At 54.1% G+C, this 55,882-nt stretch carries 64 protein-coding genes and 1 tRNA gene (1 of these 65 only partly in view); 45 read left to right on the top strand and 20 right to left on the bottom strand.

Translation table 11 applies throughout. From position 1 onward, the window contains the following. From G497_RS0115870 to G497_RS18740, 4 genes are all read right to left on the bottom strand, one after another. A partial coding sequence (locus tag G497_RS0115870; RefSeq protein ID WP_027188880.1) for a hypothetical protein occupies positions 1–233 on the bottom strand: 233 nt, incomplete at its 3' end. A 454-nt stretch (positions 234–687) separates the two neighbouring features. After that, positions 688–1,719: a tyrosine-type recombinase/integrase gene (locus tag G497_RS0115865; RefSeq protein WP_027188879.1), complete on the bottom strand. Its 1,032-nt coding sequence runs from the start codon at positions 1,717–1,719 to the stop codon at positions 688–690. 1 nt (position 1,720) lies between these two features. After that, complete coding sequence (locus tag G497_RS0115860; protein WP_034638273.1) at positions 1,721–1,951, bottom strand: helix-turn-helix domain-containing protein; 231 nt, start codon at positions 1,949–1,951, stop codon at positions 1,721–1,723. Positions 1,952–2,019: 68 nt separating this feature from the next. Beyond that, positions 2,020–2,301, bottom strand: coding sequence for a hypothetical protein (locus G497_RS18740; RefSeq protein ID WP_051258220.1), 282 nt, complete (start codon positions 2,299–2,301; stop codon positions 2,020–2,022). Positions 2,302–2,366: 65 nt separating this feature from the next. Between G497_RS18740 and G497_RS20425 the strand changes: the two genes are divergently transcribed. From G497_RS20425 to G497_RS0115800, 11 genes are all read left to right on the top strand, one after another. After that, positions 2,367–2,675, top strand: a complete 309-nt coding sequence (locus tag G497_RS20425; protein ID WP_027188877.1) for a hypothetical protein — start codon at positions 2,367–2,369, stop codon at positions 2,673–2,675. A gap of 30 nt (positions 2,676–2,705) precedes the next feature. Next, complete coding sequence (locus G497_RS19500; protein WP_051258219.1) at positions 2,706–3,203, top strand: phage regulatory CII family protein; 498 nt, start codon at positions 2,706–2,708, stop codon at positions 3,201–3,203. Then, positions 3,193–6,072 (top strand): toprim domain-containing protein, encoded by a 2,880-nt coding sequence (locus G497_RS0115840; protein ID WP_027188876.1) that lies wholly within the window; start codon positions 3,193–3,195, stop codon positions 6,070–6,072. The genes G497_RS19500 and G497_RS0115840 overlap by 11 nt, the downstream gene beginning before the upstream one ends. 12 nt (positions 6,073–6,084) lie before the next feature. Beyond that, complete coding sequence (locus G497_RS0115835; RefSeq protein ID WP_027188875.1) at positions 6,085–6,909, top strand: DNA adenine methylase; 825 nt, start codon at positions 6,085–6,087, stop codon at positions 6,907–6,909. Between the two features lie 18 nt (positions 6,910–6,927). After that, positions 6,928–7,158 carry a hypothetical protein gene (locus tag G497_RS0115830; protein WP_027188874.1) on the top strand — a complete coding sequence of 77 codons (231 nt, stop codon included), beginning with the start codon at positions 6,928–6,930 and terminating at the stop codon, positions 7,156–7,158. A 16-nt stretch (positions 7,159–7,174) separates the two neighbouring features. Next, the gene (locus G497_RS18730) at positions 7,175–7,594 is read left to right on the top strand and encodes a hypothetical protein (protein ID WP_084516373.1); all 420 of its coding nucleotides are present in this window, start codon (positions 7,175–7,177) and stop codon (positions 7,592–7,594) included. Further along, on the top strand, positions 7,591–8,082 hold the full coding sequence (locus G497_RS0115820; protein ID WP_027188873.1) for an AAA family ATPase: 492 nt from the start codon (positions 7,591–7,593) through the stop codon (positions 8,080–8,082). The genes G497_RS18730 and G497_RS0115820 overlap by 4 nt, the downstream gene beginning before the upstream one ends. Next, positions 8,079–8,366 carry a hypothetical protein gene (locus G497_RS0115815; RefSeq protein ID WP_027188872.1) on the top strand — a complete coding sequence of 96 codons (288 nt, stop codon included), beginning with the start codon at positions 8,079–8,081 and terminating at the stop codon, positions 8,364–8,366. The genes G497_RS0115820 and G497_RS0115815 overlap by 4 nt, the downstream gene beginning before the upstream one ends. Next, positions 8,359–9,090 carry a DNA cytosine methyltransferase gene (locus G497_RS0115810; RefSeq protein ID WP_027188871.1) on the top strand — a complete coding sequence of 244 codons (732 nt, stop codon included), beginning with the start codon at positions 8,359–8,361 and terminating at the stop codon, positions 9,088–9,090. The genes G497_RS0115815 and G497_RS0115810 overlap by 8 nt, the downstream gene beginning before the upstream one ends. 66 nt (positions 9,091–9,156) lie before the next feature. Next, positions 9,157–9,666 (top strand): hypothetical protein, encoded by a 510-nt coding sequence (locus tag G497_RS0115805; protein WP_027188870.1) that lies wholly within the window; start codon positions 9,157–9,159, stop codon positions 9,664–9,666. Then, entirely contained in the window at positions 9,663–10,397 is a 735-nt protein-coding gene (locus tag G497_RS0115800) for a hypothetical protein (RefSeq protein ID WP_027188869.1), read from the top strand. Before G497_RS0115805 ends, G497_RS0115800 begins: the two co-directional genes overlap by 4 nt. Before the next feature lie 156 nt (positions 10,398–10,553). Here the strand turns inward: G497_RS0115800 and G497_RS0115795 are convergent, their stop codons facing one another. Next, positions 10,554–10,889: a hypothetical protein gene (locus G497_RS0115795; RefSeq protein ID WP_027188868.1), complete on the bottom strand. Its 336-nt coding sequence runs from the start codon at positions 10,887–10,889 to the stop codon at positions 10,554–10,556. Between the two features lie 652 nt (positions 10,890–11,541). Between G497_RS0115795 and G497_RS0115785 the strand changes: the two genes are divergently transcribed. From G497_RS0115785 to G497_RS0115770, 4 genes are all read left to right on the top strand, one after another. Continuing rightward, positions 11,542–12,324, top strand: coding sequence for a hypothetical protein (locus G497_RS0115785; RefSeq protein ID WP_156908147.1), 783 nt, complete (start codon positions 11,542–11,544; stop codon positions 12,322–12,324). 277 nt (positions 12,325–12,601) lie between these two features. Then, positions 12,602–12,790 carry a hypothetical protein gene (locus tag G497_RS0115780; protein ID WP_027188865.1) on the top strand — a complete coding sequence of 63 codons (189 nt, stop codon included), beginning with the start codon at positions 12,602–12,604 and terminating at the stop codon, positions 12,788–12,790. Beyond that, positions 12,783–13,655, top strand: coding sequence for a BRO-N domain-containing protein (locus G497_RS20520; RefSeq protein WP_084516372.1), 873 nt, complete (start codon positions 12,783–12,785; stop codon positions 13,653–13,655). Before G497_RS0115780 ends, G497_RS20520 begins: the two co-directional genes overlap by 8 nt. Positions 13,656–13,899: 244 nt before the next feature. After that, positions 13,900–14,157 (top strand): hypothetical protein, encoded by a 258-nt coding sequence (locus G497_RS0115770; protein WP_027188864.1) that lies wholly within the window; start codon positions 13,900–13,902, stop codon positions 14,155–14,157. Between the two features lie 85 nt (positions 14,158–14,242). On the opposite strand, the gene G497_RS20720 is transcribed toward G497_RS0115770, so the two are convergent. From G497_RS20720 to G497_RS0115755, 3 genes are all read right to left on the bottom strand, one after another. Next, entirely contained in the window at positions 14,243–14,488 is a 246-nt protein-coding gene (locus G497_RS20720) for an Ogr/Delta-like zinc finger protein (RefSeq protein WP_027188863.1), read from the bottom strand. A 229-nt stretch (positions 14,489–14,717) separates the two neighbouring features. Beyond that, positions 14,718–15,788 (bottom strand): phage portal protein, encoded by a 1,071-nt coding sequence (locus G497_RS18715; RefSeq protein ID WP_084516371.1) that lies wholly within the window; start codon positions 15,786–15,788, stop codon positions 14,718–14,720. Between the two features lie 14 nt (positions 15,789–15,802). Continuing rightward, positions 15,803–17,689: a terminase large subunit domain-containing protein gene (locus tag G497_RS0115755; protein ID WP_084516370.1), complete on the bottom strand. Its 1,887-nt coding sequence runs from the start codon at positions 17,687–17,689 to the stop codon at positions 15,803–15,805. A 112-nt stretch (positions 17,690–17,801) separates the two neighbouring features. Between G497_RS0115755 and G497_RS19495 the strand changes: the two genes are divergently transcribed. The 27 genes from G497_RS19495 (at position 17,802) to G497_RS0115615 (ending at position 37,609) form a co-directional block, all read left to right on the top strand. Beyond that, entirely contained in the window at positions 17,802–18,761 is a 960-nt protein-coding gene (locus tag G497_RS19495; protein WP_051258218.1) for a GPO family capsid scaffolding protein, read from the top strand. 55 nt (positions 18,762–18,816) lie between these two features. Next, entirely contained in the window at positions 18,817–19,842 is a 1,026-nt protein-coding gene (locus tag G497_RS0115745; protein WP_027188861.1) for a phage major capsid protein, P2 family, read from the top strand. Further along, a complete protein-coding gene (gene gpM, locus G497_RS18705; protein WP_051258217.1) occupies positions 19,842–20,579 on the top strand; it encodes a phage terminase small subunit in 738 nt (245 codons plus the stop codon). Before G497_RS0115745 ends, gpM begins: the two co-directional genes overlap by 1 nt. A 282-nt stretch (positions 20,580–20,861) precedes the next feature. Further along, positions 20,862–21,329 carry a head completion/stabilization protein gene (locus G497_RS0115730; RefSeq protein WP_027188860.1) on the top strand — a complete coding sequence of 156 codons (468 nt, stop codon included), beginning with the start codon at positions 20,862–20,864 and terminating at the stop codon, positions 21,327–21,329. Positions 21,330–21,489: 160 nt separating this feature from the next. Continuing rightward, the gene (locus G497_RS18700; RefSeq protein WP_034638265.1) at positions 21,490–21,981 is read left to right on the top strand and encodes a phage tail protein; all 492 of its coding nucleotides are present in this window, start codon (positions 21,490–21,492) and stop codon (positions 21,979–21,981) included. 3 nt (positions 21,982–21,984) lie between these two features. Continuing rightward, entirely contained in the window at positions 21,985–22,680 is a 696-nt protein-coding gene (locus G497_RS0115720) for a phage virion morphogenesis family protein (protein WP_027188859.1), read from the top strand. 10 nt (positions 22,681–22,690) lie between these two features. Continuing rightward, positions 22,691–23,800, top strand: a complete 1,110-nt coding sequence (locus tag G497_RS0115715) for a DUF2586 domain-containing protein (RefSeq protein WP_027188858.1) — start codon at positions 22,691–22,693, stop codon at positions 23,798–23,800. Between the two features lie 144 nt (positions 23,801–23,944). After that, entirely contained in the window at positions 23,945–24,424 is a 480-nt protein-coding gene (locus G497_RS0115710) for a phage protein (RefSeq protein ID WP_034638263.1), read from the top strand. Between the two features lie 58 nt (positions 24,425–24,482). Then, on the top strand, positions 24,483–25,055 hold the full coding sequence (locus G497_RS19490; RefSeq protein WP_051258216.1) for a pesticin C-terminus-like muramidase: 573 nt from the start codon (positions 24,483–24,485) through the stop codon (positions 25,053–25,055). Beyond that, positions 25,052–25,642 (top strand): hypothetical protein, encoded by a 591-nt coding sequence (locus G497_RS0115700; RefSeq protein WP_027188856.1) that lies wholly within the window; start codon positions 25,052–25,054, stop codon positions 25,640–25,642. Before G497_RS19490 ends, G497_RS0115700 begins: the two co-directional genes overlap by 4 nt. Next, positions 25,642–26,022, top strand: coding sequence for a hypothetical protein (locus G497_RS0115695; protein ID WP_027188855.1), 381 nt, complete (start codon positions 25,642–25,644; stop codon positions 26,020–26,022). Before G497_RS0115700 ends, G497_RS0115695 begins: the two co-directional genes overlap by 1 nt. A 42-nt stretch (positions 26,023–26,064) precedes the next feature. Next, positions 26,065–26,325: a putative phage tail assembly chaperone gene (locus G497_RS0115690; protein WP_027188854.1), complete on the top strand. Its 261-nt coding sequence runs from the start codon at positions 26,065–26,067 to the stop codon at positions 26,323–26,325. Positions 26,326–26,390: 65 nt separating this feature from the next. Beyond that, complete coding sequence (locus G497_RS20880; RefSeq protein ID WP_439328865.1) at positions 26,391–26,510, top strand: DUF6890 family protein; 120 nt, start codon at positions 26,391–26,393, stop codon at positions 26,508–26,510. A 26-nt stretch (positions 26,511–26,536) separates the two neighbouring features. Then, positions 26,537–28,342, top strand: a complete 1,806-nt coding sequence (locus G497_RS18690) for a phage tail tape measure protein (RefSeq protein WP_051258215.1) — start codon at positions 26,537–26,539, stop codon at positions 28,340–28,342. Next, entirely contained in the window at positions 28,342–28,668 is a 327-nt protein-coding gene (locus tag G497_RS0115675; protein ID WP_027188853.1) for a DUF2590 family protein, read from the top strand. Before G497_RS18690 ends, G497_RS0115675 begins: the two co-directional genes overlap by 1 nt. Before the next feature lie 11 nt (positions 28,669–28,679). Then, complete coding sequence (locus G497_RS0115670) at positions 28,680–29,882, top strand: baseplate J/gp47 family protein (RefSeq protein WP_027188852.1); 1,203 nt, start codon at positions 28,680–28,682, stop codon at positions 29,880–29,882. A gap of 1 nt (position 29,883) precedes the next feature. Next, a complete protein-coding gene (locus G497_RS0115665) occupies positions 29,884–30,525 on the top strand; it encodes a phage tail protein (protein ID WP_051258214.1) in 642 nt (213 codons plus the stop codon). Between the two features lie 9 nt (positions 30,526–30,534). Then, positions 30,535–32,289 carry a phage tail-collar fiber domain-containing protein gene (locus G497_RS19485; RefSeq protein WP_051258213.1) on the top strand — a complete coding sequence of 585 codons (1,755 nt, stop codon included), beginning with the start codon at positions 30,535–30,537 and terminating at the stop codon, positions 32,287–32,289. Between the two features lie 11 nt (positions 32,290–32,300). Next, positions 32,301–32,732 carry a hypothetical protein gene (locus G497_RS0115655; RefSeq protein WP_027188850.1) on the top strand — a complete coding sequence of 144 codons (432 nt, stop codon included), beginning with the start codon at positions 32,301–32,303 and terminating at the stop codon, positions 32,730–32,732. A gap of 9 nt (positions 32,733–32,741) precedes the next feature. Beyond that, positions 32,742–33,674, top strand: coding sequence for a hypothetical protein (locus G497_RS0115650; protein WP_027188849.1), 933 nt, complete (start codon positions 32,742–32,744; stop codon positions 33,672–33,674). Continuing rightward, positions 33,671–34,234: a baseplate complex protein gene (locus tag G497_RS0115645; protein ID WP_027188848.1), complete on the top strand. Its 564-nt coding sequence runs from the start codon at positions 33,671–33,673 to the stop codon at positions 34,232–34,234. Before G497_RS0115650 ends, G497_RS0115645 begins: the two co-directional genes overlap by 4 nt. Then, positions 34,235–34,936 (top strand): hypothetical protein, encoded by a 702-nt coding sequence (locus tag G497_RS0115640; RefSeq protein WP_027188847.1) that lies wholly within the window; start codon positions 34,235–34,237, stop codon positions 34,934–34,936. Beyond that, the gene (locus tag G497_RS0115635; protein ID WP_027188846.1) at positions 34,921–36,120 is read left to right on the top strand and encodes a bacteriophage T4 gp5 trimerization domain-containing protein; all 1,200 of its coding nucleotides are present in this window, start codon (positions 34,921–34,923) and stop codon (positions 36,118–36,120) included. Before G497_RS0115640 ends, G497_RS0115635 begins: the two co-directional genes overlap by 16 nt. A 189-nt stretch (positions 36,121–36,309) precedes the next feature. Beyond that, complete coding sequence (locus G497_RS0115630) at positions 36,310–36,618, top strand: hypothetical protein (protein WP_027188845.1); 309 nt, start codon at positions 36,310–36,312, stop codon at positions 36,616–36,618. A gap of 150 nt (positions 36,619–36,768) precedes the next feature. Continuing rightward, positions 36,769–37,110 (top strand): hypothetical protein, encoded by a 342-nt coding sequence (locus G497_RS0115625; protein ID WP_156908146.1) that lies wholly within the window; start codon positions 36,769–36,771, stop codon positions 37,108–37,110. A gap of 31 nt (positions 37,111–37,141) precedes the next feature. Next, the gene (locus tag G497_RS0115620; protein WP_027188843.1) at positions 37,142–37,357 is read left to right on the top strand and encodes a hypothetical protein; all 216 of its coding nucleotides are present in this window, start codon (positions 37,142–37,144) and stop codon (positions 37,355–37,357) included. Positions 37,358–37,363: 6 nt separating this feature from the next. After that, a complete protein-coding gene (locus G497_RS0115615; RefSeq protein WP_027188842.1) occupies positions 37,364–37,609 on the top strand; it encodes a hypothetical protein in 246 nt (81 codons plus the stop codon). A gap of 95 nt (positions 37,610–37,704) precedes the next feature. Here the strand turns inward: G497_RS0115615 and G497_RS20420 are convergent, their stop codons facing one another. The 3 genes from G497_RS20420 to G497_RS18680 form a co-directional block, all read right to left on the bottom strand. Beyond that, complete coding sequence (locus G497_RS20420; protein WP_169727022.1) at positions 37,705–37,980, bottom strand: hypothetical protein; 276 nt, start codon at positions 37,978–37,980, stop codon at positions 37,705–37,707. Between the two features lie 392 nt (positions 37,981–38,372). Continuing rightward, positions 38,373–38,449, bottom strand: a tRNA-Pro gene (locus G497_RS0115600). A gap of 219 nt (positions 38,450–38,668) precedes the next feature. After that, positions 38,669–39,406 carry a DVU0298 family protein gene (locus G497_RS18680; protein WP_156908145.1) on the bottom strand — a complete coding sequence of 246 codons (738 nt, stop codon included), beginning with the start codon at positions 39,404–39,406 and terminating at the stop codon, positions 38,669–38,671. A 361-nt stretch (positions 39,407–39,767) separates the two neighbouring features. On the opposite strand from G497_RS18680, the gene G497_RS19480 reads away from it, so the two are divergent. The 3 genes from G497_RS19480 to tgt all read left to right on the top strand — a co-directional run bounded on the left by G497_RS19480 (position 39,768) and on the right by tgt (position 44,753). Further along, positions 39,768–42,650, top strand: coding sequence for a response regulator (locus G497_RS19480; protein WP_051258211.1), 2,883 nt, complete (start codon positions 39,768–39,770; stop codon positions 42,648–42,650). Between the two features lie 265 nt (positions 42,651–42,915). Then, positions 42,916–43,485 (top strand): ribonuclease H-like domain-containing protein, encoded by a 570-nt coding sequence (locus G497_RS0115565; protein WP_027188840.1) that lies wholly within the window; start codon positions 42,916–42,918, stop codon positions 43,483–43,485. A 107-nt stretch (positions 43,486–43,592) separates the two neighbouring features. Next, positions 43,593–44,753, top strand: a complete 1,161-nt coding sequence (gene tgt, locus G497_RS0115560; protein WP_034638260.1) for a tRNA guanosine(34) transglycosylase Tgt — start codon at positions 43,593–43,595, stop codon at positions 44,751–44,753. Between the two features lie 142 nt (positions 44,754–44,895). Here the strand turns inward: tgt and G497_RS0115555 are convergent, their stop codons facing one another. The 9 genes from G497_RS0115555 to G497_RS0115515 all read right to left on the bottom strand — a co-directional run. Then, on the bottom strand, positions 44,896–45,933 hold the full coding sequence (locus G497_RS0115555; protein WP_027188838.1) for a 3-dehydroquinate synthase II domain-containing protein: 1,038 nt from the start codon (positions 45,931–45,933) through the stop codon (positions 44,896–44,898). A gap of 5 nt (positions 45,934–45,938) precedes the next feature. Then, positions 45,939–46,736: a 2-amino-3,7-dideoxy-D-threo-hept-6-ulosonate synthase gene (locus G497_RS0115550; RefSeq protein ID WP_027188837.1), complete on the bottom strand. Its 798-nt coding sequence runs from the start codon at positions 46,734–46,736 to the stop codon at positions 45,939–45,941. A gap of 472 nt (positions 46,737–47,208) precedes the next feature. Beyond that, positions 47,209–48,189, bottom strand: coding sequence for a cation diffusion facilitator family transporter (locus G497_RS18670; RefSeq protein ID WP_084516368.1), 981 nt, complete (start codon positions 48,187–48,189; stop codon positions 47,209–47,211). Positions 48,190–48,336: 147 nt separating this feature from the next. Beyond that, positions 48,337–49,830, bottom strand: a complete 1,494-nt coding sequence (locus tag G497_RS0115540) for an ABC transporter ATP-binding protein (protein WP_034638257.1) — start codon at positions 49,828–49,830, stop codon at positions 48,337–48,339. Between the two features lies 1 nt (position 49,831). Further along, positions 49,832–50,755 (bottom strand): ABC transporter permease, encoded by a 924-nt coding sequence (locus G497_RS0115535; RefSeq protein WP_027188835.1) that lies wholly within the window; start codon positions 50,753–50,755, stop codon positions 49,832–49,834. Then, entirely contained in the window at positions 50,752–51,846 is a 1,095-nt protein-coding gene (locus G497_RS0115530) for an ABC transporter permease (protein WP_027188834.1), read from the bottom strand. Before G497_RS0115530 ends, G497_RS0115535 begins: the two co-directional genes overlap by 4 nt. A 314-nt stretch (positions 51,847–52,160) precedes the next feature. Continuing rightward, positions 52,161–53,231 carry a BMP family ABC transporter substrate-binding protein gene (locus G497_RS0115525; RefSeq protein WP_027188833.1) on the bottom strand — a complete coding sequence of 357 codons (1,071 nt, stop codon included), beginning with the start codon at positions 53,229–53,231 and terminating at the stop codon, positions 52,161–52,163. A 265-nt stretch (positions 53,232–53,496) separates the two neighbouring features. After that, positions 53,497–53,985 (bottom strand): xanthine phosphoribosyltransferase, encoded by a 489-nt coding sequence (gene gpt, locus G497_RS0115520; protein WP_027188832.1) that lies wholly within the window; start codon positions 53,983–53,985, stop codon positions 53,497–53,499. 70 nt (positions 53,986–54,055) lie between these two features. Next, on the bottom strand, positions 54,056–55,882 hold the 3' portion of the coding sequence (locus G497_RS0115515) for a SurA N-terminal domain-containing protein (protein ID WP_027188831.1). Its footprint extends 96 nt past the window's final position; 1,827 of the gene's 1,923 nt are visible here — the last part of the coding sequence; the start codon falls outside the window, past its right edge; its stop codon occupies positions 54,056–54,058.

Genomic DNA, 55,882 nt, shown 5'->3' with positions numbered 1-55,882 from the left:
CAGGCTAAGGTAAAACCCGTGGGGCCTGCTTCATAAACCAAAAGGTCGATAGTTTCTGCGAAACGCAGAATGGCCGTAAAAGTAGCTTTGGCATCGGCTGGGCAGACAAAGCTTTTGCTCAGCCCGTCAGAACGCAACACTGTAACAGCATTGGTGTTTTTATGTGCATCAATGCCCACAACACATGAAGTTCCCTCTTGCGCCTTACCGATGATTTTTGCTACCTTATTCATGTTGGTCTCCTTCGCCACGAAGAGCAGTTATTGCTGCGTTAGTAACACTGTTGGTATATTGCACCAACTTGTGGGTGGGAGGCCAACATTTTATTTGACGGCGGCGGATGCGCGTGGGAGAGTGGGGAAAGCTTGAGGCAGAATGAAGGAGAGGCAGGGGGCGCAGACTCCTTTTGTAGCCCCATAGACCCGCAGTCCTCAAAATCATTAAACAAAGAAACGGCTTGCGGGGAATGGTGCGGGACACAACAAAAAAGGGCTTACTGAAAAATCTTCAGTAAGCCCTTGAAATATCTGGTCGGAGCGACATGATTCGAACATGCGACATCCTGCTCCCAAAGAAGAATTGCGGCATGTATGTGCCTTGTGCCACAACGCATTTAAGCACACAGGGCATACAAAAAGCGCTGAAAATAGCCAGTTTTGAAGTAAAGTGTATGCCCTAAAGTATGCCCTAGGAGATGTCCCGCTGTTTGTCTAGGGCACGGCGCATTTCCCCTTGCAACAGGTGGTAATAGTGGTCCTGGGTGGTGCTGATTTGCGAATGCCCCAGCAATTTGGAAACGGCGGCTAAATCGGCACCATCGGCAAGTAAAGTTGAAGCAAATAAGTGCCTTATGTCATACATTGTCACTGGGTAGCCTATTCCGGCTTTCTGCACTGCTGTTTTCAGGGACCGGGCTAAGCACCCTACCCTTTGCCCCTTGTATTCCACCACGTAACCGCTTTGCGCGTCCTTGCGCACTTCTTGCAGCCTTGCGGCAAACTCCGGGGTTAGGGGCAAATAGCGTGCAGATTGATGCGTTTTTGTGCCTGGAACGTAAACCATCAGGTTTGAAAAATCGATATCCACCCAGCGCAGCGCAAATAATTCTGTTTTGCCTGGGCGGGTGCCCAGTGCCCATTCCACCTCTAGCGCCCAGGCCAAATGTGGGGGGGCCTGATTTAAAATTTTGCGTAAATCTTCAACAGTAAGAATAAGATGTTTCTTTTTTTCTTTCGTTTTTTTCCACTTCTGCAAGGGCTGGTTGTTAGTCAACCCGTGCGCTACCCCAAAACGGAACACAGCACGCAAATACCCAATATAGCGTTGCCGCGTGGGCAAACTTTTGTCCCCCCAAAGCCTGTTTACCACTGCCATAATATCAACATAGCCAATGGTATCAACAGGCATGTGGGCAAGCAACGGTAGCACCTGTTCATTTAACAACGCTTCCATTTCTTTCAGCCACCGGGCACTTGCCCCGGCCATTTTCCTATCAGTCAAATATGCCTGGGCTATAGCATCCAGGTAAACCACGTCTGCCTTGCGCGTTTGTTCAATGCGCTTGCCCTTGGCTTTTTCGTTTTTTACTTCCGAATCCCGCAACCTTGCCGCCGCTTCCCCTTGGGGACCAACGCCAAAGTATTCCCGGCGAAGTTTATCCTCACCGGGAACCCTGTACTGCACAAACCAAGTCCCATTTTTTTTGCTATGTATGCTCATTTTATACTTTTACCGGGGTGAAGTCCCCCGGCAGCCGCACCCCGGCAACTTTGCGTTGCTTGCTGAAGGCTTGCGGGTTTTCCATCCATGCGTCCAGGTCCACTTTGCGGAACCTGTTGCCACGCGGCCCGTACCGGGGCACCGCTCCACCGCGCACATGGGCACGAAAAGTGCTGGGCTTATAGCCCAGGTATTGGGCCGCATCCGTTGCAGAAAGATATTCGCCTACCATAAGCACCTCCTGGACCTATGGTAGGACACTGTGTCCTATTTAGCAAGCATAAAGTAGGACGCTGTATCCTACTGCTTGACCCCTACAACGTCCTCTTGCAACACCCTTTGCCCCACCTGCCACACAAAAGAAGGGTAATCTATGCCCAAAAGTGTGGCCATGGCATACGACTCTGCGAAGGAAATTTTGCGGGGGTTCTTCACATCCCGGCACTTGCGCCAAAGCCTCTCCCCGCTTACTTCCCCAAACACTTTTCTGCCAAAATTAGAATGGGTAAGCCCAGACTTTTCCACTCTTTCGTCCACTGCCAGAATAAACTGCCGTTCAAATTCCTGTGCATTTTTCATCATTGCAGTATACAGGACAGCGTGTCCTGCCGCATCAGGATAATTTGTGCTTGACAAGGTAGGACACTGTGTCCTACCTTGCCTCCATGAAGAACGCAACATTTCACCACCTCCGGTTTCTATTGGCCCGCCACAAAACCTACAAGGTAGTGGCTAATCGTCTTGGAACAACCCAACGCACCTTGCACCGCATACGCAGTGGAAAAACCACAATTGCATTGGCGCACAGCATAAATACCGTGGGAAAATGGGAGTTTCTGCGGGCATTGCTGGCTGAATTGCGGAAATCAGGCGATTTGGGGCCGCAAGCTATAAGCTTAGCGGCGAAAAAAATCAAATGCAAAAACAGCGTAACAAAAAAGGACACAGTGTCCTAGCAGGGTGAGGAACCCAAAGGAAACCACACCATGCTTATTGCCAACCTGACTTTACCGAAGGAATTGTTCGAGCAGCTTGCCACCATGCAGCCGTATGAAGCTTTTAAAATGGCCATTGAAATGTCCTCCTTAAAGCCCATGGAAGCACGCCGCGCCCTTGGGTGGTCCGAAAGTTTCTGGTACCGGGTTATGAATGATGAAAAATTCTATCCTTCAGTAATGGACATTCCCCACTTTTGTAACGTGGTGGGCAACCCCATTGTTATATTTTGGCAGGCAGCACAACTGCAAGAAGCCACCCCACAGCCAACAGACGATGCCTGCCGTTTCCTGACAAAAGAACTAATGGATATTACCCACCGCCTGGGGGAACTGGCCGCATCCGTAAGCGCTACAGTAGAAGACAACAAAGTTGAATTGCACGAATACAAGGACGTTTCCAAAAAGCTGGGTACCCTTATGGGGGAATGCTTCTCTTTAAGCCAAGCTGTAACCGTAAAAATACAAGAATTAAGCCATGCTGACTAACACCGACATTATACAAGCGCTGTTAGCACACCCGTATGGCTTGCAGGAAGCGGGCAGCTATTTGCGCAAAGGCAAGTGCCCCAATTGCGGGGAACACACCCTGTATATTGGGAAGAATCAGCCCTTTATTATCCGCTGTGAACGCCTGAACAACTGCGGTTTTGAAGAAAATGTGCGCGAAGCCCTGCCCGAACTGTACACCGACATTGCCAAGCGGTTCCCGGCTACGCCGGAAGAAAGGGACCGCACAGCTAATGCCTATATGGGCATAAACCGTGGCTTTGATATTTCAAAAATGCGGGGATGGTACGTGCAAGGCACGTTCCCACATAATGGGAAAAGCATTCCCACCGTGCGGTTTTACCTAGACGAAGCAAAAACCCGTTGGTGGGAAAGACTGATTGATGTAACGGGCAAGGAAGGCCTGCGCAAAGGGCACTTTGGGGGCAAGAAAAAAGCCGACGGTACTTTTTTTCAGGGAGATGTGTGGGTACCCCCCGGCTTTACCCTGGAAAAAGGCGAAACATGCATGCTGGTGGAAGGCATTTTCCATGCCAACGCACTGAACCTTAGCGGGATAAAAGCCGCTGCGGGTATGTCTGCCAACCACTTCCCCCTTGCCTTTATTAAGTCCCACGCGAAAAAAGACATACGCTGGCACATAGGCCTGGACAACGATACCGCCGGGCTCACCTGGATAAAAAAACACCATGCCAGCCTGAAGGCGTTGGGGGAACTGGCTTCCTGTGTGCTGCCACCCGCCGGGCAAGACTGGGACGATTTGTACCGGGCCGGGCAACTGACCCCGGAAAAAATGGAACGCTGGCAGTATTATGGCCGTTTGTTCCTGGCTGAAAGCGTGGAACAAAAAGCCTTTTATATGTACCGCCGGAACACCACCAGAAGCCATTGGCTACTGGACTTTGAAAACGGCCTTTACAACGTAAACATTCCAATGGCCTTTGAAACGGAACTGCACAAGGCAGTTTTTGGCACAGAAGAAACAGACGAAGACGATGCCAAAACAGACAAAAAAGGCAAGGGGAAAAAGGGCAGGAAAGGGGCAGCAGAAGCCCCACAACAGGAAGAACAACCACAGGCAGCAGCCGCCCAGCCTGCACAGGTAACATTGCCCCCCACCACCGGGGAAACCCAGGCAGCAGCGGCAGCCCAAGAAGGGGCAACACCAGAAGCCACCCCCCAGGAACCCACAAAGCACACGGGGGTTGGCCCCATTGAAGTGTACCTGCATAGCCAGCAGGGGGAAGACTTGTTTTGCAAACACGCAAACGTGGAACAGGTTTCCAACGTGTGCCCGCAGTTCCAATATTTCGAATACAACGAACTACTGGAAACCCAAAGCTATGTATTTTCAGTTGAATATGCCAATGGACAGGCCGGGCACCTAATTTCTATGGAAGGCACAGCCCTTACCAGCCCGGATTCCTTCCACAAGGCGCTGTTAAACCGCAGCCGTGGGGGGACCTTTGACGGCGACATGAAAACCCTGAAAAAACTGAGGGATAAATGGCTTAACAACAAAATGTTTACCGTGGCTGCCGTGCCCTATGTGGGGTACGACAGGAACGTAAAAGCCTACCTGTTTCAAGATGCGGCTTGGCATAATGGCAAGAAGATACCCGCCAATAAACACGGGTATTTCACCATTAACAAGCAGGGCATTAAAAGCGGATTGGCTGGAATTAGAATCAACACAAAAGGCCAATTTTCCCCGGATTGGCTGGAAAACTTTGCCAAAGCCTTCCACTTTCAAGGTATGGCCACGCTTGCCTTTTGGATGGGTGCCCTGTTTGTGCAGCAAATACGGGAACGGCAAAAATCATTCCCGTTCCTAGAACTTACCGGGGAGCCGGGGGCAGGGAAAAGCACCATCCTCGAATTTTTGTGGAAGTGCGTGGGGCGGGACGATTACGAAGGCTTTGACATGCTGAAAAGCTCCAAAGCCGGGGGGCGGCGTGCCTTTTCCCAAGTTTCTAACCTGCCCATTGTTATTCTGGAAAGTGACCGGGACGCGGGAGAACGCAGTGGCGCACGGGCAACACAGTTCAATTTCGACGAAGTAAAGCCTTTTTTTAACGGACGGGGCACAGGCACCCTGGGCGTTGCCAAGCGGGGCAACGACACGGACGAAAGCTTTTTTCAAGGGGCATTACTGATTAGCCAGAACGCAGAAGTGGACGGCAGCACACCCCTGCTGGAAAGAATAGTCCACTGCCATGCCGACAAAAAACACCACAAGTTGGAAACGCGGGAAGTTGCCCGCTGGTTTGGCGCACAAACCAGCGACACCGTAGGCGGTTTTTTGGGCGCAGCGTTAAGCAAAGAAAGGGAAATTCTGGCAGCCTATGAACAGGCTTTTCCCCATTGGGAAACATATTACACCAATTCCAGCCTAACCAACGGGCGCATTATCCTTAACCATGCCCAAATAGCCGCCTGCGCCAGCGCCTTGCGGGTGCTGTTCCCTGCCATGAAGGAAAAAACGGTGGAAGGGCTGGGGGAATACTTACTGGCCCGCGCCTACACACGGGAAGAACGCCTAAAAACTGACCACCCCTTGCTGGAACAGTTTTGGGCAGACGTGGAATTTATCAACATGCAAATGCGCCGCATAGACCACGTTCAGCATGAATGGCTAAACCACAGCAAGGAAGAAGGGAAAATAGCCATAAACCTGAACCAATTCCGAGAAAAAGCACAGGGTTACGGGCAACAGCCCATTGACATGGCACTGCTAAAGAAACTGCTGCCAACAGGCAAGCGCCACAAATTTATTGAAGCCAACAAAACAGTAAATTCCCGGCAAACGGACGTTGGTTCAATCAAATGCTGGATTTTCCAGAAGTAGGAGGGGGGGGGAATGGAAACAACACGCCCTGTACTGCGATACCACGGTGGCAAGTGGCGCTTGGCCCCCTGGATAATCAGCCACTTTCCCCAGCACATTGCCTATGTGGAGCCTTTTGGTGGTGCTGCCTCTGTGTTGCTGCGGAAACAACGGCTGAAGACAGAAATATGGAACGACTTGGACGGCGAACTGTACGACCTTTTTGCTCTGCTACGCAACAAGGCACAAAGCAAGGAGCTTGTGCGCCTGTTGGAACTTACCCCTTTTTCCCGTGCAGATTTTACGGAAGCATTCCAACCCACAGAAAGACCCATGGAAAAAGCGCGGAGGCTTATTATCCGCTCGTTTTTCGGGTTTTCTAGTAAGGCCTCATTGTCTGAGAAGCAAAACGGCTTCCGTTGTTTCCGCTACACGGAAAACAGCCCTGCCGTGGATTGGGCAGGCTACCCCATAGCATTGCAACTGATAGTGGAACGCATGCGTGGGGTGGTGATTGAAAATGAACCAGCCCTTGAAGTGGTGCGGCGCTATGACCGACCCGGCACCCTGTTTTATGTGGACCCGCCATACCTGCATAGCGTGCGGAACGTGAAGCAGGGGGCATACCGGCATGAGATGACCGACAGCGACCACGCGGCCCTGGCTGAGGCGCTTGGGGCCATACAGGGAATGGCAGTGGTGAGCGGATACGATACCCCTTTGTATGGGGAGTTGTACGCGGGGTGGCGCAAGGTTTCTACACGGGCCTATGCAGATATGAACAGCCCACGCACAGAATGCCTGTGGCTTTCCCCTTTGGCAGAAAAAAACAGGCAAAATACACTGTTAACGACATAACACCAAGGAGGCCACACCATGCCCCACAACAACCATAAACAACCACCACACACAATAGACGCACAATACGAAGTGGAAGTGCGCGTAATCGGCAAAAAAAAGCTGACAGTTTTTGCCAACACCCAGCAGGAAGCCATAAACAAGGGCCTTTCGGTAATGCAAAGCTTTGCCCTGGAAGGGTGCAAGCCTGAAAAAATAGAAGAATGGCGCTGGGAGAAACCGGAAGCCCTGGCCCAAAAAGCAAAATAAAACGGAGGCAGCAACAATGCATTTTTATGTAGCTTCAAGTTTCAAAAATTTACCCCAGGTGCAGGCCTTGCAAAAAGCGTTGCTGGCACGGGGGCACACGGTAGCTGATTGGGGCGCACTGGCACCGCCCATTCCCGCCACTGCCAGCCCTGAAGAACGCAAGCGCCTGCTGGATACGGACGAGCGCGGCACCATTTTCCGATTCTGCGCGTCCCACGTGGGGTACGCAGACCGGGTAATTTACCTGGGGCCAAGCGGGCAGGATGCAGGCGTGGAAGTGGGCATGGCCTATTCCCACAACATACCCGTGTGGGGGGTTGCCGGGCCGGATGAACGCCCAGGGCTGATGCTGCATGGCGCCGTGCAAGATTGGTTTGAAACAACGGAAGCATTACTGGAAGAACTGGACAGAACAGCGGAGGCATACGCAGCATGAACACCAATACATACAAAACCACCACCCAAACCGTAACACTGGTGCTGGGGCTGCCCGGCGCTGGCAAAAGCACTTACGTGGCGTGGGAACGCGCCAAAGGGAAACTGCCCGGCACCCTGCTGCGATTTGACGCACTGCGCAAAGCCATGGGGCATGAATACCACCCAGGGCTGGAACCAATGGTAAACGCCGTGGCCTGCGTAATGCTGCGCACGGCCCTGTTGCAAGGGGAAAGCGTGGTGGTGGATGAAAGCATAACCACCCTGCACGTTGCCCAGGAACTGGTTGCAGCCGCCAAGGAAAACAATGCCCAGGTGCATATGCTGTTTTTAACAACGCCGCTGGAAACGTGCATGGCCAACCGCATTCCCAATGGGTTCCCCCTGGCAGACTTCCAACGCAAGCTGCGGGAATGGGACGTGGACGGGCAACGGATTTTAGCACTGGCAGATATGGTAGAGATGCAGGAACAACAGGGGGCCGCATGAACTTGTACCACATCATTAATAAGCAAAGCGCTGTGATAGTGGCGCAGCGTAAAGAATTAAAGACCCTGGAAATGGCCCTGGAAAACAGCCGCAAAAGCTTGGCAGCAGGCGGGCCAGCCCTGCACAAAGCACGGGAAGCCCGGAAACAAGCAGAAAAAGACCTGGATGCAATGGCTGAACCTTTTAGCATGCACGTGCCAGAAATGACTACCAAGGAAGATTTCAGCACGTTTTTTGGGCAAACTCCACATAAAGGCAAAAAAACACAGCAGCCCAATGCCTAAAGCCTACTACAACGAAATAGACCCCCATGCAGCTGCGTGGCTGCGCGAACTTATCAAGGCCGGGCACATTGCACCGGGGGAAGTGGACGAAAGGAGCATAGAAGATGTTGTACCAACTGACCTTGCCGGGTATACCCAGTGCCACTTTTTTGCCGGAATTGGCGTGTGGTCCTACGCTTTGCGCCAAGCCGGATGGCCAGACAGCAGAGCCGTGTGGACAGGTTCTTGCCCTTGCCAGCCTTTCAGCGCGGCAGGCAAAGGAGCAGGGTTTGCTGACGAGCGGCACTTGTGGCCCGCGTTCTTCCACCTCATTAGCCAGTGTAAGCCTAGCACGGTTTTTGGCGAACAAGTTGGCTCAAAAGACGGACTTGCTTGGCTCGACCTTGTTCACTCTGACTTGGAAGGAACAGGTTACACCTGCGGGTCGAGTAATACCCCTGCTGCGGGCTTCGGTGCCCCGCACATCAGGCAAAGGTTATATTTCTGCGCTACCAACCCCCACCAGAAGAGACTACCGGGGGCACGCCAGCCTGGATTTTATAAACAAACGCAAGAAACACCCGCGTGGAGTGAACTTAGCAGAATACATGCAACGCAGTCTTGGGGCACGTGGGTATCTGAATCCGGACTTGGTGCGCTTATTGATGGGGCTGCCGCCAGAGTGGTGCGACTGCGCGGTTATGGCAATGCAATTGTTGCCCCGCAAGCGCAAGCGTTCATTTAAACAGTAATGGAAATTCTACCCAACTAACCCCTACCCACACCAACCCAAAACCACCAGGAAAACACTATGAATGCTGAACAAACCATGTTGCAAAAATTTTCCCGCATTTTGTATGAATTGAACACATCCATACGCCATACTATTTGCCTACGGTTATTGAATGATGATGGGGGTTCTTCATTGGAAACCCTAGAAGAACTGCTGGAAGACACCCCCCTTGCAGAAATTGCCACCCTGTTTGGCATTGAAGAAGATTACCTGGATGAAAACGGGGGCGCTGCCCCTGTTATAGTGGACCAAAAACGCGGATGGGTAGTGTATGCCCTAGTGGGCAAACCCATGGAAAGTACATTTACAGAAGAAGGACAAGTAATATCTTCCTATTACTATGGGTTCAACTTCCCCCGAATGGGCTATGGGGAAACCCTGGAAGAAGCCCTGGGCAAGGTGGTGGCACTCGCACGGGAAAGCCGCTTGGAAGCGTTCAACAAAGCCCGAAAAGAGAAGGGCTTGCCTATTCTTACCGTGGAACAGTGCAAAAGGTGCAATTTTGGCATGGAAGAGGTGGAAGCATGAACACCCCAGCAGAGCGGCCCATATTGTTTTCCGCACCCATGGTGCAGGCCATTATGGCAGGGATAAAAACGCAAACGCGGCGTGTAATTACAAAAAAAACAGTGAGCTGCACCGTTGATGTAGATACCCAGGAAGTGAAGCAAAGCCATGGGCCAAAATGCAAAGGTGGATCTGATTGTGGTTGCCCTGCTTCCCCCTACGGAAAAGTGGGAGAGTTGTTATGGGTACGGGAAACGTGGGCCACTTCACAGTATTGCGACAAGAAAAAACCTTCCATGCTGGAAACACCGGGGAATGGCTACGGCTGGCCAGTGTGGTACGCTGCGGATAATTCTGTATGGTGGCGCGGGGCTTCAAAGGGGGGGCCGGCCTTTACCACCCGTGGCAAGTGGCGTCCTTCCATTTTCATGCCCCGCTGGGGCAGCCGAATTACCCTGGCCATTGCAAGCGTGCGCGTGGAGCGCCTGCACAGCATTACGGAAGAAGATGCCATGGCAGAAGGGGTGGAACGCGCCACGCTGCCTTCAGGCAACACAGTGTACCGCAATTACATGGTGGAAAACAACAACAGCGGCCCAGTGGTAATGCCCACTATAATTTGCAGAACGGCAGTGGATTCCTACCAAACCCTGTGGCAAAAGCTACACGGCCCAGGAGCATGGGAAGCCAACCCGTGGGTGTGGGCCGTAACATTTACCGTAAGCGCCATGCAGTGCTGCAAAAAGGAATAACCCCCTCCCCTCCCACTTCCCCCGTGCCGGCACGCACAGGGGAAGCATGGAGCGGGGGAAGCGATTGGCGCAACGGGCGTTGTTGCTTAGGCCCGGCCCCCAGCCCGAAGAAAGCCCCCATGTGGGGGCTTTTTGTTTTGTTGGTAGCACAAAGGGCTATGGGTTCACCAAAATCAGTTTAAAGGGGTACTGTGCGCCCCGGAATATGTATGTGCCTTCCCATTTCCCTGGGGCTTTTTGCGTGGCCTTGGCCAGCCAGGGTTCCAGCCTTGGCACTTCTGTTATGGGTTGTGCCATGGGCACGGCCATGGCTTCCCCCATAAAGTCTAGGGTGGTGCCGTCATCGGCATAGTTTCCGCGCGGCCCCATTTCCACCCCTATGTCGTGGGCCTGGGCAAAACCGTGGAAAGTGCCGTCATCTTCACAGCACAGCATACCGCATTCTTCCCCTAACTGGCCTTCAGGCAACAGCAGCATAAACAAACGTGTCATGGTTCCCCCTGGTTGTTCCGTTGGCCCCAGCATACCACGCGCCAGTCCCCCACACAACACGCAAGGGGAAAGTGCCTCACCCTTCCCAATTTATAGCCAGAACATTGCAACACAGTGCCTTTTTACGCGCATGTGTGTGCGTGTGCGTGTGTGTGCAAAAAAACAGTTTCCCAAACAAAGGGGGGGTGTTAAAAGTAGTAATTAAGGTAACCGCCTTTGCAAAACAGGCAAAAAGGTATTGGGGCACAAGGGGTAAAACGGTTTTATAAAAGGTAATTTTTAGGTAACTAAGAAGTAATTAAATTACCTAAAAAAATTACTTTTCCCTAAATTGTAACTACCTTGTTTTATTGCTGATTACTTTTTGGGTTACCTCAAGTTACCTAAAAGTTACCTTTTCCCTTTGCCCCTTTTTCCTTACGGCCCGTTGGGCTGCGTGGCTGTGCTGGCGGGGGTGGTTACCTAAATTACCACTTGCGCAGACACCCCCCAGAACTGGGGTGAAAAGTTGCAAAAAACGGGACTATAGGACAAACTGTCCACACTACCACATAAAAACAATGGAGGAACGTGTATGGCTATGGTCCCGTGCCCGGAATGTAAGAACACAATTTCAAATAAGGCAAAGGCCTGCCCACAATGCGGGTTTGATATGGCCAAGCACATAAAGGCCAAAAATGCCCGTGGTGGCTGCCTTCTGGTTATTGTGCTGGTGGTGCTTGCTGTGTTGCTTATTGACAAAAAAACCAACATCCACCCCGCAGAAGATGCCGTGTATGCCACCCTTGAAAAGGGCCAAAGTATTGGCAAAACGGACCTTGGCGCATTGTTTGGGGGCATGGCTGTGGTGGCTGAAAACGGCGTGTGGTGGGTGAAAGACGGCACCGTTTTTGCTGTGAACGGCATTGCCAGTAAACTTTCCAAGGGGGTTGCTTCTTCCCCCCCTTCTGTTGACTATGCCGCTGCCAAGGCTGCCGTGGCAGGCACCCCGCCAGCCATGCCGCCGCACTTGCCCATTGCCTGGAATGCCGTGGGGCCAGCTTTGAAAAAAGCATTGGCAGAAGCCAAAATGCCGTTACAAGAAACCAGCTACATAATGTGGCAAGTGCCTGTAAAGTCGTTAGAAACACTTAGCCCCACCATTGAATTGCAGGAAACAGGTGGCTTTGTTACGCAACTTATGGCGTATGGGGAAATAGGGAAAGGGGAAGCCTTTAACCGCCCGGCCTTGGCTGCCCTTATGGCCACAATGGTGGTAGCTGTTCCCAGCCAAGAAGAAGTTATGCCCCTGTTTGAACAACTTATGGGCGGGCTAACAAAAGAAAACAATACGGTAACCGTTGTGGCCCAAGGGATGCAATTCACCTTGGAAAAAGCCAAAACAGACAAAAACAAAGTATATCTAACGCTTACCATTGTGCCACAACCAAAATAATCCACTACCACACCACGCTTGACAAACCCCCCAAAAGCGGTCATGCTGTCCACATATGGTGCTTGAAAACACCTAGGAGCGGACAGCCGCTTACCCGTCAGCGTGGCTCATTATGCCTAGCTTTAGGCATTTTTTTATGCACGTTGTGCCGGGTGTGGCGAAATGTCCAGGGCTTGCGCCTAAATACGCCAGCAGCGCTCCTAGCTGTTTTCAACACCCGGTACTTTTTATTGTGAAAAGTGCCTGTGAACCTTGAAAAGTTCTAGGAGTTCCCACCATGCACGTTTGTGCCCCTGCCCCCGTGCGCCCTGTTGCGCCTTCCCCCCTTCCTTCTGCCCCTTCCTTACCTGCCCTGCCCTTGGGGTTTGTTCAGCTTGCCATGCGTTTGCAGGGCAAGCCTTTTGGCGTTGTTGGGCCTGCCCTGGCAGCCTTTGTGCAGCAACACAAGGGGGGCCACCATGCCTAATGCCCTTACCCCCTTTGCATTTGAAGAAGCCCTGGTACGCGCCACACTGGATGATGCAGGCAACCCGTGGTTTATTGCCAAAGACGTGTGCAATGTGCTTGGCTTGGGCAATTCACGCCAAGCTTTAGCCACTTTACTTGATGAAGAGGAAAAGGGTGTCATTAGTAGTGACACCCTTGGTGGTGCCCAGGAAATGGCTACCATTTCCGAATCCGGCTTGTATGCCCTGGTGTTCCGTTCCCGCAAACCAGCGGCCCGCGCCTTCCGCAAATGGGTTACTGCTGTGGTGCTGCCCAGCTTGCGCCGTACCGGGGTTTTTGCCATGCCGGGTGCCGAACATACCGAAAACCCCGCAAACGGCCCACAGCCCTTGCCCCTGCCCCCACAGGCCCAGCTTGAAGGCATGCCCAAGTATGCCCGGCAACAGTGCATAGACGCCCTGTGCCGCATGGGCGTGGCCCACAAGGAACATGCCCCCACCATGGCAGCCACGGTGCTGGCCCTGGCCGCCACGGCCCCGCCGGAACCGGAACCCGAACCCGTGCCGGAACCCGCAGCCCTGCAACGCTTTTGGCAAGTGTGGGAAGCTATGGAAGCCAAGGGAATGCCGGTGAACCACACAGCAACCCCCGGCCTTGTGGCCTTGCACCTGCCCACGGTGTTGCCCCTGGCTGCCCAGCACGCCCCCAGCGTGCCCCCTGGCACCCCGCTAACCCTTTTTGGCCTGCGCCGCCAGTTTGGGCTGGGCTTGCGGTACCCACTGCTTGCCCGCAACCGGGGCGTGAACAGCCACCACACCACCAAGCTTGTGAAATGCTGGATTTTCCGGCATGCGCGTGTGGGCTTTCCCCCTGCACCGCAATAGGGGTATCTCCCTTTTTCTAGCCCCAGCAAGCGGAAAAGGGGGGTATATAAATTTGAGTGGAATAATACGGGTTATATGAAATAAAAAAATATTCCCTTATTTTTCAAGGTGTGGCAATATAATACTAAAGTTTTAGGTATAGAATAACGGGAAGGCGAATTAGTCCGCTAATTCAGAAGTTACGTACGTTTTTCCCCCTTCCCCAAACGCAGGGTGGCAGCCCTGCAAAGGTATGGTTTTTTCTATGTGTGGACATGGTACTACCCCCCAAGCCCCTGACCCTGCCCAAAACAACGCCATTGCCACGGCCCCCCAGCCCCTTGGCATGGACCCCATTTCCCGGCTGTATGACAATGTAACAGGGCTTGAAGCCTTGGCAGCAACAATGCAAGAAGCCTTGCCGGGCCTGGCCTTTATTTTGGGCTTGATTACCGCAGATGTAAAAAAATGTGTGTGTTGTTTGGATGATGCGGGGGTTTTGCCCCCGGAAGCCTGTTCTTAACGAATCCTTTTTCCCACCCCCTTGCCTAGCTAAAAAAAGAAGCGCCGTTATGTTACGGCGCTTTATTGTATTTAGGCCATGCCCTTTACACCCCTAGCAGGCTTTGCACTTGCCCACGGCTTGCCCCGCACCCTTCAAGCCGTGCCTGCACGGCCTGGGGCAGGTCCAGGGAGCTGGGGGAAATGGTGTGGCTAAAAGTCAACTCTGCCACAAAAGTATGCCCACAGTGCGGGTTAGTGCAGCTACAGTATAAGTGCCGCACCTGTATGCTAATTTTTTTGCTTGTGGCAATAATGGCTTTGGTTCCGCACCTATCACAATACACACGCATTCTGCACCACCCATGCTTGTAAATATTTAGGAAACGCGCAGTTATTTCGTTTGGCAAGGCACAAGTTTTTTTTGAAGCAGGAGTGGACTCTTCCTTCCTCGACTGTTTCAAAAAAAGCGAAGTAACGCCGCCAAACGGAATAAATCAGCGTTTTCCAAAAACAGGCTCCTTTTTAGCACACTGTTTATAAAATGCAACGTGGGTGCAGTGTTTACGGTTTTTGCGGCCTTTACTCCTTGGGCTTGCCCCCCGCACCCCCCGGCCCCCCTGGCAGGGTATCAGGCTTAAAGGAAATTCCTTTGCCCTTGGGTAAAAAGTCGTTTATTTCCAGCAAATAGTCGCGTATGGGGTCAATTTCGTTTTTCTGGTACACAGAGTCCACTTTGGTAATGTCCCCCAGCCCCCCGGCTGCCGTGGGAATAATGTTGGCCATGGCCGGCGGTATACGGTGGGCGGCTATAATGTCGTCCCGGCTTATGTTTTTTATCTGTGTTAATTCGTCCCGTGTGGAAAAGTCCCCCACTGGCAGAATTTGCACGTCTTTTTCCCTGCCGTTGGGTATGTGCAGAAACATATTTTTAAAGTTGCCCACGCCCTTGCTGCCATGCACTGCTTTTTTAATGGCCGCTTGGTCATTCATACTCAGCCCCGCGCTGGAACTGTAAAAAATGTACCCCATGTGGGCACCGTTTTTGTAGTAGCGCCGCCTAAATAAGGTGGCATCTTCATTCAGCAACATGCTTTGTATTGCCCCAAGGTAGCTTGGCATGCCGTAAATTTCTTGGGTAACGTCATAATTTTTCAGGTGCAGCACTTCACCCGGCATAAAATCAATTATTTCCCCCTTTTCCGTAAGCTGGCAGCAGCGGTTTGCTTCCTTGTGCCTGCGCATGTTTATGGCGGGCAAGTGGCGCAAGGCTACCACTTCCCCAAAGCCGTTGCGCAGTACCTGGGCATAGGCGTTGGCAAAAACAAGAAAATCCATTGCCATGCACCGCATTGTGTTGCGGTTTACCACCGTGCTGCCCGCAAACCCGCGCATTACCTGGTTCATTTTAAATTCCAGAATTGGGCCATGGAAGGCGTTGGCCCGCAAAAGCCGCGCCATGCCCGTAAGCGGTACAGGCGTTTGGTAGTAGCGGCCATTGTCCATTAACGCGCTGCCAAGCCCTTCATACAGTTGCCCGGCCAGAATAGGCTCCGGGTCACCAAAGCTGAAGGCCATAGCTGCGCCGTGTTCCCCGTGGTTGCAGGGGCTTGCCTGTGTGCCTTTCCCCCCACCATATCTCTTTTTTTTCATGTTATTCCTTGTTGTTATCCAAACGCTACGCAAGACTGATTGCCCGAAAATTCCCGGCCCAATGGTTCATACGCCAATGCGTGCATAATGCTCCAGGCGGCATCGGCATGGCCTGTATCTGCCGTGCGGCCCGCTGCATACGTCATGCCCCCGTTGTCTAGCGCTACTTGCCGTATGGTCATAAAGGCATGGGCAATGTCTGTTTCTGCCGCGTCCCATTCCAGCCTGTTCTGTTCCATAACCTCTTTGGCCTTCAGCACCAGCCGTGCCTTATTTTGCACGCTGTAATGCACAGGGGTTGCAATGGGCAAAAAGGTTTTTACGTGTTCATACACGCCAATGCCGGGGCCTGTTGTGTCTATTTCGCAGTGGTCAAACTGGTATTTCTGGGCAATGTTTTTTATCTGTTCCGCTTGCCAAATGTAACTTTTATCCACCCATTTATGGCGCTCAATAACGCGCATTTTTTCATTGCCCAGGGGGGGCAGAATTATCACAAAACTGGCATCGTCCCGCGTGCGGCTGGGGTCATACCCTGCCCACACCCCACGGTTGCCCACGGGCCGGGGGGCGGCAAGGTTTATGCCTTCCCAGTCGGCTTTATCGCCCATGCAGTTTTCCAGCAGTTGCAGGGCAAAAACGGCCTGGGTATCGTCTAAAAATTCACAGTCAAACAACTGGGCATACTGCTGTTTGGTGTATTCAATTTTCAATTCTTCCAGGTCGAATAAATCACACCCCCCCCGCACGGCATCGTCCAGGGTGACTATTTGCCGGAAAACCCTGTCCGGGCACAGCAGGCCACCCCGCATGGCCGCAATGGTGGGCCAGTTTTTTTGTTTGGCAAAGCGTTTTTGCCATTCCTCCCCGCTCCATTTTGGGTACGCTTGGTGGGTTATGCAACTGGGGGTGGAAAACAGCGTGCGCCGCCATTTTTTGTGGGCGCTCATGGCGCTGGCTACATCGTAAAGCGCCTTGAATTTTGGAATCCAGAAAAATTCGTCAATGTAGACGTGCCCGTGGTAGCCCTGGGCGCTACGGCTGGACGTAGACAAAAAGTGCAGTTCTGCCTTGCCTGTTGCCCCCTTGCCCGTGTGTAGCACCATGGGGTTGCCGGAAAGGGTAATGTCAAACGCTTCCCCGGCCAGTTGTATAATGTACTGCCGGAAAATTTGTGCCTGGGCCTTGGTGGCGCTTAAAAATATCTGGTTGTCCCCTGTTAGGCAGGCATTTTCAAACGCTTCCTGGGCAAAGTACCACGTGGCCCCAATTTGCCGCGCTTTCAAAAACATCCTGTTGCGGTACTGCATGGCAGCCTGGAACTGCCGCTGGTATTCAAAGTACCGCTGGTGGAACTTTTCTTGGAACAGGGCCGGGGTGAGGTGGGAAACATCGTTTTTAATTTTTGGCCCACGCTTTGGCCGGGGTTTTTCCCCCTGGCCATTGCCCTGGCCTTGCCCGTTTCCTTCCCACACTCCCCCCCGTGCCCCTTCATCCTGCCCGCCTGCCTGCTGCCCCCCCTGCTGCACGGATTGTTGCGCAGCTCGCAAGCGCAAGGCTTGCAGGCGTTCCAGCGAGCCCAAAAGCTGGTCCACTTCCTTCATTTCTGCCGGTGTTTTGTTGTCCCGCTCCACAAGCAAAGTAAGCCGCCGGGCCACGGCCTGTTCAGGGCTTTCGTGCGTTAGCAGCGCGTCCCATTCTTCCGTAGCAGCCCAGTGGTACACCGTGCGTTTGGGTACGTTCAGGCATTCCGCAATTTCCTGCACGGTATAGCGCCGCAAGTACAAACTGCGGGCGGCTTGGCGCATTTCTTCCGGGTACTGGCGGGGCTTTGCCCCTTCTTTTTGGGGCGCAGGTAGGGCGCTGGCCCCTACATTTTCCAAGGTTTTGCTGGTTTCCATATTGTGGCTTTACCATGCACACCAACAATATACAGCCTAAAACGTTTCTGTTTATGCAATCTAGAACCGGAATCATTTGTCCTACTTGGCGTAATGCAGTAAACGTAATCCCATGAACACCACACAACACTATGCAGCCCCTGCCAAAGGCCAAAACACTGCCCACAACCCCGTGTTGCAAACCGCGTTTGTAAAAATTGGGCAAAGCGGCCCCACGGTGGATGGGCGGGACATAAAACCAGAATGGTTGTTGGAAGCTGCCGCCAGCTACCAGCAGGAAACGTACACGGCCCTTATTTGGCCGGAACATGACAGATGGGGCAACAACTACGGCAAGGTTTTAGGGGTTGAAGCCCGCAAGGAAGATGCTGTTGTTTCCCTGTTTGCCAAACTGGCACCAAACGCCAGCTATGTGTGTGCCCAGCAGTATGGGCAAAAGTTGTTCTTTAGTATGGAACTGCAACCCAATTTTGCAGGCACCGGCAAAGCATACCTTGTAGGCCTTGCGGTAACAGACAGCCCCGCCAGCCTTGCCACGCAGGAAACCCGCTTTTTTACCGCCCAGCAGGGCACCAGCCCCACCTATTTTTTAAGCAGCAATTGCCCGGCCCTGCCGCCGGAACCAAATATGGATGATGCGGGCACAGAAGCAGCCGCCCGCAGTTTTATGCAGGCGCTTGGCCATGTTTTTACCAAGTATTTTACCGCCGGGGATGCCCCGGCAAAGGAAGCAGACGTGGAGAAAAAAGACGACGCAATTGTGGCGCTAACCACTGCCGTAACAGCAATGCAGACAAGCATGGGGGCACTGGTACTTTCGGCCCAAGCCCTGGAAGCCAAAGTAGAAAAATTGACGGAAGGCACCACGGATGCCGCACAACCCGGCACCACACAAGAAGGCACCACACAGGCAAACCACGCAGTAAGCCCCATGGCTGGGCTGGAAGTGCAACTGGCGGCCATTACCAACAGCATTGCGGACCTTACCCAGCGCCTTTCGGCCACCATGCCCGGCACACAGGTAAGCACCACCACCGGGCCTGCTGGCTCTGGTGAAGACATTTTGCTGTAATTGCTCTTTTCCCTGCCACACACAACTATTTGCCACACACTGAATAAGGAACGCCATGCTCAAAAAAACCCGTGAACTGTTTAACTCCATGTGCACCCGCTTGGCCCAGGGGTATTCTGTTGCCTCTGTTGCCATTGCCTTTGCCATTGAACCCACCCTTGCCCAAGCCCTGAACGACAAAATTGTGGAACAGTCCTCTTTTTTGAAGCTCATTAACATTGTGCCCGTGGAAGAAATGGAAGGGGAAGTCATTTACGGTTACGCCGCCAGCCCTGTTTCCGGGCGAACCAACACGGCCCAAAATGATAAAGAACGCAACCCCAAAAACCTGCTGGGTATGGAAGCCTACAAGTATAAACTGGCCCAAACCAACAGTGATGTAGCTATACGCTACAACGTAATTGATGCCTGGGCCAAATTCCCCGACCTTGCCCAGCGTTATGCACGCTATGTGCAGGAACGCATTGCCAACGACCGGGAACTTATTGGCTGGTATGGCCGCATGGCTGCGGAAAATACCGACATGGCAGCCAACCCCATGCTGCAAGACGTGAACAAAGGCTGGATGCAGTACATGCGGGAATACAAACCCGCCAATATCCTGGCTTCCGGGGCCACGCCGGGTAAAATCCGCATTGGGGCCGGGGGTGACTATACCTGCCTGGACGTGGCCGTGAATGACCTTGTGGCCAGTATTCCCCCTTACTTGCGGAAAAACCTTGTGGCCCTTGTGGGTACAGACCTGATTACAGCGGAAAAATCTGCCTTGTATTCTGCCATGGGGCAAACCCCCACTGAAAAAGTGTGGATTCAGTATGCCCTGAATACCCTTGGTGGCCTGCCGTGGCAAACCCCTTCCAACTTCCCCCCGCGTGGGCTTGTAGTTACCAGCCTGGATAACCTTTCCCTTTACCACCAAGACAAATCCTGGCGGCGCAAGCTGGAAGATAACGCCAAAAAAGACCAAGTGGAAGACTACCAAAGCCGGAATGAAGGCTATGTGGTGGAATGCCCGGAAAAGTTTGCGGCACTGGAACACGACAACGTGCAATTGCCAGACGGCAACGGCGGCTGGGCATAATGGGTGCCCCTTGCGGCCTTGGCCCGCTACGCCGCCAGCAGCTTGCTGCCGCCCAAGTGGTGGCGGCCATGCCTGCACCCATTGCCCCTGCCGCAGTAAGTGCGGAAGGGGTAAGCCCCACCAGCCCCATGCAAAATGCCCAGCTTAACGCCTTTTTGCACGCCAGCCTTACTACCGACTTGGCCATGCTGAAGGAACACCCCAGTATGGAACGCAAAATTACCATTAAACGGGAAACCCTGCTGCCCAAATACGCCGAATACGTGCAACGCCTGCAAGAAGCAGGCATGCAGCACGATTTAATTGGGTACTACCTTGTGTGGCTGTTTGACGCAGGGGACGTGGGCAAAGGGCTGGAACTGGCCATGTGGTGCTTAGGCCATGGCCAAAACCTGCCGGAACGTTTTAACAGCACTGTGCCGTTTTTTACAGCCAGTGCCGTGGCCACCTGGGCAGAAGCGGAACAAACCGCTGGCCGAACCGTGAACCCCTATGCCCAAATGGTGCTGGATGCCATTTCGGCCACAGAAAACCCCTGGCCCGTGCCAGATTCCGTAACTTCCCGGTTTTACCGTGTGCTTGGCCTGCAAGCCGAAACCGCCGGGAACCTGCAAGAAGCGTTTGACCTGCTGCACCGCGCCTTTGAACTGGGGGCACAGGTAAAAACAGCCTTTACACGGGTGGAAAAGGCGCTGGCAAAGCAACAGGCCGAAGCCCCATCCGCACAAACCCCATAGTTTTTGCCTTTTTTCAGTTTTCTTGTTTGGCAAGGCGTGCAGCCTTTTGGGGGGTGGGTGCTGGACTCTTCCGTCCTGCCCCGCGCCACAAAAGGCAAACAACGCCGCCAAACGGGAAAAATGGAAAAAGGGGGCTAGATACTCACCCCTCCAACCGGGGGAACAGTGTAAAAAGGCATTTTATGTGGAAAGGCCACGTAAACACCGTTTTTTTAACTGGCTCCCCCCCATTCTCCAAACTTCCGGCGGGTTTACCTCCTCCCTCCGGGAAAGGGTACAGCAATGCAACAACCACAAGGCTTTGGCGCAACAACAAGCAAAACAGTTACCGCCGTTATTCCTGGTGATGGCTGGTGGCCAGACTTGCGCCTTGCGGAGTTTGTGGAGCTGTACCGCATCCCCTACGAGTACGGGGAAGCGCTCATGGCTGACCACCTCGCGCTTGCCCGTACCCTTGTAGTGCAGCAGCTTGGCGGCTTCCGCACGCAACAGGAAGCCGCCGGGCATGCCACCCTTGCTGCCGTGCCCCTGCACGGCTTTGCCGGGGAAGCAGAACGGTTTTTTAAACGGGCCGTACACTGCTTGGCCAAGGCGTTTTTGCTGGCCCAATTTGCCACCACCGTGCGCCACACCATGGGCAAGGAGGAAGGCAAAGAACCGTTGGAAAATTACCGCCAGTTTGAAGCATGGTCCCAAAATGCCGTTTCCGTTCTGCTGGATACTACCAGCATAATGGTGGAAGCCTTATGACAAAGACCGTTCCCCCACATTATTGCCCAATGCTGTTTTTTTTCGTTTGGCTAGGCACGAGCCTTTTGGGGGGTGGGGGCTGGACTCTTCTGTCCTGCCCCGCACCACAAAAGGCAAGTAACACCGCCAAACGGAAAAAGGCAGCGTTGCCGGGGGGGGAATGCAGAAGCTAACGGACCTGTGCCAGCACATTCTGGCCATAACCGGCATTCCCCCGGAAAACCTGCACAGCTTTGCCGATTCCGGGCACCTGCGCCCCACGGGGAAAGATTTGGGCAACTACCGGGAAACCGACACCAGCCCCCCCCTGGCCCAAATTGAAATTGGGGTGTGGGAATATGACGGGGTTGTGCAGCTCAACAACTACCCCGGCAGCGGGCTTGCCCTTTCTGCCCTTATTGTAAGCTGGCTGGCTGAACATGACGACTACCGGGCAGACCTAGAGGACCCGGAAATTGATGTGGAAGACGTGGGGGACGGCACCTACAACGTAGATGTTGCCATAAATTTTATTGAACCCTTGACGGTGCGGGAATGCCCAAATGGTACGGAAGGGGCCATGCCCTACATGGGTAAGTGGTGGCGAATTATGCCCCCCACCATTACCCCGGTGGAAAAGCTGGTGGCTATGCAGCCCCAAAAGGCGGGGTAAGGTGTGGCAATTACCATAAATATGCGCTCCGCACGGCTGGAAGCGCAACTGGCAGCCCTGGGTGGCAGCATACGGGACCGCCAAGCCCATGCCCGCCGCCTTGGCGGCTATGTGCTACGGGCCAGCCGCAAAAACGTGGCAGGGCAAAAAGAAATTTCCGGGGCGGGGTTTGCCCCGCGCAAACGCACCCGCCAGCGCCAAAAAAAACGGCTTATGCTGCAAACCATTGCAAAACGCATGGCGGTTATTTCCAAAGCCTCACAAGGTGGGGGGGTAGCTGTAAGCTGGCGCAACGCTTTTGAGGGTGACATTGCCCGCCGGCACCAGCACGGGGAAGGCAAAACGTATACCGCGCAATATATGCGCGGGTTGCGCGGCACCCCAAACTATAAAGCCCCCTGCACACTAAAGCAGGCAAAGGCGCTTATCCGGGCAGGCTACAAGCACCATGCCCGCACAGCAGGGCCGGGCAGTATGCCCCGCCGGGTAACCGTGCGGGAACTGCAACGCAAATTCACCCTGGGCCGGGCTGGCCTTGTTTTGCGCATGCTGCGCACGGGGGAAGCGAAAGGCCGCCAACAGTGGGAAGACACCCCCCCTGCACGCCCGTTTTTAGGGGTTACCGGGGAACAGGCAGACGAATTTTGCACCAAGCTGGTGCAGGCCATAACCAAAGCCGCCGTGGCGGGCAAAAAATAAAGGAGTAACCATGGCATTAGGTGCCGTAAAACTGAATAACTTGAACCTGCGCCAAGGCCCACTGCGGGAAGTGGAAAACTACTTCCTGTATGTGGGGGCCGGGGCAGGCAAAAACGTGGGCAAATTGGTTGCCGTGAACACGGAAACCGACCTTGCCGCCAGTTTGGGCGCTGGCCCCCTGGCTGCCACGGTTGCCGCTGCGCGCTATAACGCCGGGCAGGAATGGAACGCCTGTGTGCTGCCCCTTGCCCCTGGGCAAACGTGGGAAGCCGGGGTGGATTTTGCCATTGAACACATTGGGGTGGAAGCCGTTATTATTACGGACCCCGTGGAAACCGTGGCAGACCTTGAACGCCAGCAGCAAAAAGCCATGCAGATTATGGCCCGCGACCTGCTGCCCATGTGGTTTGGCAGCCAAACACGGGGCATTAAACCCACGGAAACGTGGGAAGAATATGTGGAAGCTTTGCGCCCCATTACCAAAAACATTGCTGCCCCCAACGTGCTTGGGCCAACGCCCCCCTTGTGGGGGCCGGAACTGGGCACCCTTGCAGGCCGCTTGGCCAACAAAAGTGTGACCATTGCCGACAGCCCCATGCGCGTGCTTACTGGCCCGCTGGTGGGGGAATGGACCACCCGCCCCGTAGACGCAGCAGGCCGGGTGCTGGACCGCAGCATATTGCAAACGCTGGATGCTGCCCGCTTTAGCGTTCCCCAATGGTATCCCGGCTATGACGGCACGTACTGGGCAGACGGCAACGTGTTGGACGTGGAAGGGGGGGACTACCAGACTATTGAAAACCTGCGGGTGGTGCAAAAAGCCATGCGCCGGGTGTACCCCCTGGCCGTGGCACGCATTGCAGACCGGGCCTTGAACGAAACCCCTGCCAGCATTGCCAAGGCAAAGCAGTATTTTACCCGCCCCTTGCGGGAAATGGCCAAAAGCCGGCAGATACGCGGCTGGGTGTTCCCTGGGGAAATACACCCCCCCACGGAACAAAGCATAACCATTACATGGCACACCAAGTACAGTGTGGAACTCTTTATAGCAGTGCAGCCGTACAACTGCCCCAAGCAGATTACCTGCAATATACTTTTGGACCTCGAAAATTACGCTTAGGAATACTCCCTTTTTCCGTTTGGCGGCGTTGCTTCACTTTTTTTGAAACAGTCATGGACGGAAGAGTCCACTCCTGCTTCAAAAAAAGCTTGCGCCTTGCCAAACAAAAAAAATGCGCATTCCTGAAAAATAAGGAAGAAAACTATGAAACACAGCGGACAACGCATAGGCGGGCGGGATTTTGACATAACCGTGGGGGATTTAACCCTTACGGTTTCCAAGGCCACACTGGGCATTACGGACAACGTAGAAGTGGCGCACGACAAGGGCGTGCCCAATGGCTGGGTGGCTGGTTCCGTTTCTTCCGAAGGGGAAATTGAACTGACCGCCGCAGGCATGAAAATTTTGGGGGAAGCGGCCAGCAGTGCAGGCAGTTGGCGGGAATTACCTGAATTTGACATGCTATTTTTTGCAAAAACAGGCAGTGGGGAAGAACTGAAGGTGGAAGCCTTTGCTTGCAAAATGAAGGTAGACGGACTGCTGGACATTGATGCCAATGAAAATACCAAAATGCACATGACCAAGCTTAAATTTATCGTTACCAGCCCCGATTTTGTCCATATCAACGGCACCCCCTACCTTTCCAAGGCTGAAACGGAAGGGATTGTACGCCCAGGGGAATAAATCAGCGTTTCCAACAAGCCACAACCAACGCAAACGCCAACACGCATAAGGGGCTGACATGATTGACCATGATTTTATACGAAAAAAACTGGAAGCGTTTGAAGGCAAGGGCATTGCCAAGGGGTATGTGCCCTGCCGGAACGGGCAAGTAATCGGCGTTTCCGGCGTAACTATTGCCACCGGGCTTGACCTTGGGCAGCAGAACGCCACCAGTCTTGCCGCCATGGGTATACCTGCCCCCATTTGCACCAAATTTGCCCCCTATTTGGGGCTGAAAAAGGAAGCCGCCGTGCAGACGCTTGCCGCTGCACCGCTTGTGCTTACTCCGCAAGAAGTGGCCCAGGTGGATGGTTGCGTACATGCGTTTTACACCGCCAACACAGCCGCCCGGTTTGACAAAAAAGTACCCATGCGCCGTTTTGCCCAGCAAACCCCGGAAGTGCAAGCCGTGGTGGTTAGCCTAGAATACCACCTGGGGCCCGGCGGGGCGGCAAAATTTGTGGAAAAAATAGTCGTGGGGAATGTGGGTGGTGCCATTGCCATGTTGGAAGCGGAAACAGGCATTTTTGCTAACCGCCGAAGGGCAGAGGCCATGCTGTTACGAAAAGCCCTGGAAAGGGGGAACCCGTGAAAAAATATCTTATTATTGCCGCCATTTTCCTTGCCGTGGGACTGTTGTTAGCGGGTGGCAAGGCCATTGAATACGCTATTGACAAAGCCGCCAAAGCGGAAGCAGCCGCGCAACAGGCCGTGCAGGCCAACGTGGTAACAAAGCACACGCTGGAATACACCACCAACGCCACCAGCAAAATGGTGGCCGTTACAGGCAAACTGGCAGAACAGGTGCAAACACTGGCCAGCACCACAAAAAAAGGCATGACCAGCCTACAAAAGGGGTTAGCTGATGCGAAAACTATTGACCTTACTGCCGCTGTGCCTGCTGATGTTAGCACTGCTTTGTGCGTGCAGTGGGCCGAAAGCAGCGGTTACGCGGGTGGAATGGCAGGAAAAGCCGTTTCCAGCCCACTTGTTCAAAACACCACCCATGCCCTTGCCGGGCAATGCCGCGCCGCCTGGGCCAATGTGACCTGGCGGGACTTAGTGGAATACGTTGTGCCCCTTATGGAATATGGGGGGCAAACTCGCATGCAGCTTGAAGCCGGGGCCGCGTACTACGGCCCCAAGGTGGGTACACACATGGGGAAAGGACAAGAATAATGCCATTTACCAAGCTCCAAGAAATTTGCCGGGACATTTCCTTGCCGGTGTTCATTAGCCTTTTTGGGGGCAGTGTGTACCTGCTCTACAGGCGCATTACGGCCCCGGCACAGATAGCCATAAATTTGGTGCTTTCCGTTTTTATTGGCGTTTCTGTTTTTTGGGGCTTGGAATATTTCCACTTCCCGGACGGGCTGAACGCCGCAATTGTTAGCTTTGCCAGTGCGGCTGGCTACCCCGTGTTTGATGCCATACAAAAGCGCATGGTGCGTACCATCAACACGTTCCCTGGCCCTGGGGCAGCGCCACCCCAGCCGGGGGGCATGGATGAACACGGAAACTGGACAAACCATAAACCCGGTGGTGGGGGGGGCATGTAGCCTTGCCACCCCTGCAAATCACAAACATACAGGACAAACACCATGGAAAAACGCATTTCCCTTACTGCCAACGGCACTACCGTGCATTTTAACGTGAATGCAGCGGCTTACGATAAGTTTATTGATGAAATGGAACCCAGCAAAAAAGTGGGGCCTGCCAAAAACCTGCTTATGCGTACCGTTGCGGCTGAAAGCAAGGAAGCCCTGAAAACCCTGCTGGAAACACCGGGAATGGCCCTGAACCTTGTGGGGGCGCTGGTGGAAAACTATGCCCCGGATATTAACGTAACGCTGGGGGAGTAGAGGCAGCTAGGCGGGCCATTGAAAATTCCCCCCTTGCCCGCCTACACGCCTACCACAACAAGTGGTTGCCTGGGCAGCGGGCCACCCCGGCAACCCTGGGGGAAGCGCTTTTTTTGGAACAGGACCATTGGGACAGTTTTGCCGTGGCTGTTGCCAACGGAATAAATAAAGCCTTTGGCGGGTAAAATGCCCCTTTAAAAAAGGAAATAATGTGGCTACCAAGCTGGAAAAACTTGAATTTTTGATAGGCGTGAAAGACGCCGCCAGTTCCAAGCTTGGCAAGCTGCAAAAAACCTTTAGTTCCATGCGCAAACAAGCCGGGGGTGAGCTGCGCAACCTGATGGGCGGGGCCATGGCTGCCTGGGGCGGGGTTACTTCCCTAAAGCAGATAATGCAGCCGGCCATTGAAATGAAGCGTGCCCTGGGCGAAGTGGAAAGCCTGGGCGTGGCCGCTGATGGGCTGGACGAGCTGCGCAAAATGTCCACTTCCTTTGCCTTTGACTTTGGCGGGGCCGCTACCGATGTTGTACGCAGCGCCTACGACATACAAAGCGCTATTGGCGGCTTAACGGGCAAGGAACTGGCCAGTTTTACCCAAGCTGGGGGCATACTTGCAAAAGGCACCAAGGCCAACGTAGCCACCATTACAGGCTACATGGGCACCATGTATGGCGTGTTTGAAAAAGATGCCAACGCCATGGGCAAGGCCGCATGGGTGGAACAGCTTGCAGGCCGCACAGCCTACGCCGTTAAAGTGTTTAAAACCAACGGGGAACAATTTTCCGCAGCATTTACAGGCCTGGGGGCCGATGCTACCGCAGCCGGGGTAAGCGCCGCAGAACAAATGGCCGTACTTGGCCAACTGCAAACCACCATGGGGGGCGGGGAAGCGGCCACAAAGTACAAGGCGTTCCTGCGCGGGGTGGGCAATGCCCAAAAAGAACTGGGGCTGAAACTGACCGACAAAAGCGGCAACATGCTGGGCATTGTGGACATAATGGACAAAGTGCGCGGCAAGTTTGGCAACAGCATTAGCGTAAAAGAAGGGGACGTGCTGAAAAAGGCTTTCGGCAGTGATGAAGCCGTTTCCATGATAAATTTATTGTTGAACAAAACCGATGCCCTGAAAACAAATATTTCTGACATTGGGAACATTAAGGGGATGGACGGTGCCCGCACCATGGCCCGCAGTATGACAGACGTGTGGCAACGCTGGAATGCAGGAGTTAGCGTAACCACAGCCAATTTTGGCAGCAAAATGCTGCCTATGCTGGAACGCTTTACCACCGCCGGGCTGGAAAAATTAAAGGTGCTGAACGGCTGGATTGAAAAATACCCGCGCGTTGCCCGCCTTGTGGGCATGGTGCTTATTGGCCTTGCCGCCACTGCTGCCGTGCTGGGGGTAATAACCGTGCTGGCCAGTGTGTTCAGCCTTATTCTAAGTCCCTTGGGGCTTATCGCCTTCCTTGTTTTGGCTATTCCCGTTGGCATTATTCTGGCCATAACCTACTGGAAGGAATTGAAAGGTTTTTTTGCCGACACAAGCTGGGGCCAGCCCATTTTGTGGGTTATGGAAAAGTTTGAGGAACGCTGGAACATGCTGAAGGATTTGTTTACCGATTTTAAATGGACCAAGTTGTTCAAACTGGCCATTGCCGCTGCCTTAACCCCGTTAGAAGGGTTGTTACGCCTTCTTGGGGAAGGGCTTGCCTATCTCGGTGCCGGGGACATGGCGGCAAAGTTGCAAAGCTTCAGCGCCATGGAAATTGCCACCAACATTACCGGGCACACAACGCCGGGGCAGGAAAACACCGCGCCAAACGGCATGGCCATGCCCGCAGTAAATGCCCACAAGCAAGTGGACATACCCAAAGGTGGGGGCGTGCAGCAAATGCTTTCCACCCGTACAACAAGCACAGGCAAGCAAATAAATATTGCACACCAAGAGGTTTTTGTAACGCCGGAAGCTGGCGCAACCAATGAGGATTTAATGCTTACGGCTGGGGTGGCGTTTTAATGGCCACGTACACAGATATACGCATTGCGGAAGATGATTTGGCCATTAGCGCTGCCGGCACGCCGGAATATGTGCATGACGTGGCCTGCATTGCCCAGGACCTTGTGCACGCCATACGCGAAAGCGGCTTGTTGGTGGAACTTATAGGCAACCGTGACGCCGTGGCCCGGCAAAAAAACATTGTGGCCATTACCCTGCTGGCTGAACAGGATTACCGCATAATTCCCGGCACGGCCAACATTGTGGAACCGTTGCTGGGTGAATACTGGTTGTATGCGGATACGGTGTTAGGCAACCTGCAAACCCCCTTGGGCAAAGCGAATTGATAGGAACCACAATGCCGGAAACGAAAGAACAACAATTTGCGCGGGAACTGTTTTCCCGCATGCTGGCAGGGGCAGGCCTGCCCCTTACGGAAACGGGAATGCGGGAAGCGTGGCAAGCGGAAAACGCCGCCCAGGGCAACACCATTGCCAACCAAAGCCCGTATTCCCCTTTCTGGCGGCTTGTTTCTGCCATTGCCACCAAGCCCGCATTGTGGCTTGTCGAACTGCTGGTGGCCCATGTGCTGCCCAACAGTTTTTTACGCTTTGCCAGCGGCATTTATTTAGATGTGTACGCCTGGGGGGTGGACGTGCAGCGCAAGCCCGGGCAAACGGCCCTGGGGTTGCTTACGTTTACCCGCGCCAACAGCACCGGGGAACTGACTATTCCCCCCGGCACGTTTATAGAAAGCCCTGCCCTGCAAGGGGCCGTGTACCGCGTAAAAACCGTGGGGGAAACCGTTATTCCCCACGGCGCACTGGTGGCAGAAGTGCCTGTGGAAGCGGAAAAAGAAGGAGAAGCCTACAACCTTGGCCCCGGTTACTATTCCATTCTTACCAAGCCCATTCCCGGCATTATTGGGGTTGTGGGCGGGGAATACTGGCTGACCCGCGCCGGGGCTGATGCGGAAGAAGATACCCCCCTACGCCTGCGGGCACGCAACCAGTTTAAGGCCGTGGGCCAACTGCACCACGATGCCGCCTATGCTGGCTTGATTGCTAAATTTTCCGGCATTCGCATGGATTATTTGTTTTTTGAAAAAGACGGGCCACGCGGCCCTGGCACCGCAAATTGCCACATAATGGTGGAAAGTGGTGTGCCACCACAAGAAATGGTGGACGCTATAAACACCTATGTGCGCGAATCCGGCAACCACGGGCACGGGGACGATTTACAGTGCTTCCCCATAACAGAACAGCCCATTAGCCTAAACGTGGTGGTGTACCCCGTGCTTGCCGCCGGGGATGAACGCAAAAAGCAACTGTTGTTTGATGTGGAACACCGCATACGCTGCGCCTTCCGGCAAAACACCAATTACGATGTAAGCAAAACATACCCCCTTGGGCGTTTTTCCCTTTCCCGACTAGCGGATGAACTGCACAGCCAGTTGCCGGACCTGCGCAGCATTGAATTTGGCAGGCAGGGGGACATTGTAGCAACGCTTGCCCTGCCTGTGCTTGCTGAATTTACCATTGCCCTGGGCACGGGGGTGTAGCATGCAAAAGCCCGTTATACCGCCAAACCACGTGCCGGAAGTGCCGTTGCCCAAGCTATCATTCTGGATGGACGGGGCAAAAAACACCGTGCTGGCCAGGGCTGCCCAAGCCTTTTTTGGGTGGCTGGGCAAGGCGGCATTCTGGGCCGTGGAGCAATTTGACCCCATGACGTGCCCGGAAGTGCTTTTGGATATTTTGTCCTGGCAGCGCGGCATAGACCGCTACCCAGGGGAAACAGACCGCTTTTACCGCCTGCGGGTGCTATATGCCTATATAAACGGGGTGGATGCGGGCAGTATTGACGGCTGGCAGCGCATTTTTACCCGGCTGGAACTTGGCCCCGTGGGGCTGGAAGAACGGGTGCCGGGGCAAGATTGGGACGTGATTGGCATTGCAGTGGACGACACAAAAATACCAGACGTGCAAAACGTGCTGGAAATTATCATAAATGAGTACGGCCGCACGTGCAGGCGCTACCGTTTTATTTCCCGCATTCCGCAAGCCGTGCATGTGGCTGCCGGGTGTTTTTGCAACGACCACACAACGGTATACGCCAAAGCAGCCGTGGAAATAGCCCTGGGCGTGAAGCGTGCCCAAACAACGTTTGACAACCACCACGAAACTGTGGTGGCCCAACAATAGGAGCATTTTATGGGCGTAACACTGACAGCGCCGGGGCAGGCCCTTATTGCCCGTTTGCAAGCCCAGGGCCAACCCCTGATTATTGATACCTTTATGTTTGCGTATATTGACGGGCAAGACTTTACCCCGCCCCCCAGCACCACAGGGGTGGTGCCACAAGCGCAGCTGGTACACACCCAGGCCATTCCCCCGGAATTTCGGGCTTATGTAAACCCCAACCAAGTGGTGTATTCTGCCTTGTTGGGCAGCGACATTGGGGATTTTTCCTTTAACTGGCAAGGGCTTTACTGCGCGGAACACAACACGCTGGTGGCTGTTGCCACCTTCCCGGCATTGCAGAAAAAAGCCTACAACCCCAACACAAACACACCGGGCAACAACTTTACCAGAAACTTTATGCTGGAATTTTCCGGCGCACAGGAAATTACCCACATTACCGTGGAAGCCGCCGTGTGGCAGCTTGATTTTACCGTGCGCCTGAAGGGCATTGACGAACGGGAACGCCTTTCCAACCGGGACATTTACGGGCGTGCCCAGTTTTTGGCTGACGGCTGGCGCTTTACCCGGCAAGACAGCATGTATGCCTTTACCCCAGGCGTGGGCTATGTGGAAGGCATACGCGCAGCCCTGGAAGACCCCATGGTTGTTGCCCCTGCTACCCTGCCCTGTGACGTGTATTTAGACGTGTGCATGGAACCGCAAGGCAGTGATGTAGTAACGGTGGTGCAAACCCTGTTTGTGCCGGAAGGGGAAGCGCAAGCCGACTACACCACCCAGCCCCCCGTAAAAACACGGCACTATGTTGAAAAAGTGGCCCACATAAATGGGGACGGCAGCATAGAAGACACCCGCCCAAAAACACCCCGCATTGTGCCGCAAGGGGTGCTTGGAGGTGGGGGGGAATTAGTAGGGGATGTGCCCCTTACCATACAACCTGGGGAGGAAAATACTATTTTAACCACGGTAGGGGGGCAAGTAAAATGGGTGCCTGGGAAGGTGCCCTTGTCCGCCGATTTGGTTCTTTATGTTCGGGCATACGGTGATGATACAAATAGTGGGGATGATGATACGCAAACAGGCGCGGTTGCAACCATAAACCGTGCTATGGCCATTCTAGGGGAATATAACGGAATGGGCATATATTCTGCCACTATAAATATTGGTGCAGGTGTTTTTCACGAATCTATTGCGATTGGTGCACATAGTAGCATGGGGTTTACCTCCCTCGTTTTTCAAGGGAAAAATGCAGACAGTACAAAAATTACCGCCAGCAGGGATGACTTCACTATTTATGCCCTGGCGGCAATGAACGTCACTTTTAAAAATATAACAGTGGCAGGGGATACAACCATTGCTATGGTGGGGGCTTATTACTATGCGTCTTTGTCATTTATCGGTTGCCGCTTTGTAGGTCCATCTCGTATTTGTCTCCGCGCACGGTCTGCGGAAATATCATTGTATGGCAACACAAAAATTTCGGGCGCTTTCACCGAAAGTGTTTTCTCGTTGGCCTACGCCGCAGTAGCTATTTTATGGGATGCGTTCGAAGTGGCTGGTTCTGCAAAATGTTTTGTGGCAATTAGTGATTTTTCAGTATTTACAACGTGTCACACGTATCTAGCCACTTTTTCTGGGGCGTTTACGGCCACCCGTTTTGTTATGGGGCCAGCAGCGCACATATATTCCGGCGGACGGGGTGCTAATTTTTTACCCGGCAACGTTGCGGGCACGGTGCCTGCAAACCAATATTGTATTTACTCCTAAGGAGTTAGAATATGGATTTTGTAAAAGAAGCTTGGTTCTGGCAACTGCCAGACGGGCGCGTATGGTCTACCGCAGCAGCCGCATGGGTAACGGCAGAAACAGCCAATGCCTGGGCCAGGGGCCAGGGCTTAACGGAAATCCCACCCAGCCCGGTGGATGAAGCGGGGGAACGCACGGAAAAAGGGCTGTACGATGCGTTGGTTTTTTACGGCCTGCCCGTGGGGGAACTGGCACCCCCGGAACACACCGTGCAGGCACGCATGGCTGCCATAGATGCACAAATAACAGTACTGGAACTGCAAGCCCTGCGCCCCCTGCTGGCAATGGATGCAGGCATAGCAGAAATAGCAGACATGCAAAAAAAACAGGAAATAATGAACGCCATTATTGATTTACGGTGTGAACGGCAACAACTGGAAACCCTGCTAGAAACAGCAGAATAAGGCAACTCCATGGCATTTTCCCCCATTTCTTTTTCCAGCCCGCAAGGGGTGGCCCAGCTTGCCCAGGGTGTGCAGGCTGCCCTGCAACTTTTGGGGCAAACCATGCAGCAAGGGGCCGGGGCATTGCAAGAACTGCCCATTCCTTCCCCTGAAGGCGGCATGGGGGGCAGTTTTGGCAACACAGGGCAGGCACGGCAGGCAGCAACCACCGCCATGGCCACGCCTGTGCAGTTTTTTGCCCTTACGCCATTCCAGTACGGCGTGGGGGAACGCCGGGGGGAAGAAGGGTTTCTGCCCCCCACAGCAGCCCTGCAAGCCTTGGGCAGCCGCATACATGCCCCCACCACAACGGAAGCAGGGGAAGCACAGCAAGAAGACACCACCCAAAAAAAAGGGCTGGTGGCCCTGCTGTTTGCAGCCCCCACCCAAGCCGCTTTGGCCCAAGCCTTGGGGGCTTTTACCCAAGTATACCCACAGGTGGATTTGCAAAAGGCCATGCGCCGGGCTTCTGCCCTGGCCAGCCTTGAACAAACAAAATTTGTGCAGCCCCAGGGGGGGGGCTTTCCCCCTTCCGGCCTAAGTTTCCCGCAAAAGGAACCCGTGGGCCAAGCCTTGCAGCAAGGCATTGCCGCCATGCTGGGCAGGGGGGAAGCCGCCGAGGAAGCCCAAAAACACCCGGCCCAGCGCCTTGCCGAATTTGCCCAAAAACAGGCCGAAAACCTGCAAAAAACCATGCAGGGGGTGCAGCAAGTGCTGCAAAGTTTACAAGGAAGCCCAACAGGTGTGCATGGCCTTTACTTGGAAGGCACGGGGGGGGAAATTGCGCGGGAACTGGCCAAAACCAAGCCACCAGTGGACGATGCACACAAATGCAGCGCCATTGTAGGCTGGCAGGGCACGCCGGGGAGCGTCGCGTTTTATAAGCAGGGGTTTGGGTTATGAGTTACTTGCTTTTAGATAACTTCCGGGTACCGGGCTACAACCTGCGGGCCAACCTGAATTTTCAGCTTAAAGACGAAGACGCCAGCGGGGAAACTTCCGGCACGGCACGGGCCAAAAAAGGGACCAAGGGCAAAAAGCTGGAAGTGAATATTTCCTTGCGCTACATCCACAAGGACCAACTCACGCAGCTTGTGCGCGAGGCAGAGGCTACGGAAGGGGGGGACGCCAAAAAATTTGCCATAACCAACCCCACTGCCAACGCCGCGGGGTTGCGTTTGGGTACGTTTTCCGGGGCGTTGCGCGTGCAAGAGCATGATTCACTGCAACAATGGGACATTAGTTTTACGTTGCAGGAGCATATATCTGTGCCGGAAATGGCAGAAGGCCGGGAACCGGGCAAGCAGGGGCAGGCAGGGCAAAACCCCGGCAGCACCGTGGGCAGTGCCCCAGGGGGCACGGATGGGGGCGCGGAAGCCCCGCAAAAAGAACTAGGGTGGTTTGAATCAGGGTTAAAATTCCTGAACGACAAGGCCGCAGAACATGGCATAGGCGGGGAATAAATGAAACTGCAAAAACGCCTTACCGTAGCAGGGCAGGAAGTAAAACTGGTGCAGGACAACACCGTGCTGGAACTTTCCCAACCGGGCCGGGCCATTTTTCAAGTGCTTTCCCCCACAATGCTTTCCGGCACTGTGCAATTTTCCCTTGGCTGGCACTGGGATGCCCAGCTAACCCTGTTTTTTACGGGCGACATTGACCCAAAACTTTCCACCCGTGTGGATGATAAGCAAGTGCGCCTGTGCGTGCGCGAAGTCAGCGCCAAAATGCAGCACATACACCCCATGGCCTTGCGCCACCCAACCCTTAAAGAAGTGCTGGCAGAATATGCCAAGGCCGCAAAGGTACAGTTTATTGTGCCGGAAAAAGGCTATGCCACCACAAAAGTGCCCGCCTTTTATGCCGTGGGCAGCGGCACCCACGGGCTGGCCAACATGGGGGATGTGTTCCACATTCCCGATTATGTGTGGCTAACCCAAGGGGACGGCAAAATATTTGTAGGCAGCCATGCCGATTGCCGCTGGGCAAAAATAACGGGGCTGGACCTGCCAGACAATTTTTACCACAGTGCGCGGGCAGACGGCACCCGCAGCGTAACCGCCGTGCCCAGCCTGCGCCCTGGGGCCGTGCTGAATGGGGAAAGGGTACGCATGATAAAACTAACGGGGCACACCATGGAAATAAGCATATGCAACGCAGTGTAAAAGCCGCCATGCTGGCCAGCTTCCCAGAACTTGCCGGGGGGCTGCACCTGGACCACTACGCACGGGTGGTAAAGGTGGCCGATAGCCCGGAACAGGGCAGCAGTTCAGAGCGCTTCCGGCCCCGGTACGCCGTGGATATTGAAATTTTAACTCCGGACTATGAGCCAGACCCAAAATTCCCCCAATATGCCGCCGTGCCCTTGCCCGTGCCCGTGGGGGCAGGGGGGGAAAGTGGCAGTTTTGCCTTCCCTGCGCCGGGTACGTTGCTGGTGGTGGGTTTTGCCTACGGCAGGCAGGACCACCCTATTATTAGGCAAATTTACCCCATGGGGGAAAACCTGCCCAAGGTTGCCCAGGGGGAAGTGCTGTTGCAGCAAACCCCGGCTGTTTTCCAGCGGGCAGATGCCGCCGGCAACTGGCACCGGGAAACGGATGCGGCCATACAGGAAAAATCGCTTTCCCGCACCGTAAACGCCGTGGAAAGCGTGAAAAACCTTGGCAGCGAAGCCAAAACAGTGCTGGAACATAGCCTTACGGCTGTGGGTGGCAAATGCGAATTTGAAGCCGGCACATTCCTTTCCATGCTGGCCGGGCAAAGGGCCGATGTAGGCACATTGGGCAACCTCAACCTTTCAGCAGGGGGGGAAAGCACCCACAGCACAGCCAAAAAAGCCACGGAAACAGTGGGGGGGGACCACGTTTCCCGCGTAATGCAAAACCGGGAAATTACCGTGGACGGTGGCCGGGAAGAAAAGGTGGCCAAGGACCAGGGCACCGACATAAAAGGCAAAAACACCCTGGACGTGGGCAAAAGCATGGCCCTGAAGGTGGGCACCACCCTTACAGAAACCGTGGGGGGCAGCAGCAAAGAAAGCGTGGGGGGAAACAAGAATATTGATGCCGCCAACATTAACCTGCACGCCAAGGGAAAATTGAAGTGCTGGAGCGGGGAAGATGAAGAAAGCGGCATTTCCCTGTACCAGGAACTTTTGTGGGCGCTGGACGATATAAAATTAGCCCTGGACTATATAAAAGGGGCACTTGATGTGCTGGCCACCCATAACCACCCCAACGTGGGGGTTATCATCCAAGGCCAAGCCGTGCAAAGCAATGCCAACAGCAGCCAGGCACACGCCAACGACCTTGCCCGCCACCGGGACATTATGGCCGACATTACCGACTGACAAAACGCAAAAAAAAAACAGCAAAACCGCCATGGGCAAGCCGCCTTTGGCGGTTTTATGCGTTGTGGGAGAGGGGGAGAATTTTTTTCATTTTTTGGTGGAATAATTGTTGACAATATGTGACCATTGGTCATATATTGTATTCACGCGAGGCGAACAACACACACAAAAAACATAAGGGGCACGGACATGGGCACAGCAGGAACAGTAATCGAGCAACTGGGCGGGAATAAATTTGTGGCAATGACAGGTGCCAAGAATTTTATGGGGTTGTCCAGTGGCTTGCAGTTCGACCTGCCAAAAAGTGCGCATTATGTCAAAAATGGCATTAACAGGGTGCATGTAGTGCTGACCACCATGGATGAATACACAGTAACTTTCTATAAAATAAGCAAAAGGGGACTGGAGTGCAAAACCATAGCAGAAGTAAAACACGTTTACTCTGACCAGCTTTGCACCGTGTTCACCGCTGGAACGGGACTTGAAACAAGGCTGTAAGCGCCAAAGGCAGCAAGGGGGGAGGAACCTCCCCCCCCACAAAATAACGGGAAAGTTTATTTTATAGCTTGATGATATGTGACCAACGGACTATATTCTAAACATACAAGGCGGGGCATGGGGCAACGCCGAGAAACAGGGGGGAAGACAATGAGAGATTACACTACACAGACAGATGGGACAGGCATGGTAACGGTAAAATGGGGAGAGGAACAAGAAACGTATGTTCCGCACAACGGTGTTCTTTCCATTTTTGTATCGTATAATGGGCACACAGGCACCATAGCCGAGCCTGTAACCACCGCTTTGGAACAGATTCCAGCAGGAAAAAACGCAGAAGAACAAAGGGCAATGCACATACCCTGCACAAAAGAAACAATAGAAGGTTTGGTAATCAAGCAAATGGATTTGGCTATAGCCAGGGGCAAAGAGGTGGAAGCAGAAACGGGTACCCCTTGGGGTGAATGGTTAAATATTTATCGGTTACAGTAAGCAGTCGGCGCAAAAGGCAAGGAGAAATATAATGCCTGCAACAATTACGATGGACGAAACAAACACTTTTGAAATTATGAGCGACAGCCAAGGCGAAGCCCTTGCAATACTGGTAGATAATGGCCTTGTGAAGTGTGAACGGTGTGACGATGCGGCAACCCACGTAATTGCCAATGGAGATATGGCAGGAATTGTGGTGCTTTGTGACGTGTGTTTTACTGAAAGCCAAGAAAATAACGAAGAATAGAGCAAAATGACCACACCAGCACCAAAAACAGCAGGCAGGCCACTTACCGTGCCCACCGGGGACAATCCCATGGCCCAGTTCATGCGGGACTACAACCAAAAATACAAAACCCTGCTGCCCATTGCTACCATTGCCGCCAAAATGAATACCACCCCCCGCACTGTAATGCGTTGGCGTGACGGGGAACGCTCCATGATGGGTATTGCATTGGGGTCACTGGCAAAGCTGCGCAAGGAATACGGGATGGAATAAACCCCAGGCAACCCCCAATAGCCACAACCACCCCAAGCCCCCTGCATACAACCAAAACAGCCCAAAGCCCCAGCAGCACAATACACACCAAAGCCCTACATGCCCCCATGTGGGGTTTTTTTGCGCCCTGCACCCAGCCCCCCACCGGGCACGCAGGGGCATGCGTGGGGCATACACACCCCACCGGGTACGGCTGGGGGCATACGTGGGGCACGCTGGAGCACCACCATGGATGCAGGGGCATACACGGGGCATACAGGACACCACCATGGAGGCAGGGGCATACACGGGGCAAACACACCCCACCGGGCAGCAGGGGCATACACGGGGCAGCAGGCCCCCCTTCCCGGCCCAGGAAGAAAACAGCCCAAAAAAATCACTCATCCGCACCAAACCTTCGCGCTGTTTCAATAAAAAAATGCAACGAGGGGGTGCCCCGCAAAGGGGGGTAAAATACTGTTAGGGAATACATATAAAAGATAGGGGGGCTTTGCAAAAAACGTAACAGAATGCAAGACAATGCAAGGACTTCGCACTTTTAAAAAACAGAAAAAAACAGACAACACACCGGATACATTGACTTTTATTTTTCAACAATGAACTTAAAAATATTTTTACCCATAGTAAAAAAATGGCACCAAAAACTCCATTTAAAGGGAAAAAACCGCGTGTTCTGCCCTTTTGTATGCCCTAATGTATGCCCTAAATGTATGCCCTAAACGAAAAAACGGGTTACGCTTTTAACGTAACCCGTTGAAATATCTGGTCGGAGCGACATGATTCGAACATGCGACATCCTGCTCCCAAAGCAGGCGCGCTACCAAGCTGCGCCACGCTCCGACACATGCTGCACCGCCATTCCGGTACCAGGGGGCGGGGTTGGGAACCCCGTCAGCAGGGAATCATTTAGCGCACAGCCAGCAAAGATGCAAGGAGAAACTGCATTTTCTTGCATATTTTCTGCGGCGTTCCCTCAAAGTGTTCTCCCGCATAAGGGGAAGGAAAGCCCCGCAGCCTATCGTCCGTTAGGTTTATGGCAAGGCACCGCTGGTGCATATGTTATTCCCCAAAGCACCCCAGCAGGTTTTGGGCCAGCGCCTCCACGGTGTGTGTTTCCACAGTTGTGCCCACAAGCAACGTTACGGTAGCTTCATTCTGTTGCAGGGCGGTGCAGCGCTGGTGCACCCCCAGGGTTATGAGCTGTTGCTGCACGGCATGTTGCTGGGGTGTGGACAGGGCGTGGCACAGCGTTGCAAGGGCCCAGGCAGAATAGGCGGTGCATTCCGTGTCGTCATCCATAAAGCCCTGAACCAGGGAAGCCACAACAGGCAGCACCTGCAACGGGTGGCGCTGGGCCAGGCTGCCCGCCGCCCAATACACCCCACGGCGCAAGGGTGTGTATTCAATAAAATTATCTTCACCACCCGTATCGTGCATATAGGAGAGCAGAACATTGCCGTATTCTGCGGCCAGGGTGTCGTTTTTGCCCACAATGGCCCCCATGGCCTGTGGCACACCCCAGCCAAGGTTACCCGATTCTTCATTCATGCTCCACATAAGGCGGCGCATAATAATGCGGGTGTCTTCCATGCCAAAGGTGGCCAGGGTGCACACAGCAATGCCCAGCCCCCCTGCGGCCTGCCAATGCACTTCCGGCCGTGGCAACAGCCCCAGCAAAGCATTTATCGCCTTCTTGGTGCTTGAAGCATTGTGGCAAAGGCTTGCCACATAGTCTGCCCAATTGTTTTTTTGCAGGGCTTCCTGCAACTCTAATTTATGCTTACGAAATGAACTCATTGTGAACACCTCTTGCTGCAAAACCCATTGCATCTCTTGTATTTTTCTTGTATGTTCCCTTAAGGATACAAAAGAACTGCCGAAAAGACTGTATGTTACATTGTGGCACCTTAGCAGATATTCTTAAAGACAACAATGAATGCCACGCATGCATAAATAGTCTTTTATGGAAACGTTGATTTATTCCGTTTCCCTTATATGGCATACAGGTTACACGCCAAGGCACTCCCCCTGCCCATATGCCATTTTCAGTAAAAGCCCTGGCACGTTGCCTGCACCAGGCGGGAATTATTTCCCTTTTTGATTTGACCCAACGCTTCATGCGTTAACACTCTTTTTCAATATAGCGAGTAGGCTTTCCATGCAAGAAGCTCCTCAATCCCCCCACCACTCTGCGCCACTACCCCCAAAAGGGAAACGCAATATTCCCCTTGTTGTTTTTGGTGTGCTGTTGTTAACCGTTGGCATAAGCATGCTTGTTTCGGAACACCAAGCCCTGCGCCAGGCCCAAGCGGAAGATGTGCAGCAGCGCACCAGCGCAATCATTCTGTTTATGAATAAAACCAGGAGCCAGGTGACCACCTGGGCCCAGGCCATGGGTACAGAATTTTCCCGGCTGAGCACCGCTGCCACCAAAAGCTGGCAACCAACCCTGTTTTTACAAAACTGGCCAGCAGCAAAAGTACTCATTTTTTCTAAAGACAATAAGCTGCAACGTGAAGTAAAAAAACCCCTCAATGATAAAGAGGGCATGAGCGCCTTTGAAACACTGGTTATGCGCTCTGATGAAATGACCAACATTCTTCGCCAAACCACCCCCACAGACCCCCAAGAAGGCTTTGTGTGGCTTGGCGACAGGCTATACCTTATTGCCACTGCGGCCATGCCCGGCCAGCAGGCGGGCAGCCTTGTGGCTGTTGTGCCCATGGACGCGCGCATTCTGCGCCAATTAAAGCAATATATTATAGCAGACGTGGTGGTGCTTCCCACAGAAGAAACTGCCAAGCTGCGCCTTGAAGTGCAGCCCGACCTTCCTGGCACCCTTGGCGTTGCCAATGGAAAAAACCTTTCCGCCACCATCACCCCTGGGCTTGCTTCCAGCCTGCATAGCAGCATTGACCCCTCACGCGAGTACACCATTTCCCTTATTGCCCTGCCAAGCGCGCTGGGGGAAGAGGTGGGTTCCTTTGCTGTGCTGGGCACCCCTTTTACGTTGGAAAGTACCAACCTGTTCCTGGCAAGCGCTTTTATGATTGCCATTGGCTTTATTTGCTTCCTTTTGGGCCTGCTGAAAAAAAGCACGGATATACCTTCCTCTGCCATGGCCCCAACAGCTGAAGCCGCCTTTTTGCCTGCATTGCAAAACCATGGGGCCCCTTCCCGCATTTTCAGCACACGGCGTTCAGAAAAACTGAAAAACAAGTTTGGCGAAGCACATAACACCAACATTGCCATACAGTACCAACGCTTTTTTGACAGCGCACCCCTGGGCATTTTCCGGTGTGCGCCAGACGGCAAGCTTTTGCAAACCAACCAGACCCTTGCCAGCATGCTGGGCTATGAATCTTCTGTACACCTCCTTACAGAACATGCCAGCCTGTTTGACTTTTTCCCGAAAGATCAAGACATTCACACCATATTGAACGCCCTGCGTGAAAAGCCGGGGGTACGCCACCCTGTGGACCTTGCAACACATAACGGTGTTGTGTGTTCGTTCTGGATTGTAAGCATTGCCGCCTTTGAAGCACAAGAACGCTTGCCCATAGAAGGCTTCCTGCTGGACAGAAGCCAGGAAGAAGAACTGGGAACCCTGGAAGAAAAATATACTCAAGCCAAAAATGACCGCGCAAATATTGCCTTGTTGCTGGCTTCTGCCAGCAAGCAAGTGCTTTCCTACCTGTTGCCGGTGCGCTCCCCTTCCACCCATTTCACACAGCAGTCTGTGCAAAGTGCAAGCGCCCCGCGTGAAGAACGCCGCCTGGGTGTTTCCACCCTGAATGCGGTGTTCAAAGACATTTACGAGCTGGCTCTGTATGAGGCAGACCAACCCAAAATTGTTAGCACCACCGTGAACCTGCGTCGCATTCTGGACGAACTGCAATACCAAATTGCCCCTGCCCTGCTTGATAAGTCCCTCAAATTTGAGTGCATTATTGCAGAAGACACCCCCACGGCCGTGCAGTCGTTTGCACCCCTTTTGCGCCACACCCTGCTGCGCTCGCTGCTTTTTATTCTGCGCGACGAAACAGAGGGCCTTATCAGCCTTGCTGTGCGGGCAGATATAGAAGGGTTCGCTTCTGCCACGCCAAGCCTTATCTTTACCATTTCCTGGGAAAAAGACCGCACAGACGAAACAGAACCACCTGACCTGGAAACCCTTGCCGCTTCCGCTTCTGCGGGAACGCTGGACCCCATTGAAGAACCAGGAACGCCTGCTGGCTCGCAACGGCTGGAATTTGAACAAGAATTCTCCGTTATCCAGTACCTTACCCAACGGCTGAATGGCAACGTTCCGCAGGCTTCTGCCAGCAATAACGAGCGGTTTTTGCAAATTATTGCCCCCTTTGACTTTACGGCTGCCGCAACCGATCTCTACACCATCACCAAGGCCAACAACCTGAACAGTTCCTCTGATGCACCCACAGGAGAGGCCGAAGCCATTTCCCGCGGGCTGGCTGCACAGTATGGCATTGTGGAAGATTTGCCCTCTACCCCCCTTGAAACATCCCGCTCTTCATCAAGCAACCTTGCTGAAGGCATGATGGAACAGGAAGACACCGCAAAACCACTGGACTTGCTGGTGCTGGATGAAGTGGCTGGCACAGGTGAAGAGGACGCTAGCACACAAGAACAGGGGGAAGCCCTGGACATTTTGCTGGTGGAAGACAGCGCCCACAACCGTCTGCTTTTCTCCTTGTACCTGCGCGGCACCCCCCACAGAATTACCGAAGCCGCAGACGGGCTTGAAGGGCTTGAACGTTTCAAGGAAAAGCGCTACGATATCATATTCATGGACATGGAAATGCCCAACATGGATGGCTACCAGGCCACCCGCATTATGCGCGCCCTGGAATCTGAAGCAGACGTTCCGCCCGTTCCCATTGTGGCCCAAACGGCACACGTGCTTCCGGCCTTTAAGGCACACAGCATGGAAGCTGGCTGCACCGCGTTCCTTTCCAAGCCGTACAGCAAGCATAACCTGCTTGCCATTATTGACACGGTGAAAAACGGCGGTCAGGCTTAGCTCCAGCGCGGCTTTACACGCATACCACTGTATGCAATGTGCCTGCTTACAGGGTGAAGACTTCTTCCCTGCAAGCAGGCACAATGCATTCCCCTGCTGGCAACAGTACAAGACCAGTGCAAAACTCCATGTTGCGTGCTTTTTGGAACATCTTCCCTGCGGGAAGGCGCAATAAGACTATTGTGCAATAGTCTTAATAACGGGGCGTTCCCCCAAAGAATAAACAACAATGTGGGTGCCCCACATGCCATAAAGAGAGCAAGCCATGGTGATTGAAGGAGTGCAGCGTTCGCTGCTGGAAGATTCATTTGTGGTGCTGGACGTGGAAACACGCCGTTCTGCCCAGGAAGTGGGGGGCTGGGGCAGCGCCCACCTTATGGGCATAAGCCTTTCTGTGGTGTATGATTCACGCACCCGTGATTTTACCTGGTATACTCAGGAAGAAACACCTGCCCTGGCCCGGCAGGTGGCATCTGCCGGGGTGGTGGTGGGGTTTAACACCCTGCGCTTTGACTACACGGTACTGCAACCCCACGCGCCGGAATTGCATTTTTCCCGCCTCAACAGCATTGATATTTTGCACCATCTGCAAGCGGCCCTGGGCTTTCGTGTTTCCCTGGAAAGCGTCGCCACTGCCACCCTGGGTGCCCCCAAAAGCGCTGATGGTTTGCAAGCCCTGCGCTGGTGGAAGGAAGGGAAAACACAGGAAATTGGTGAATATTGCCAGCAAGATGTGGCCATTACCCGCGATATTTACCTGCATGGCAAAGAACATGGCTTTGTGCGCTATATGCGCAAAAATGGTATAGTTGCCAGTGTTCCGGCCTTGTGGTAGCTGTACGCTCACGTGCAGAAGCCTGCCACGGCACCCAAACACGTTGATGCAGCGGCAAGCGCTGCGCACCCCGCCGCACCGCGCAATAACACAGTAAATGGATTATTATGACATATACAAACGAAACAGCCCCGCAGGCACCCGGTACATTCACCATTACCGCTACTGACGGCGCAGCCCGGCGGGGCCACCTGGTTACTGCCCATGGTGTGGTGCAAACCCCCATATTTATGCCGGTGGGCACAGTGGGCAGCGTAAAAGCCGTTGCCCCGGACGACTTGAACGCCCTTGGGGCGGAAATTATTCTTGGCAACACCTACCACCTGTATTTGCGCCCCGGCGACGAACTGGTTTCCCGGCGCGGTGGCCTGCACCCCTTTATAGCCTGGGACAAGCCAATACTTACAGACAGTGGCGGCTTCCAGGCCTTCAGCCTTTCAGAGCTACGCAAGTTCAGTGAAGACGGTGTGGAATTTCGTTCCCACCTGGACGGCTCAAAGCATATGTTCACGCCGGAAAAGGTCATCAGCATTCAGCGCAACCTGAATTCGGATATCATGATGGTGCTGGATGAATGCATTCCGTATGAAACCCCCTATGATGCCACGGCAAAATCCATAGAACTTACCACCCGCTGGGCCTTGCGGGCACGGGCTGCTTACCCCAAAGGGGCCGGCAAAAACCTGTTGTTTGCCATTACTCAGGGCGGCTTTTTTCCTGATTTGCGCACCGCTTCCGTCCAGCAATTGTGTGAACACGACTTTGACGGTTTTGCCATTGGTGGCCTTTCAGTGGGGGAACCAAAGCACCTTATGTATTCCCTATTGGCCCACACGGCACCGCTGCTGCCCGCGCACAAGCCGCGCTACCTTATGGGGGTTGGCACACCGCTGGATATTGTTACAGGCATTGCCAATGGCATTGATATGTTCGACTGCGTGCTGCCCACCCGCAATGCCAGAAACGGCACCCTGTACACAAGCCTTGGCAAAATAAACATCAAGCGCAAAGAATATGCCGAAGACGACGGCCCGCTGGACCCGGCATGCTCATGCTATACCTGCCGCACGTTTTCCCGCGCCTACCTGCGCCACCTGTACCAGGCAAAAGAAATTCTGTCGTTCCGCTTGAATTCCCTGCACAACCTTACCTACTTCCTTGACCTGGTGCGCGGCGCCCGCACAGCCATTGAAGCAGGCACCTTTGCAAGCTACCGCAGCCACATTGAAAGCCTGTACGCGGATGAATTGGCAAGTACCATAGTGTAGGGGTTCCTCAACGACCACCCTTGAAAATAGGACGAAAGGGCGGCGGCATGCCGCACAAGTCTTCGCGCCGTAATAAGCAACTTCCACCCTCCTAAAACAAAACAAGGCGCTGGTACTTGCGGTACCAGCGCCTTGTTTTTGGCTACACCTCGGCTATTTCTTCCTCAATGCGCATGCCAAAATGCCTGCCTGCCACATCAGTGCGGCACAACACGGTATCCCCCACTTTCAGGTTCACCACGCTCACCGCTTCCCCCTGCGGGGTTACCAGGCGTATGGTTTCCGCATTTTGCAGGAACACGGCCCCTTCTGCCCCGCCGCACTGGGCGCGTAATAGCAACATGGGCCGCTTTTCCACCTTGGCCCGGCCCACCACCGCCACCTGGGTTTCCCCGGTGTGGCTTACCACCAGCACTTCCTTGCCAGCCCGCACTTCTTCAAGATACGTGGTTGTATCTCCCGGCATCACGGCATAGGCATGCACAGCCCCGGCATTAATACGGAACGGGCGCGAAGCCACATATTCATTGGCTTCTGTTTCCGCATTCACCAAAAAAGTAAAAGCAGCAGAATTGCCCACTAGCATGCCCTGGCCTTTGCTGAACACGGAAAGTGTATCCACGCACACCCTGTGGCCCATGCCCACGGGGCGAATTTCCGTAATGCGTGCCTCGCACAGGGGCATGGTAGGGGTATCGCTTTTCAGGCTGGCAACCAGCTCTTTGATGTGGCCCACCCCTGCCGGGGGAACCACCACCACGTCTACCCCTGTTTCCAGAATACCAATGGCAAGGTGCGCCTCTTCCAGTGTGGCAGCTTCCAGGGCAAGGCCTGCCAGGGCTGGCTTACCAGAGATGGAGCTAGAATGAGGGACAGGCTTTGAACCACGCCCTTTTACTTGCACATGGGCAAGAAGGTTTTCCACAGGAATGATTTCCCACCCCTGGCGCAGCACCACAAGGCGGCCTGCATCCAGGGCCTCAGCCGCATCGGCCTCATCTTCCTTGCTGTTCAAGGCTATGTCTGCCACATCTTCCCAGGCAATAACCTGGGTGCGGGCAAGGCTGGCAGCGGAAGCCACCTGGGCAGCAGGCACAAGCAGGCCGTCCACCCCAGACTCCAAGGCAAGGGTTACTTCCTCTTTCACAAAAGGGACCGCTTTAAAAAGCACTGTACGCACGGCGGTTATTCCCCCACCATAGCCATGGCCTGGTCAACACTCCACCCTGCATGCACAATGCCGGAAAGGGCAGAAACGAGCAAACGCGGCGTAGGATGCTGAAAAATGTTGCGCCCAACAGAAAGCCCTGCGGCCCCGGCCTTAATGGCATCGTGTACCATTTGCAGGAATTCGCGGGTCGTGTCTGTTTTTGGCCCACCAGCAATAAGAATGGGCACGCAGGTCGCTTCCACCACATGGGCGAAGGAGTCCATGTCGCCTGTGTAGGGCACTTTCACAATGTCTGCGCCAAGTTCCACCGCCACACGGGCGCAGTGGGCAACCACTTCCGGGGCAAGGCTGTTTTTAATTTTGGGGCCACGGCCGTATACCATGGCCATCAGGGGAATGCCCCAGTTTTCCGCATCACGCGCAACCTGACCGAAGTCGCCCAGCATTTTGGCTTCTGTCGGGTCGCCAAGGTTTACGTGAATGGAAACACCGTCTGCCCCCATTTTAATGGCATCTTCCACATTGGCGGTAAGGGTTTTTGCGTTGGGTTCCGGGGAAAGGTCGGTGCTGGAAGAAAGGTGCAGAATAAGGCCCAGGTCGCGCCCACCCCGGCGGTGCCCGCAACGGGCAAGGCCTTTGTGACCAAGCACGGCATCTGCCCCACCTTCCGCCACTTCATTCACAATTTTACGCATGTCCACAAGGCCGGGAATGGGGCCAACGGAAACACCGTGGTCCATGGGCACAATAATACATTTCCCCGTGTTGCGGTTCATAAGCCGTTCCGTACGAATTGATTTGCCGATGTGCATACTGCCTTCCTAGTGTTTTGGGGAAGGGCCCCCCACATTATGGAAACGCTGATAAATCAGTGCTTCCTCAAATACGCCAACCGTCCCTGTTGCCCAACATTCCTTCACCAGCGAAAAAAAACGGGCCGCTGGCGAATTCGCCTGCGGCCCGGTGGCACGTTACTTTTGCAAAAAAGTTACACAGCGCTCACCCCACCGCAGGACTGGCTAAAACCATAATAGAAGAAACCGTAAAAGAATACGGATTCTACTGCTGTGGTGAAACGCCAAGAGCGCGGGGAGAGAGAGTTGTGCATAATTTTCCTGTTTGGTTAATTTCCTGAATCGACATTAGTAAAAAAACAGGGGAGATGTCAATAGCTTTTTTAGGAAAATACGTTGTCCAATACAGCACTCCAAAAATGTCCGTATCGCTGCATGGCATTGCCTGTTCACGCTCTCGCTGTCTCTTACAAACGTGGTTACACGGGCATTACCCGTGCGTGCCCTCGGCACCATGCTCTGGGCCGGGGGCGGCTGTCTCCTCCGCGCCTGCCGGGTCAATGTGCACCAGGGCGTCATGCACAACAATGCCAATGGCCTGTTCTGCCGCAGGGGTATAGAACATATCTTCCAGGCGGTGGGCCAGCTCGTTCCCTTCACGCACGGTAAGGTCGCCGTTCACTGCCGCATGCATGTCAATGCTCAGGGCGGAACCAAGGTAACGGGTACGCAAGTTATGTACCTCCTGTATGCCTTCCACCGTTAGGGCATAAGCCACAATGCGATCACACGTGTGTGCGTCGGCCCCTTTGTCCAGTAACGTTTCCACGGCAGGCTTGCAAATGTCCCAGGCGGCTTTCACAATAAACCCAGACACCAGAAGGGCTGCCACAAGGTCAACCACAGCAAAGGAAGGCAGCCACATGGCCACGGCAACGGCAACGGCTGTGGGAATGGAGGAAATGGCGTCGGAACGGTGGTGCCAGGCATTGGCAACCACCGCCGGGGAACGTATGGCCCGGCCCTTTTTCAGCGTCCAGTGGTACAGCCACTCTTTGCTGAGTATGGAAAACAGCGCAGCCCCAAGGGCAGCCAAACTACCCACCGCCCCGCTTGCCCGTGGTTCACCCATGCGCATAAGGGCGTCGTACCCAATGCCAAGGCCCGCAGCCGCAAGCACCACCCCAATAATAAAAGTTACAAGCGACTCAAGACGCTGGTGCCCATAAGGGTGGGCTTCATCCGCCGGGGCAACCCAAAAACGCACCCCCACCAGCACGGCAAAATCGGTAATGAGGTCGGAAAGGCTGTGTACACCATCTGCCACAACGGCGCGGCTGTTGCCCAAAAACCCGGTAACAATCTTCAGCACAGAAATAACGACGTTTACCCAGAAACCAACCCACGTAATGTAGGAAACTTCCCGGATTTGTCGCAGGCTCTCTTCATAAGCGGCATGTTCTTGGCGCATGCTTTTCCCTTTGGAAATACTGATTTCTTCTGTTTGACAACACGATCATTATCCACGCGAAATGCGTGGAAAAACACGGGCAGTGAGCTGGCACGATGCCTAGGCCTGTTTGCCCTATGGGCACAAATCAAAACACTAAAGCGTTTTCTAGCGGTAGGCCACCCCAGCCATCATAGACCCGATCTGTGCTACTTTCACGGCATCAGTCACCGGGAAGCAATCCACAAACTTGCCCCGATACATCACAGCAATACGGTCTGCCAGTTGCAGGGCCTCATTCACATCCCCCGTCACCAGCAAAATTCCCGCATGCTGGCGCGCCTCCAAAAGCCGCGCCCACACATCTTCCGTAGCAGCAATATCCAGCCCCTGTGTGGGATTTTCCGCAATAATCACGGCTGGCTGGCGCAGTAGTTCCCGGCCAATAACCAGCTTTTGCAAATTCCCCCCGGAAAGGGACCGCCCGGAAGCCTGGGGGTTGCCGGGGCGCACATCGTACTGGGAAATAATTTGCAATGTCGCGGCAAGTCCGGCAGAACGTTGCAGCAGCATGCCTTCCGTAAAAATTTCCCGGCTGGTAAGCAGCAGGTTATCCACCAGGGAAAGGTCTGGGCAGGTGGCCATACCTTGCCTATCTTCCGGAATATAGGCAAGCCCGTTCACCTTGGGCGGAGTGGGGAAAAACTCCTTCCAACTTTTACCCAGCAGGCGCACGTTGCCCTGGCGCGGGGCGCACAGCCCGGCCAGCACTTCCACCAGTTCCTTTTGTCCGTTGCCCGCCACCCCGGCAATGGCCAGCACTTCACTTTTGCGCAAGGAAAAGGAAAGAGGCTGCAAGCCCTTCACTTCCAGGTTTTCCACCACCACCACTTCTTCCCCTGGGGCAAGAGCCGGGCGGTGCATTTCCGTGTTCATGCTGCGGCCTATCATGCGCGAAGCAAGGGTGGTTTTGTCCGGCACGCTTTCGCGGTCAAACTCTTCCACCACCTCCCCACGGCGCAAAATAGCAATTTCATCCGCTATTTCCATTACTTCTTGCAGTTTATGGCTGATGAACACAATGGATTTTTCCAGGGCTGCCATGCGCTGGAAGGCATAGAACAGTTGCTCCGTTTCCTTGGGGGTAAGCACCGCGGTGGGTTCGTCAAAAATCAGCACCGAACTTTCCCGGCGCAGCAGCTTTAAAATTTCCACCCGCTGCCGCTCCCCCATGGAAAGATCTTCCACCCGTGCAGCAGGGTCAATTTCAATGCCATAGGTGCGGGCCAGCGTGGCAATGGAGGCATACATTTTTGCCGGGTGCAACAAAAAGCCGTCTTCCTGCCCCAACATCACGTTTTCCGCCACGGTCATGGAATCCACCAGCTTAAAATGCTGGTACACCATGCCAATGCCCGCGTTGTGGGCATGACGAGGGGAAGTGAAGCGCACAGGCGTGCCCAGCACCCGAATGGTGCCGGCATCGGGCTGCAAGCTACCTGCCAGCATGGACATAAGGGTGCTTTTGCCTGCCCCGTTTTCCCCCAACAGGGCCTTGATGCGGCCGGGGTAAAAGTTCAGGGAAATATTGTTGTTGGCCTTTACCGGGCCAAACGACTTGCAAATGCCTTCAAGACTCACCAAGGGCTGCGTTGTATGCATATTAGGCTCCTGGCTCCAGGTTTACCCCAAGGGCCTTGGGCGCTGCCCTGCCCTTGCCCCTGGCAGAAGACAGCAGCAACACAAGCAGGGTAAGCAAATACGGGAACATATCCAGCAGCCATGTAGGAATTTGCAGCACCCCGGCAGATTGCAGGCGCAACTGGAAGGCGCTGACCCCGCAGAACAGATAAGCCCCCAGCACAGCCCGCCCAGGCCGCCAAAAGGAGAAAATAACCAGGGCTATGGCTATCCAGCCGCGCCCGGCGCTGATGCTGTGGGTCCATTCATGGCTGGAAGCAAGGGAAAGGTAGCCCCCGCCGCAACCAATAAGGAAGCCCCCTACCACAATGCCCACCCAGCGCCACGCCAGGGGGGAAAGGCCCGCCGCAGCCACGGCCTGGGGGTTTTCCCCTGTGGCGCAAAGGGCTAATCCCCAGCGGGTGCGGGTAAGCACAAACCAGGCCGCAGGGGCCAGCAGAAAGGAAATGTACACCAGCACATCATGGGTAAACAGCACAGGCCCCAGTACGGGCAGGGAAGAAAGCCACGGCAAGGCAATGGGGTTGAACCCTTTGGTGACAGTGCCAATGTAGGGCGCGCCCAAAAAGTCTGCCAGCCCCAGGCCCAAAATGGTCAGGGCCAAGCCGGAAACCACCTGGTTGCCCTGAAACACAAGGCACACCACCCCGTGCAGGCTGCCCATAAAGGCCGCAGCAATGCCCGCAGCCAGTAGGCCAAGCCACGGGTTGCCCGTTAGGTGCAGGCCGAAAAATCCTGCAAAGGCCGCCACAATCATCATGCCTTCCACCCCCAGGTTCAGCACCCCGGAGCGTTCCGTAATAATGGCACCAAGGGTGGCATACAACAACGGGGTGCCCTGCTCAATGGCAGAAAACAGCACCTTTAAAAACAGCGCAAAGGTCATGCCCCTGCTCCTTTCTGGCCCGCAGCGGCAGGCTGGGCCTGCACACGCCGCAGGGCGTAATTGTCAAAAAACTGGGCCGCCAGCACCGTAAGCAAAATGCAGCCTTCCATCATGCCAGCAAACGCAGCAGGAACGCCCAGTTCAAGCTGTAAATTTTCCACACCCACCCGCAGGCCAGCCAGCAAAAAGGCGAACAGGGCAATGCGCCCCACCCGCAGGCGGGCAAGCCAGGCCACCACAATGGCGGTGTAGCCATACCCCACGCTGATATTCATGCTCAGGCGGTGCAGCACAGCGGAAGTTTCAATACCCCCGGCAAGGCCAGCCAGCGCCCCGCACACCACAAAAACGAACAGCACCAGCCGGGCATAAGGCATGCCTGCATACCGCGCAGCCGTGGCGTTTTCCCCGCCAACGGTCACTTCAAACCCCAGGCGGGTGCGCTTCAAAAAAAACACCAGCCCCAGGCCGCACACAAGGCAGGCCAACAGCCCATAGTGGATGCGCCCCAGAAACGTGCCAATAACAGCAGGGTCCGGGAATACCATGGTGTGGGGGAAGCCTGCACCGTCCGGGTCTTTCCAGGGGCCATACACAAGGCGCTGCAAAATAACCAGGGCGATGTAGTTCAGCATAAGGGAAGAAATGATTTCGTTCATGTGGGCATACAGGCGCAGCAAGGCAGGCAGGCTGGCCCACAGGCCCCCTGCCACCATGGCCCCAATGCCCATGGCAGGCAGCATGGCCCACATGGGGGCATCAGGGAAGGTAAGCACCACCCATGTAGCCCCGGCAGCGCCCATCACATACTGCCCTTCTACCCCAATGTTCCACACCTGCATACGAAAGCACACCGCCACGCCAGCGGCGCACAAGAAAATGGGGATGGCTTTCAAGAAGGTATCTTCCAGGCTGTAGCCGTGGCCAAAGCCCCCCTCAAGCAGCAGCAAAATGCCCCCCAGCCCCGGTTTGCCCTGCAAAAACAACAGGAACCCGCTGATAGCCAAGGAAATGCCAAACGCCATGATGAAAAGAAGAAAGGAGCCCCAGCCCAGGGGCTCCGTTCTTCTTGTAACTTTCCAGGTTCGCAAAGGAGCCTCGCAAAAATGGTAATTAAGAATATGATTGTTTTTACTTGGGGGACGCTGTCCCCCAAGCCCCCTGCAAGGGGCGTGACGCCCCTTGACCCCCATTTGCGTTAAGCTTTTCGCCCCGCGAAAAACTTAACCCGTATGTGGGACTCCAAGGGCATCATGTCCTTCAACCGACGGCAGTCGCGAGTGTTGCGAGCCGTGGAGTGAGGGCGGAGGGTGCAGGGCAGCTTTGCTGCCCTGCACATCTCCACGACGCCCAAGCGAAGAAAAGAGGGGTTTGGGGAGGCAGAGCCTCCCCAATGAGTACTTCTTTATTTTGGTGAGCCAACAACACCCTGCACAAACCAGTTCATTTCCAGCAGTTCTTTGTCGGTGGGCAGTGCGCCGTCCTGAATGCGCACGGCACCGCTTTGGTCCAGCACCGGGCCTTTAAACACCACGAGCTTGCCGTCAATAATATCCTGGCGGCGGGCACGGGCTTCTTCCTGCACTGCTTTGGGCACCATGGGGCCAAAGCCGGAAATATCCACTATGCCTGATTCCATGCCGGGCCAGAAAGAGCCGGACTTCCACTGGCCTTTGCGTACTTTTTCCACCATATCTTTATAGAAGGGGGTCCAGTTCCAAATAGCAGCCACAAGGTGCGCATTGGGAGCAACTTTAGTCATATCGGTGTTATACCCAATGGAGTACACGCCTTTTTCCTGCGCAGCCACTTGTGGGCCGGGAGAATCCTGGTGCTGGGTAATCACGTCTGCACCAACATCCAGCAGGCTTTTAGCCCCTTCTTTTTCCACCAGTGGGTCGTACCATGTTTTGCTCCACACCACGCGCACTTCAGCCTTAGGGTTTACGGAACGCACACCCAAGGTAAAAGCGTTGATGCCGCGAATCACTTCCGGAATGGGGAAGGCCGCAACATAACCAATAATATTGCTTTTGGTCATGCGACCAGCCACCACACCCGTAAGGAAACGGGCCTGATACATGCGGCCAAAATAGTTGCTGACGTTTTCCGACATTTTATAGCCGGAACAGTGCAGAAACGTAATGTTGGGGAACTGGGACGCCACGCGCATGGTGGGGTCCATAAACCCGAAGCTGGTAGTAATGATAATGTCGTGGTCTTTACGGGCCATGTTCAAAATAACCCGTTCGGAGTCCGCCCCTTCCTTCACACTTTCCACAAAGGTGGTGGTAATGTTGGGGTCTTTTTCAAGCTCCTTGCGGGCAAGATCATGCTGGTAAGACCAGCCTTCATCCCCAACGGGGGAAACATACACAAACCCTATTTTCAACTTTTCCTTGGGCTTGCCTTCCGCAGCCACTGCCGGGGCACACAGCCCCAAGGTCAGCATAAGGGCCAGTAGTATTGCACGCATGGAATCCTCCTGAATGATAGTGAAATGATATGATTTGTTATGGGAGGCACTGCCTCATCATATACAAGGCACGTGACGCCCCTTTCAGTTACCCTTAAAACATACGGTCTGCAAGCACTTCCCTGCCACGGCAGTCGCAAGCGTAGCGAGCCGTGAAGCGACAAGGTGGGGCGTAGGCGGCCCCGCCCGCCGGAGCATATAACCCGCCGCCGGAGCGGAAAAAAAACGCCGACCCCCCGAAGGAAGGCCGGCAACCGGGCCAAAGTTATTTTTCGCAGCGCGCCACCAACGGCTTGACGTATTGCGCTTCCACATCCCACGGGAACAGTATCCACGTGTCCTGGCTGACTTCTGAAACATAGACATCCACAGAATTCACGCCACCTGGCTTGGCATAAATAGCTGCCAGGGTAGCTTCTGGCAGCAGTTCGCGCACCACAGCCATAGTTTTTCCGGTGTCTACGAGATCGTCCAACACAAGCCAGCCTTTGCCGTCACCTTCTACCGTTTTCAAAATGGTGCAGCCGTCGTTTTGCGACTGCCAGTCGTAGCTCACCAGACACATGGTTTCAATCATGTGAATTTCCAGTTCCCGGGCCACAACAGCAGTGGGCACAAGCCCCCCCCTGGTGACAGCAATAATACCCTTGAATGGCCCCATTTCCACCAAACGCGCAGCCAGCGCTTTTGTATCCCGGTGCAATTGTGCCCAGGAAACAGGATACTGTTGCGTATATCGTTCCGCTCCACTCATGAGCTTCTATCCCTTATTTCTGATTAGATGGCGTTTTGGTAACGCTCGGAATGACTCAGCGTTTCCGCAATTACCGGAAACGCACAGCCTGAACAGCCTCTTCATTCACCTGCACATCACTTTTCAGCAGCAGGCGTTCCATGTACAGTTGCATCATTTCACCCTGTGCGCCCTGCACAAGAGCCTGATACACCATGGACCCCTGCTTTTCCCAGTCTTCCTGGGAAGCAGGAATGACCTCGGCCACACGGGCAATAACAGCGCCGTCAGCCGTTTCAAAGGTGCGGGCAGCCCATGGCCCGGCAGGCAGAGAGTTCAGGGCATCCGCAAGGCCCGGCACAGTACCAAGGGGCATAATAAGGGGCATTGCGCGGGAAAACCTTTGCGATTTTTGCACTTTCCCTTTAAAAGCCGCTGGCACGGTGTTGCCAGTGAAGGAAGCAAGGGCTTCATCCGCAGCGGCCTTGGCAAGCTCAGCCGATTTTTTGGCCACAACTTGTTGGCGCACAGTGTCTTTCACTTCAGCAAGTTCCGGGGTACGTTCTGCTGTGGCAGAAACAACACGTATCAGGGCAACACCACCAGCCACATCCAGCGGCATGGGGGCCATTTCGCCTGCGGCAACGTTTTCCAGCACGGTCATGCCATCTTTATGTAATTCAAGACGCCCTGCCACACTGCTTTTGTTCATAACCCCGGTATTTTCTTTTTTCAGACCAAACTTCTTGAGAATATCATCAAACGTGGCCCCTTCGTTCAGTTCGGCCACCACTTTTTTACGCAGGCTATCCACTTCTGCCCCAGCTCTTTCCAGGGCAAGGTCCTTACGGATGATATCGCGGGCTTCCTGCAAAGTAAGGATTCTGTCAGGATGCTTGTCTTCCAGCTTGATAAGGTGCAGGCCAAACTGGGTACGCACTATGGGGCTTACTTCGCCGGGCTTCAGGGCCAGGGCCGCTGTTTTAAATTCTGGCACCAGGGGGGCATTTTCTTCCAGCCAGCCTAGGTCGCCACCTTGCGGGGCAGAGCCTGGGTCTTGCGAATATTTTATCGCCAGTTCATTAAAAGAAGCGCCAGCCTTCAGTTCTTTCTGGATGCCAAGCATAAGCTCTTCGGCCTTGGCAAAGGCAGCCTCGGCGTCTTTGTCCGCAGAACCAGGGGCCGGAGCGCGCACAAGAATGTGGCGGGGGCGGTATTCAGCCGGAAGGGCAAAACGTTCCTTATTTTTTTCGTAAAAAGCGGTAACGTCTGCATCGTCCACTGTAATTTTGTCGGCCAGGGCAGCAGGGGTAACCAGGGCAAAGTCCAGGTTCATGCGGGCTGGCTCAATAAAGCTGGCCTTATTGGCATCAAAATAAGCCTGCAAGTCTGCGTCGGTTACCGTCACTTTGCCAGCAAAATCTTTGCTGGCAAACAGCACATATTCTGCAACACGCTGCTCAAGCTGGAAGTCGAAAAAGTTTTTTGCTTCTGCTTCTGTGGCGCTTACCCCCATGGTGGCAGCGGCAAGCAGCTTGGAACCCAGCAGGCTTTCTTTATAACCTTTTTCAAACTGGGCAGGGGTCTGGCCAATTTGCTTCAAGGCTTCAGTATAGCGCTTGGGGTCAAACTTTCCCTGGTCATCTTGAAACAGGCTGATGTTGGCAATTACCTGAAGCAGTTCTTGCGGGGTGACAAAAATACCCAGGCGCTGGGCTTCCTGCATTTTAACTTGCTCCAGAATCATCTGGTTCAGTACCTGACGCTTCAACTGCTCCAGGGCTTCTGGGGAACTGCCCATGTCCGGGTTATTGCGTATTTCCTGCTGGTACACCTGGTGGGCTGTTTGGGCAAACTCTTCCAGCGCAATGGAAACCCCATTTATCGTGGCTGCACCGCTGCTAGGACCACCAGAAAA

This window comes from Desulfovibrio cuneatus DSM 11391 (genome assembly GCF_000430005.1).
Lineage (GTDB): Bacteria > Desulfobacterota > Desulfovibrionia > Desulfovibrionales > Desulfovibrionaceae > Frigididesulfovibrio > Frigididesulfovibrio cuneatus.
Note: the sequence above shows the minus strand (reverse complement) of the source record. Positions and strands in the feature narration are given on the sequence as shown.

What these genes read in the sequence shown, in the direction of transcription:
- G497_RS0115865 (WP_027188879.1), bottom strand. Translation starts at nt 1,719, where the DNA reads ATGAGCATACATAGCAAAAAAAATGGGACTTGGTTTGTGCAGTACAGG.
- G497_RS0115860 (WP_034638273.1), bottom strand. Translation starts at nt 1,951, where the DNA reads ATGGTAGGCGAATATCTTTCTGCAACGGATGCGGCCCAATACCTGGGC.
- G497_RS18740 (WP_051258220.1), bottom strand. Translation starts at nt 2,301, where the DNA reads ATGATGAAAAATGCACAGGAATTTGAACGGCAGTTTATTCTGGCAGTG.
- G497_RS19500 (WP_051258219.1), top strand. Translation starts at nt 2,706, where the DNA reads ATGCTTATTGCCAACCTGACTTTACCGAAGGAATTGTTCGAGCAGCTT.
- G497_RS0115840 (WP_027188876.1), top strand. Translation starts at nt 3,193, where the DNA reads ATGCTGACTAACACCGACATTATACAAGCGCTGTTAGCACACCCGTAT.
- G497_RS0115835 (WP_027188875.1), top strand. Translation starts at nt 6,085, where the DNA reads ATGGAAACAACACGCCCTGTACTGCGATACCACGGTGGCAAGTGGCGC.
- G497_RS0115830 (WP_027188874.1), top strand. Translation starts at nt 6,928, where the DNA reads ATGCCCCACAACAACCATAAACAACCACCACACACAATAGACGCACAA.
- G497_RS18730 (WP_084516373.1), top strand. Translation starts at nt 7,175, where the DNA reads ATGCATTTTTATGTAGCTTCAAGTTTCAAAAATTTACCCCAGGTGCAG.
- G497_RS0115820 (WP_027188873.1), top strand. Translation starts at nt 7,591, where the DNA reads ATGAACACCAATACATACAAAACCACCACCCAAACCGTAACACTGGTG.
- G497_RS0115815 (WP_027188872.1), top strand. Translation starts at nt 8,079, where the DNA reads ATGAACTTGTACCACATCATTAATAAGCAAAGCGCTGTGATAGTGGCG.
- G497_RS0115810 (WP_027188871.1), top strand. Translation starts at nt 8,359, where the DNA reads ATGCCTAAAGCCTACTACAACGAAATAGACCCCCATGCAGCTGCGTGG.
- G497_RS0115805 (WP_027188870.1), top strand. Translation starts at nt 9,157, where the DNA reads ATGAATGCTGAACAAACCATGTTGCAAAAATTTTCCCGCATTTTGTAT.
- G497_RS0115800 (WP_027188869.1), top strand. Translation starts at nt 9,663, where the DNA reads ATGAACACCCCAGCAGAGCGGCCCATATTGTTTTCCGCACCCATGGTG.
- G497_RS0115795 (WP_027188868.1), bottom strand. Translation starts at nt 10,889, where the DNA reads ATGACACGTTTGTTTATGCTGCTGTTGCCTGAAGGCCAGTTAGGGGAA.
- G497_RS0115785 (WP_156908147.1), top strand. Translation starts at nt 11,542, where the DNA reads ATGGCCAAGCACATAAAGGCCAAAAATGCCCGTGGTGGCTGCCTTCTG.
- G497_RS0115780 (WP_027188865.1), top strand. Translation starts at nt 12,602, where the DNA reads ATGCACGTTTGTGCCCCTGCCCCCGTGCGCCCTGTTGCGCCTTCCCCC.
- G497_RS20520 (WP_084516372.1), top strand. Translation starts at nt 12,783, where the DNA reads ATGCCTAATGCCCTTACCCCCTTTGCATTTGAAGAAGCCCTGGTACGC.
- G497_RS0115770 (WP_027188864.1), top strand. Translation starts at nt 13,900, where the DNA reads ATGTGTGGACATGGTACTACCCCCCAAGCCCCTGACCCTGCCCAAAAC.
- G497_RS20720 (WP_027188863.1), bottom strand. Translation starts at nt 14,488, where the DNA reads ATGCGTGTGTATTGTGATAGGTGCGGAACCAAAGCCATTATTGCCACA.
- G497_RS18715 (WP_084516371.1), bottom strand. Translation starts at nt 15,788, where the DNA reads ATGAAAAAAAAGAGATATGGTGGGGGGAAAGGCACACAGGCAAGCCCC.
- G497_RS0115755 (WP_084516370.1), bottom strand. Translation starts at nt 17,689, where the DNA reads ATGGAAACCAGCAAAACCTTGGAAAATGTAGGGGCCAGCGCCCTACCT.
- G497_RS19495 (WP_051258218.1), top strand. Translation starts at nt 17,802, where the DNA reads ATGAACACCACACAACACTATGCAGCCCCTGCCAAAGGCCAAAACACT.
- G497_RS0115745 (WP_027188861.1), top strand. Translation starts at nt 18,817, where the DNA reads ATGCTCAAAAAAACCCGTGAACTGTTTAACTCCATGTGCACCCGCTTG.
- gpM (WP_051258217.1), top strand. Translation starts at nt 19,842, where the DNA reads ATGGGTGCCCCTTGCGGCCTTGGCCCGCTACGCCGCCAGCAGCTTGCT.
- G497_RS0115730 (WP_027188860.1), top strand. Translation starts at nt 20,862, where the DNA reads ATGCAACAACCACAAGGCTTTGGCGCAACAACAAGCAAAACAGTTACC.
- G497_RS18700 (WP_034638265.1), top strand. Translation starts at nt 21,490, where the DNA reads ATGCAGAAGCTAACGGACCTGTGCCAGCACATTCTGGCCATAACCGGC.
- G497_RS0115715 (WP_027188858.1), top strand. Translation starts at nt 22,691, where the DNA reads ATGGCATTAGGTGCCGTAAAACTGAATAACTTGAACCTGCGCCAAGGC.
- G497_RS0115710 (WP_034638263.1), top strand. Translation starts at nt 23,945, where the DNA reads ATGAAACACAGCGGACAACGCATAGGCGGGCGGGATTTTGACATAACC.
- G497_RS19490 (WP_051258216.1), top strand. Translation starts at nt 24,483, where the DNA reads ATGATTGACCATGATTTTATACGAAAAAAACTGGAAGCGTTTGAAGGC.
- G497_RS0115695 (WP_027188855.1), top strand. Translation starts at nt 25,642, where the DNA reads ATGCCATTTACCAAGCTCCAAGAAATTTGCCGGGACATTTCCTTGCCG.
- G497_RS0115690 (WP_027188854.1), top strand. Translation starts at nt 26,065, where the DNA reads ATGGAAAAACGCATTTCCCTTACTGCCAACGGCACTACCGTGCATTTT.
- G497_RS0115675 (WP_027188853.1), top strand. Translation starts at nt 28,342, where the DNA reads ATGGCCACGTACACAGATATACGCATTGCGGAAGATGATTTGGCCATT.
- G497_RS0115670 (WP_027188852.1), top strand. Translation starts at nt 28,680, where the DNA reads ATGCCGGAAACGAAAGAACAACAATTTGCGCGGGAACTGTTTTCCCGC.
- G497_RS0115665 (WP_051258214.1), top strand. Translation starts at nt 29,884, where the DNA reads ATGCAAAAGCCCGTTATACCGCCAAACCACGTGCCGGAAGTGCCGTTG.
- G497_RS19485 (WP_051258213.1), top strand. Translation starts at nt 30,535, where the DNA reads ATGGGCGTAACACTGACAGCGCCGGGGCAGGCCCTTATTGCCCGTTTG.
- G497_RS0115655 (WP_027188850.1), top strand. Translation starts at nt 32,301, where the DNA reads ATGGATTTTGTAAAAGAAGCTTGGTTCTGGCAACTGCCAGACGGGCGC.
- G497_RS0115650 (WP_027188849.1), top strand. Translation starts at nt 32,742, where the DNA reads ATGGCATTTTCCCCCATTTCTTTTTCCAGCCCGCAAGGGGTGGCCCAG.
- G497_RS0115645 (WP_027188848.1), top strand. Translation starts at nt 33,671, where the DNA reads ATGAGTTACTTGCTTTTAGATAACTTCCGGGTACCGGGCTACAACCTG.
- G497_RS0115640 (WP_027188847.1), top strand. Translation starts at nt 34,235, where the DNA reads ATGAAACTGCAAAAACGCCTTACCGTAGCAGGGCAGGAAGTAAAACTG.
- G497_RS0115635 (WP_027188846.1), top strand. Translation starts at nt 34,921, where the DNA reads ATGCAACGCAGTGTAAAAGCCGCCATGCTGGCCAGCTTCCCAGAACTT.
- G497_RS0115630 (WP_027188845.1), top strand. Translation starts at nt 36,310, where the DNA reads ATGGGCACAGCAGGAACAGTAATCGAGCAACTGGGCGGGAATAAATTT.
- G497_RS0115625 (WP_156908146.1), top strand. Translation starts at nt 36,769, where the DNA reads ATGAGAGATTACACTACACAGACAGATGGGACAGGCATGGTAACGGTA.
- G497_RS0115620 (WP_027188843.1), top strand. Translation starts at nt 37,142, where the DNA reads ATGCCTGCAACAATTACGATGGACGAAACAAACACTTTTGAAATTATG.
- G497_RS0115615 (WP_027188842.1), top strand. Translation starts at nt 37,364, where the DNA reads ATGACCACACCAGCACCAAAAACAGCAGGCAGGCCACTTACCGTGCCC.
- G497_RS18680 (WP_156908145.1), bottom strand. Translation starts at nt 39,406, where the DNA reads ATGAGTTCATTTCGTAAGCATAAATTAGAGTTGCAGGAAGCCCTGCAA.
- G497_RS19480 (WP_051258211.1), top strand. Translation starts at nt 39,768, where the DNA reads ATGCAAGAAGCTCCTCAATCCCCCCACCACTCTGCGCCACTACCCCCA.
- G497_RS0115565 (WP_027188840.1), top strand. Translation starts at nt 42,916, where the DNA reads ATGGTGATTGAAGGAGTGCAGCGTTCGCTGCTGGAAGATTCATTTGTG.
- tgt (WP_034638260.1), top strand. Translation starts at nt 43,593, where the DNA reads ATGACATATACAAACGAAACAGCCCCGCAGGCACCCGGTACATTCACC.
- G497_RS0115550 (WP_027188837.1), bottom strand. Translation starts at nt 46,736, where the DNA reads ATGCACATCGGCAAATCAATTCGTACGGAACGGCTTATGAACCGCAAC.
- G497_RS18670 (WP_084516368.1), bottom strand. Translation starts at nt 48,189, where the DNA reads ATGCGCCAAGAACATGCCGCTTATGAAGAGAGCCTGCGACAAATCCGG.
- G497_RS0115540 (WP_034638257.1), bottom strand. Translation starts at nt 49,830, where the DNA reads ATGCATACAACGCAGCCCTTGGTGAGTCTTGAAGGCATTTGCAAGTCG.
- G497_RS0115535 (WP_027188835.1), bottom strand. Translation starts at nt 50,755, where the DNA reads ATGACCTTTGCGCTGTTTTTAAAGGTGCTGTTTTCTGCCATTGAGCAG.
- G497_RS0115525 (WP_027188833.1), bottom strand. Translation starts at nt 53,231, where the DNA reads ATGCGTGCAATACTACTGGCCCTTATGCTGACCTTGGGGCTGTGTGCC.
- gpt (WP_027188832.1), bottom strand. Translation starts at nt 53,985, where the DNA reads ATGAGTGGAGCGGAACGATATACGCAACAGTATCCTGTTTCCTGGGCA.